At 61.4% G+C, this 57,671-nt stretch carries 47 protein-coding genes and 1 tRNA gene (1 of these 48 running past the window's edge); 16 read left to right on the top strand and 32 right to left on the bottom strand.

Annotated elements, in window-relative coordinates; all coding sequences use genetic code 11:
- The 8 genes from ABHT90_RS06705 to bilR form a co-directional block, all read right to left on the bottom strand.
- A protein-coding gene (locus ABHT90_RS06705; RefSeq protein WP_346982012.1) for a Spy0128 family protein crosses the window boundary here: on the bottom strand, positions 1–4,308 show its 5' portion. The gene continues 1,992 nt to the left of window position 1, outside the view; the window shows 4,308 of its 6,300 coding nt (coding positions 1–4,308); it begins with the start codon at positions 4,306–4,308; the stop codon falls past the left edge of the window.
- Between the two features lie 509 nt (positions 4,309–4,817).
- Positions 4,818–5,159: a 4Fe-4S dicluster domain-containing protein gene (locus tag ABHT90_RS06700; protein WP_117759792.1), complete on the bottom strand. Its 342-nt coding sequence runs from the start codon at positions 5,157–5,159 to the stop codon at positions 4,818–4,820.
- A gap of 7 nt (positions 5,160–5,166) precedes the next feature.
- Positions 5,167–6,255, bottom strand: a complete 1,089-nt coding sequence (locus ABHT90_RS06695) for a hydrogenase large subunit (RefSeq protein ID WP_346982011.1) — start codon at positions 6,253–6,255, stop codon at positions 5,167–5,169.
- Between the two features lie 5 nt (positions 6,256–6,260).
- Complete coding sequence (locus ABHT90_RS06690; protein WP_346982010.1) at positions 6,261–6,980, bottom strand: NADH-quinone oxidoreductase subunit C; 720 nt, start codon at positions 6,978–6,980, stop codon at positions 6,261–6,263.
- On the bottom strand, positions 6,980–7,588 hold the full coding sequence (locus ABHT90_RS06685) for an NADH-quinone oxidoreductase subunit B family protein (RefSeq protein ID WP_346982009.1): 609 nt from the start codon (positions 7,586–7,588) through the stop codon (positions 6,980–6,982). Before ABHT90_RS06685 ends, ABHT90_RS06690 begins: the two co-directional genes overlap by 1 nt.
- 12 nt (positions 7,589–7,600) lie before the next feature.
- Positions 7,601–10,483, bottom strand: coding sequence for a proton-conducting transporter transmembrane domain-containing protein (locus ABHT90_RS06680; RefSeq protein WP_346982008.1), 2,883 nt, complete (start codon positions 10,481–10,483; stop codon positions 7,601–7,603).
- A gap of 180 nt (positions 10,484–10,663) precedes the next feature.
- Entirely contained in the window at positions 10,664–11,059 is a 396-nt protein-coding gene (locus ABHT90_RS06675) for a helix-turn-helix domain-containing protein (protein ID WP_346982007.1), read from the bottom strand.
- Between the two features lie 449 nt (positions 11,060–11,508).
- Entirely contained in the window at positions 11,509–13,539 is a 2,031-nt protein-coding gene (gene bilR / locus ABHT90_RS06670; RefSeq protein WP_346982006.1) for a bilirubin reductase, long form, read from the bottom strand.
- Positions 13,540–14,346: 807 nt separating this feature from the next.
- Between bilR and ABHT90_RS06665 the strand changes: the two genes are divergently transcribed.
- Entirely contained in the window at positions 14,347–14,547 is a 201-nt protein-coding gene (locus ABHT90_RS06665) for a hypothetical protein (RefSeq protein ID WP_346982005.1), read from the top strand.
- Between the two features lie 41 nt (positions 14,548–14,588).
- On the opposite strand, the gene ABHT90_RS06660 is transcribed toward ABHT90_RS06665, so the two are convergent.
- Positions 14,589–14,834, bottom strand: a complete 246-nt coding sequence (locus ABHT90_RS06660) for a hypothetical protein (RefSeq protein ID WP_346982004.1) — start codon at positions 14,832–14,834, stop codon at positions 14,589–14,591.
- 112 nt (positions 14,835–14,946) lie between these two features.
- On the opposite strand from ABHT90_RS06660, the gene ABHT90_RS06655 reads away from it, so the two are divergent.
- Complete coding sequence (locus ABHT90_RS06655) at positions 14,947–15,075, top strand: hypothetical protein (RefSeq protein ID WP_346982003.1); 129 nt, start codon at positions 14,947–14,949, stop codon at positions 15,073–15,075.
- A 20-nt stretch (positions 15,076–15,095) separates the two neighbouring features.
- Here ABHT90_RS06655 and ABHT90_RS06650 read toward each other — a convergent pair whose 3' ends face one another.
- Positions 15,096–15,407 carry an HNH endonuclease gene (locus ABHT90_RS06650; protein WP_346979203.1) on the bottom strand — a complete coding sequence of 104 codons (312 nt, stop codon included), beginning with the start codon at positions 15,405–15,407 and terminating at the stop codon, positions 15,096–15,098.
- Positions 15,408–15,427: 20 nt separating this feature from the next.
- Complete coding sequence (locus ABHT90_RS06645; protein WP_346979204.1) at positions 15,428–15,616, bottom strand: hypothetical protein; 189 nt, start codon at positions 15,614–15,616, stop codon at positions 15,428–15,430.
- 202 nt (positions 15,617–15,818) lie between these two features.
- On the opposite strand from ABHT90_RS06645, the gene ABHT90_RS06640 reads away from it, so the two are divergent.
- Complete coding sequence (locus tag ABHT90_RS06640; RefSeq protein WP_346979205.1) at positions 15,819–16,136, top strand: hypothetical protein; 318 nt, start codon at positions 15,819–15,821, stop codon at positions 16,134–16,136.
- On the top strand, positions 16,133–16,534 hold the full coding sequence (locus ABHT90_RS06635) for a hypothetical protein (RefSeq protein WP_346979206.1): 402 nt from the start codon (positions 16,133–16,135) through the stop codon (positions 16,532–16,534). The genes ABHT90_RS06640 and ABHT90_RS06635 overlap by 4 nt, the downstream gene beginning before the upstream one ends.
- A 43-nt stretch (positions 16,535–16,577) precedes the next feature.
- Here ABHT90_RS06635 and ABHT90_RS06630 read toward each other — a convergent pair whose 3' ends face one another.
- Complete coding sequence (locus tag ABHT90_RS06630) at positions 16,578–16,808, bottom strand: hypothetical protein (protein ID WP_117847931.1); 231 nt, start codon at positions 16,806–16,808, stop codon at positions 16,578–16,580.
- A 338-nt stretch (positions 16,809–17,146) separates the two neighbouring features.
- Between ABHT90_RS06630 and ABHT90_RS06625 the strand changes: the two genes are divergently transcribed.
- Together ABHT90_RS06625 and ABHT90_RS06620 are read left to right on the top strand one after the other, a co-directional pair.
- The gene (locus ABHT90_RS06625; protein ID WP_346979208.1) at positions 17,147–17,446 is read left to right on the top strand and encodes a DUF2958 domain-containing protein; all 300 of its coding nucleotides are present in this window, start codon (positions 17,147–17,149) and stop codon (positions 17,444–17,446) included.
- Positions 17,447–17,450: 4 nt separating this feature from the next.
- Positions 17,451–18,053 carry a hypothetical protein gene (locus tag ABHT90_RS06620; protein ID WP_346979210.1) on the top strand — a complete coding sequence of 201 codons (603 nt, stop codon included), beginning with the start codon at positions 17,451–17,453 and terminating at the stop codon, positions 18,051–18,053.
- Between the two features lie 471 nt (positions 18,054–18,524).
- Here ABHT90_RS06620 and ABHT90_RS06615 read toward each other — a convergent pair whose 3' ends face one another.
- From ABHT90_RS06615 to ABHT90_RS06580, 8 genes are all read right to left on the bottom strand, one after another.
- Positions 18,525–18,776: a hypothetical protein gene (locus tag ABHT90_RS06615; RefSeq protein WP_346979212.1), complete on the bottom strand. Its 252-nt coding sequence runs from the start codon at positions 18,774–18,776 to the stop codon at positions 18,525–18,527.
- A 38-nt stretch (positions 18,777–18,814) separates the two neighbouring features.
- Complete coding sequence (locus ABHT90_RS06610; RefSeq protein ID WP_346979213.1) at positions 18,815–19,783, bottom strand: relaxase/mobilization nuclease domain-containing protein; 969 nt, start codon at positions 19,781–19,783, stop codon at positions 18,815–18,817.
- A 10-nt stretch (positions 19,784–19,793) separates the two neighbouring features.
- Positions 19,794–21,749, bottom strand: coding sequence for a type IV secretory system conjugative DNA transfer family protein (locus tag ABHT90_RS06605; RefSeq protein ID WP_346979214.1), 1,956 nt, complete (start codon positions 21,747–21,749; stop codon positions 19,794–19,796).
- A gap of 13 nt (positions 21,750–21,762) precedes the next feature.
- Positions 21,763–22,110, bottom strand: a complete 348-nt coding sequence (locus ABHT90_RS06600; RefSeq protein ID WP_346979216.1) for a plasmid mobilization protein — start codon at positions 22,108–22,110, stop codon at positions 21,763–21,765.
- The gene (locus ABHT90_RS06595; protein ID WP_346979217.1) at positions 22,103–22,651 is read right to left on the bottom strand and encodes a hypothetical protein; all 549 of its coding nucleotides are present in this window, start codon (positions 22,649–22,651) and stop codon (positions 22,103–22,105) included. Before ABHT90_RS06595 ends, ABHT90_RS06600 begins: the two co-directional genes overlap by 8 nt.
- 266 nt (positions 22,652–22,917) lie before the next feature.
- Positions 22,918–24,156, bottom strand: a complete 1,239-nt coding sequence (locus ABHT90_RS06590) for a VapE domain-containing protein (RefSeq protein ID WP_346979218.1) — start codon at positions 24,154–24,156, stop codon at positions 22,918–22,920.
- Between the two features lies 1 nt (position 24,157).
- The gene (locus tag ABHT90_RS06585; protein ID WP_346979219.1) at positions 24,158–24,364 is read right to left on the bottom strand and encodes a hypothetical protein; all 207 of its coding nucleotides are present in this window, start codon (positions 24,362–24,364) and stop codon (positions 24,158–24,160) included.
- 58 nt (positions 24,365–24,422) lie between these two features.
- Positions 24,423–24,617, bottom strand: coding sequence for a helix-turn-helix domain-containing protein (locus ABHT90_RS06580; RefSeq protein ID WP_346979221.1), 195 nt, complete (start codon positions 24,615–24,617; stop codon positions 24,423–24,425).
- Between the two features lie 151 nt (positions 24,618–24,768).
- Here ABHT90_RS06580 and ABHT90_RS06575 point away from each other — a divergent pair, with 151 nt between their 5' ends.
- From ABHT90_RS06575 to ABHT90_RS06565, 3 genes are all read left to right on the top strand, one after another.
- Positions 24,769–26,001 (top strand): hypothetical protein, encoded by a 1,233-nt coding sequence (locus ABHT90_RS06575; RefSeq protein ID WP_346979223.1) that lies wholly within the window; start codon positions 24,769–24,771, stop codon positions 25,999–26,001.
- Positions 26,002–26,211, top strand: coding sequence for a hypothetical protein (locus ABHT90_RS06570; RefSeq protein ID WP_346979224.1), 210 nt, complete (start codon positions 26,002–26,004; stop codon positions 26,209–26,211). It begins immediately after the preceding gene.
- A 315-nt stretch (positions 26,212–26,526) separates the two neighbouring features.
- On the top strand, positions 26,527–27,879 hold the full coding sequence (locus ABHT90_RS06565; RefSeq protein WP_346979225.1) for a tyrosine-type recombinase/integrase: 1,353 nt from the start codon (positions 26,527–26,529) through the stop codon (positions 27,877–27,879).
- A 51-nt stretch (positions 27,880–27,930) separates the two neighbouring features.
- On the opposite strand, the gene ABHT90_RS06560 is transcribed toward ABHT90_RS06565, so the two are convergent.
- The 4 genes from ABHT90_RS06560 to ABHT90_RS06545 form a co-directional block, all read right to left on the bottom strand.
- Positions 27,931–28,869 carry a restriction endonuclease gene (locus tag ABHT90_RS06560; RefSeq protein WP_346982002.1) on the bottom strand — a complete coding sequence of 313 codons (939 nt, stop codon included), beginning with the start codon at positions 28,867–28,869 and terminating at the stop codon, positions 27,931–27,933.
- Positions 28,847–29,770: a hypothetical protein gene (locus ABHT90_RS06555; protein ID WP_346979228.1), complete on the bottom strand. Its 924-nt coding sequence runs from the start codon at positions 29,768–29,770 to the stop codon at positions 28,847–28,849. The genes ABHT90_RS06560 and ABHT90_RS06555 overlap by 23 nt, the downstream gene beginning before the upstream one ends.
- On the bottom strand, positions 29,763–32,540 hold the full coding sequence (locus ABHT90_RS06550; RefSeq protein ID WP_346979229.1) for a class I SAM-dependent DNA methyltransferase: 2,778 nt from the start codon (positions 32,538–32,540) through the stop codon (positions 29,763–29,765). The genes ABHT90_RS06555 and ABHT90_RS06550 overlap by 8 nt, the downstream gene beginning before the upstream one ends.
- Positions 32,541–32,744: 204 nt before the next feature.
- Positions 32,745–32,821, bottom strand: a tRNA-Met gene (locus ABHT90_RS06545).
- A 196-nt stretch (positions 32,822–33,017) separates the two neighbouring features.
- Here ABHT90_RS06545 and ABHT90_RS06540 point away from each other — a divergent pair.
- Positions 33,018–33,791 (top strand): type III pantothenate kinase, encoded by a 774-nt coding sequence (locus tag ABHT90_RS06540; protein ID WP_346982001.1) that lies wholly within the window; start codon positions 33,018–33,020, stop codon positions 33,789–33,791.
- A 195-nt stretch (positions 33,792–33,986) separates the two neighbouring features.
- Here the strand turns inward: ABHT90_RS06540 and ABHT90_RS06535 are convergent, their stop codons facing one another.
- The 3 genes from ABHT90_RS06535 to ABHT90_RS06525 all read right to left on the bottom strand — a co-directional run bounded on the left by ABHT90_RS06535 (position 33,987) and on the right by ABHT90_RS06525 (position 37,269).
- Entirely contained in the window at positions 33,987–34,688 is a 702-nt protein-coding gene (locus ABHT90_RS06535; protein WP_346982000.1) for a hypothetical protein, read from the bottom strand.
- The gene (gene folP, locus ABHT90_RS06530) at positions 34,689–36,422 is read right to left on the bottom strand and encodes a dihydropteroate synthase (RefSeq protein ID WP_346981999.1); all 1,734 of its coding nucleotides are present in this window, start codon (positions 36,420–36,422) and stop codon (positions 34,689–34,691) included.
- A gap of 94 nt (positions 36,423–36,516) precedes the next feature.
- The gene (locus ABHT90_RS06525) at positions 36,517–37,269 is read right to left on the bottom strand and encodes an NAD-dependent protein deacylase (protein WP_346981998.1); all 753 of its coding nucleotides are present in this window, start codon (positions 37,267–37,269) and stop codon (positions 36,517–36,519) included.
- Positions 37,270–37,382: 113 nt separating this feature from the next.
- Here ABHT90_RS06525 and ABHT90_RS06520 point away from each other — a divergent pair, with 113 nt between their 5' ends.
- A complete protein-coding gene (locus ABHT90_RS06520; RefSeq protein WP_346981997.1) occupies positions 37,383–38,201 on the top strand; it encodes an exodeoxyribonuclease III in 819 nt (272 codons plus the stop codon).
- 524 nt (positions 38,202–38,725) lie between these two features.
- On the opposite strand, the gene ABHT90_RS06515 is transcribed toward ABHT90_RS06520, so the two are convergent.
- The 3 genes from ABHT90_RS06515 to ABHT90_RS06505 are packed head-to-tail and all read right to left on the bottom strand — an operon-like array spanning position 38,726 to position 41,782.
- Complete coding sequence (locus tag ABHT90_RS06515; RefSeq protein WP_346981996.1) at positions 38,726–39,439, bottom strand: DUF6580 family putative transport protein; 714 nt, start codon at positions 39,437–39,439, stop codon at positions 38,726–38,728.
- Positions 39,440–39,443: 4 nt separating this feature from the next.
- A complete protein-coding gene (locus tag ABHT90_RS06510) occupies positions 39,444–40,895 on the bottom strand; it encodes an ABC transporter ATP-binding protein (RefSeq protein ID WP_346981995.1) in 1,452 nt (483 codons plus the stop codon).
- Positions 40,895–41,782 carry an energy-coupling factor transporter transmembrane component T gene (locus ABHT90_RS06505; protein WP_346981994.1) on the bottom strand — a complete coding sequence of 296 codons (888 nt, stop codon included), beginning with the start codon at positions 41,780–41,782 and terminating at the stop codon, positions 40,895–40,897. The genes ABHT90_RS06510 and ABHT90_RS06505 overlap by 1 nt, the downstream gene beginning before the upstream one ends.
- 199 nt (positions 41,783–41,981) lie before the next feature.
- Here ABHT90_RS06505 and glmU point away from each other — a divergent pair, with 199 nt between their 5' ends.
- The 5 genes from glmU to gltA all read left to right on the top strand — a co-directional run bounded on the left by glmU (position 41,982) and on the right by gltA (position 48,058).
- The gene (gene glmU, locus ABHT90_RS06500) at positions 41,982–43,394 is read left to right on the top strand and encodes a bifunctional UDP-N-acetylglucosamine diphosphorylase/glucosamine-1-phosphate N-acetyltransferase GlmU (protein ID WP_346981993.1); all 1,413 of its coding nucleotides are present in this window, start codon (positions 41,982–41,984) and stop codon (positions 43,392–43,394) included.
- Between the two features lie 192 nt (positions 43,395–43,586).
- On the top strand, positions 43,587–44,573 hold the full coding sequence (locus tag ABHT90_RS06495) for a ribose-phosphate diphosphokinase (protein ID WP_089573682.1): 987 nt from the start codon (positions 43,587–43,589) through the stop codon (positions 44,571–44,573).
- Between the two features lie 242 nt (positions 44,574–44,815).
- Complete coding sequence (gene pth, locus ABHT90_RS06490) at positions 44,816–45,445, top strand: aminoacyl-tRNA hydrolase (RefSeq protein WP_329738821.1); 630 nt, start codon at positions 44,816–44,818, stop codon at positions 45,443–45,445.
- A gap of 373 nt (positions 45,446–45,818) precedes the next feature.
- Entirely contained in the window at positions 45,819–46,658 is an 840-nt protein-coding gene (locus ABHT90_RS06485) for a sulfide/dihydroorotate dehydrogenase-like FAD/NAD-binding protein (RefSeq protein WP_006235793.1), read from the top strand.
- Positions 46,649–48,058, top strand: coding sequence for an NADPH-dependent glutamate synthase (gltA, locus tag ABHT90_RS06480; protein WP_346981992.1), 1,410 nt, complete (start codon positions 46,649–46,651; stop codon positions 48,056–48,058). Before ABHT90_RS06485 ends, gltA begins: the two co-directional genes overlap by 10 nt.
- Before the next feature lie 394 nt (positions 48,059–48,452).
- Here gltA and ABHT90_RS06475 read toward each other — a convergent pair whose 3' ends face one another.
- Both ABHT90_RS06475 and ABHT90_RS06470 read right to left on the bottom strand, forming a co-directional pair.
- Positions 48,453–55,049: a leucine-rich repeat protein gene (locus ABHT90_RS06475; protein ID WP_346981991.1), complete on the bottom strand. Its 6,597-nt coding sequence runs from the start codon at positions 55,047–55,049 to the stop codon at positions 48,453–48,455.
- Positions 55,050–55,477: 428 nt separating this feature from the next.
- Entirely contained in the window at positions 55,478–57,469 is a 1,992-nt protein-coding gene (locus ABHT90_RS06470) for an LPXTG cell wall anchor domain-containing protein (RefSeq protein ID WP_346981990.1), read from the bottom strand.
- Between the last annotated feature and the right edge of the window lie 202 nt (positions 57,470–57,671).

The following is a 57,671-nucleotide window of genomic DNA, read 5'->3' as shown; positions in this document are numbered from 1 at the left end:
GTCGTCGGCGATGGCGATCGTCACCGTGCGCACGGCGTCGTCGTAGGTGTAACCGGGCTGGCCGTCGTTCTTCTCGGCCACGGTGTACGTAAAGGTCTTGCCGGCGTCAGCCTGCGTAAATATAACCTCATGACCAGCCAGAATGTCGATCAGTCCGACCGTTGCCTCTGCCGCTGCGGGGGACTTGAAGCTATTAGCCCCGGGCAGCAGACCGAGCGCGCGAGCCGAAGCGTCGTCAGCAGGTGTCACGGTAAAGGTGAACTGACCCTCGGTCATGGGGCGGCCATCCAGATACTTGCTGAGCCACAGACCGCCGGCAGCGGTGTAGTTAAGCTCAGTGCGGTACGTGTTGGTAAAGCGTCCGTTTTCCTTCTTGGTGACGTTGGCGGTCAGGCTGCCATCGCCGTTCTCGGTCACGGTCACTTCGGCGGTTGCGACATGCGCGTCATACGTCAAGCCGACCGTGCTGCCCGCGTTCTCGCGAATCTCGTACTTATAGGTTCCGGCGGCAGCGTAGTGAATCTTGCCGAACTTGATGGCGGCAATGCCGTCCTTCGCGTCCTTCTTGCTCACGGTTACGGTTGCGGGATCGGGCAGTGGGGCGTCTTCGGGGGCGGTGATGGTAAAGCTGAACTCGTCCCCATCCGTCCAGTCGCGGCCGCTGATGACCTTGCCCAGGTCAAAGTCGAGCTCCGCATCGAGCGGGGCCACGCTGTAGGTGTTCTTGAAAGTCGCAGCCGTGGCGTCCTTCAGGACATGCTCGGCCTTGAGGGTGCCGTCGCCGTTGTCCGTGATGGTGGTCTCGATGGTGTACTTGGCGTCACTGTAGGTGATGCCCTTGCTGGTGGTTCCGCCCTTGATCTCGCGCAGCGTGTAGGCGTGCTTGCCGGGCTTGGTGTAGGTGATCTTGTCCATGGCGATCGTTCCGTCGTCGGCGTTGGTGCCCTTGGCGACGACCTTGTCGCCCTCGACCAGCTCAAAGGAGAACTCGCCGTCCTTGAGATCGCGGCCGGTCAGGACCTTGGTCGCGGTGATCTGTTCGGTGACGCTCGTCTCGACAGGCGTCACGTTATAGGTATTGGTGAACGTGAAGGCCGCATCACCGTCCGGCTTGCGGGATACGCGCAGATTCCCCTTGCCGTCATCGGTCACGGTGAAGGAAACCTCGCGCGACGGCTTAGCGTCGTTGGTCACGCCAGCGACCTCACCGGACTCGGTCACGGTGTAGGTAAAGGTGTGCTCGCGCTTCTCGGGCTTCTCGCCCACAGCCTTGTTAAGGTCGTCGAGCGTAAAGGTAATCTTGCCAAAGTCGACCTTGCCGTCGACGTTGTTGTGCACGCTCGTGCTCGCAGGCATAGGCGCGCCCTCTTCACCGGTCACGGTAAAGGTGAACTTGCCGGTGATATCAGCCGGGGTAAGAGCGTCGTCAACCCGCAGATTCTTGATACCCGCAAGCGATGCCTCGGTAGCATTCGTGGTGTAGGCGTTCTTGAACTCGATGCTCTTGACGTCCTTGGCGTCCTTCAGCTCGTGTGTGGCAACCAGCTGGCCCTTGCCGTTATCGGCGATGGTCGTCACGATGGTGTAGACCGCGTCATCGTAGTCAATACCGCCGGCGTTGCCCTTAACCTCATGCAGCTTGTAGGTGTGCTGGCCGATCTCGGTGTACTTGATGGCACTGAACGTCACCTTGCCGTCGGCAGCGTTCTTAACGGTCTCGATAAGCTCAGAGTCCTCATCCTTAATCTCGCGCAGCTCAAAGCTGAACTCACCGACCGTAAGGTCGCGCCCGGTCAGAGACTTGGTCACGTCAATCTTGTCGGTAACGCTGGACTCAACAGGCTCCGCAGTGTAGACGTTCTTGAACTCGGTCTCGTCGGCTTCGCTCCATGTCACCTTCACAGCGGCGCTGAGCTCGCCCCTCTTGTTGGGCGTTACCGTCACGGTGACCTCCGCGACGTTCTTGCTGTAGGCAATGCCGTCAACCGTAGTCCCGGCGTTCTTTTCGCTGACCCTGTAGACGTACGTGCCGGGCTCGGTGTATTTGATCGTGCCGAAGTCGATGACAGCTTTACCCTTGTCGTCCAGATCGTCCTTGGTCACAGACGCGGTCACGGGCGCTGTCGCGGACTCGGGTATCGGGGCACCGTTCTCGGACGTCAGCCCAAACTCAAACGTGTCCTCCTTCGTCCAGTCGCGGCCCTCGAGTACCTTGGTCAGGCCAAAGCCGGCCTTGGCATCCTTGGTATCCACCGTTACCGGCGTCATGTCGTACTTATAGCTGATCTTGCCGTTGTTGCCCAGGTAGGAGTTGACATGCGTCGCGGTCGCCTTGGCGGATATGTTGTTCCACTTGGGATTAAGAACGTCGGTCGCGGTACCAGTGTTGTTGCCGCCCACACTCTCCTTGGTGGTGTGGAGCTCGTCGATAAAGGCTAGGCGCGCGGTTCCCACGCTAAACGAAAGGTTGCCGTCCTCGTCAGCAACAATAGCGCCGTCAAACTTCGCAGCGTCGCCGCCGATAAACTCGATGACGGCAGAGGCGGGCTTGGCCTCGCCGTTTTCGCCCTGCTCCTCAAACTCATCCTTGTAGTAATAGGTGCCGGTATCTGCCAGCGATTTCTTTGCAGGCTGCGTGCAATCCTTGTCCGTGTAAATGGGCGTCTGCTTCTGGAAGTAGTAGTAGCGGTTGGTGTCGGCCGGCTCAAAGGTCGCAACCGTATTGCCCAGATCGCCGGCAGCCCACTTGTTCGCGTAGAAATTCACGGTCTTGGCGCCGTTGGCAACGGTCGTATTGTTCTCGATGTAATCCTTGAGCCCCGTTACCTTCTCGGGCGTAAACAGGTTGTCGAGCGCAGTGCTCTTCACGCTCGAGGTGTACTTCACGCGGATAGGCTGAGCGCTGTCGACCGAAAGCTTGCCGTCTACGGTCTTAAAGTGGCTCAGCGGAATCAACGACGCAGGAATGCTGACCGTTACGACATCGCCCTTCTGGGGATTGTCATCACCAGCACGCTGCACGGTAATGAGCAGGTCTTTTGCCTTGCCGGTGAACTCGTAGGTGTCGGTATTGGTTTCTTTATTGACCGTTTTGTCCGTCTTGGTAAACGGCGTGCCGTTGATGACGACCTCGGTGAAGCTGTCGACCTGCATAAAGTCGCCCAGCTCGTCGGTAAACGTGATGTAGCCGGACTTGGTCTCGTCGTAGCCCTTATGGATTTCGGTCGGATAAGGCGCCTCCGATGTGATGGCCTGTGAGATGTCGTCAAAGACCTTCTTGAGCTCTTCTGCATTGGTCGCCGACTTGTAGTAGTCGGAGTTTTCAGCGCGTGCACCATGAGCATCCCATGCCGTGGCATTGGGGTAGTTGCTCGAAACGGCCTGCATGAACTTGTTCTCTTTTTGGCTTTTTCCCGAATCCTGGATACCAGCGCTGGGGTCCGCGCCATCAAAGATGCCGATAGTATAAACGGTGGCCTTGCTGTCCTTCATGTTCTTGGCAGCCGTCACGGCATCGTTAGCGACCTTAGAATCAAACTCGTCGTAGCTCGTTGGCTTGCCGTCGGTAAAGAACACAACGATCTTCTTGGCATCTGCGCGACCAGAAGTGATGCCCTCTGCCAGCTGCAGACCATTATCGGCGCGCGTGGCGCCGGCGGGTTTGATTGCCTTAATTGTTTCCCTAAGATCAGTCACGCCGGCGCCAGAGCAATTGGTCAAGCCCGCCATTACCTGGGAGTAGTTGTAAGTATTAGTTCTGCCATATTCCCATTTATCGTACGTGTCGTTGCCGATCTTATCGGTCTTATCACCCGAAAACTTAACAATGGCAACCCTGTGCTGCCTATCGACACCCTCGATACCCTCGTTTTGCTTGGCGATGGTATCAATAAAGCTATAGGCAGCGTTCTTCAGAGCTGTAATGCGCTTAGTGTCGTCAGTATCGCCCATAGCGTGATCCATAGAGCCAGAGGCATCCAGCACCATCACGATGTCAAGCGGCGTGGTGACCGTCACGGTTGAATTAGACGTCGAGGACATCGCCGAAAGCGTGGTCAAAAAGTCCGACTCTTCGTTTTCCTCGGTTGCCTTGACCGTCTTGTCGGTCCAGATTCGACCGACGTTTTGGGTTGTTACTTTATTACCGCCGTGGCCGGCTGCCCAGATTTCCCAGCGTCCGCTAGTATCGGGGTCGACGACCGTCCCGTTTACTGTCGGTCCGTCCATTCCTGTGCTGGACCTGGCGTTGGCCTCGGGCAGCATGGCGAATGCTGCGGCTGGCAACACCAGCACTACGGCCAGTATCACCGCCAAGAGACCCCTCGTGTACTTACTCGTCGCGTCTCCCTTCTCGCGGTCTCAGACCTTGCAACAGCCTAAAGTTACGAAATGAGACACAATTTGGGCAGGTGACACACGTTCCAGATTCGGTTTTGGGCGTGAGACAAATGTCTCACCAAAGTTGAGACACGGCGTTTTCGCAGGAAAACGGGTGCGACTCGGAGCCATCAGGCAAAAATGACCCACTTTCCTCCGTCCTTGGGGGATCAGGGGCTGTTACGGATATGGTGCCATTTCAAAACTGTGCTGGATTATGGGGCTAATGTCGGGACCCTTATCCATACCTCCATTTTTTGAAAAACGGCAGGCTATCTACCTGTGGTTTTGTTTTTGCGATTTTCCGTATGGTCGGAGGTTCGCTATCCAGCCCCGTAATCCGGCATAGTTTTGTTCGCGACGGCACAACCGCGCGTTTAAGCGCGGGGCCGGTGGGGCATTCTTGCCCCACCGGCCCCTATTCCAGCTCTGTTCCAGCGCTATTCCGGCTTGGTTTCTACCGTGGGAGTCTTGTCCGCTGCGACTGGAGTGCGGGCGGTGTCCATAGTCAGGCAGTGTTTGGGGCAGCTCTCGATGCACTCGCCGCACACCACGCAGGCGTACGGATCGATCGACCAGGTACCGCCCTTGCGATCGACCGCGAGCGCGCCCGCCGGGCAGCGGCGCGCACACATGCCGCAGCAGATGCACACGTCCATATCATTGACGATATGTCCGCGCAAGCGCTCGGGCGCCGTCAGCTCCTCCTGCGGGTAGCACACCGTTACCGGCTGCTTGACCATAGAACCCAAGGCCGTCTTGGCAAATGTCAGTAAACTCATGCCGCGCCTACCTTTCCGTGCAGCTGATGCAAGGGTCGATGGTCAGGATAATCATGGGCACGTTGGCAAGGAGCACGCCCTGCAGCGCATGCGTCAGACCTGCCAGGTTCTGCGACGTCGGCGTGCGCACGCGAAAACGGTCCAGATTCTTGGTACCGTTGCCGCGCACATAGTAATACGCCTCGCCGCGCGGCTGCTCAATCACAACCTCGCCGCGCGCGCCGTCGGCCGGCGTGAGCTTGGTGCGCCCGCCGATTCCGTCGTGCGGAATCTTGCCCACAAGCTCCTTGATGATGTCCATGGCCTGCGTGACCTCGGCGCAACGAACCTGGCAGCGGGCGTAGCAGTCGCCGTCGGTGGCAACGATGGGCTCAAACGCGGCCAGGTCCGCATAGGCACCGTCGCCAAACATGCGCACGTCGTAGTCCACGCCCGAGGCGCGACCGAACGGGCCGACCATCGACAGATCAAGCGCGTCCTTCTTGCTGATCACACCCACGCCATGCAGGCGCTCGCCGCAGCTGTTGTCGTCCAAAAACGTATGCACCAGGGTCTCGTAGTCGGGACGCATGGCATCGAGCGCCTGCACAATACCCGCCAGCTCAGAGTCCTCAATATCGTGCTTAAGGCCGCCGATCTCGTTAATCGAAAGGATCACGCGGCCGCCGCACGTGCTCTCAAAGATCTTGAGAATCTGCTCGCGCAGGGTCCACGAACGATAGAACAGCGCCTCAAAGCCAAAGGCATCGGCGAGCAGGCCCAGCCACAGCAGGTGCGAGTGAATGCGCGAAAGCTCGTGCAAAATGGTGCGGATATACTGCACGCGGCCAGGCACCTCGATGTTCAGCATGCGCTCGCAGGCGCTGGCATAGCCGCAGCTGTGGCCCACGGCGCAGATGCCGCAGATGCGCTCGGCGATGTAGCCAAACTGATGCATATCGCGCTTTTCGGTGAGCTTCTCGAGTCCGCGGTGCACAAAACCGATCTGCGGAATTGCCTCGATGACGCGGTCGTCCTCGATCACCAGGTCCAGATGAAGCGGCTCGGGCAGCACCGGGTGCTGCGGGCCAAACGGAATAACGGAGCGATGTGCCATGGACCTTACGCCTCCTTTTTATGCTTGTCGCGGGCGGCCTTTGCGGCAAGCGCCGCACGGACCTTAGCCGCTTTCTCGGGATCCATGGCGGCGAGCTTTGCCTCCATCTCGGCAGCCTTGAGCGCGGCCTTCGCAGCAGCTTCATCGTGCTGAGCATCGGAGCCGGCAGCCGCAGCGGGCTGAGCAACGGCAGCGCCCGCAGCATCGCCAGCACCCGCAACGCCCTTCCCTGCAGTGGCCGTGGCAGCGGCGGCCTTCTCGGCCGCAGCCTTGCGCGCCTTGGCCTCGGCGGCGGCACGGACCTTCATGGCCTTCTCGCGCGCGGCCTTCACCTCGGGCGTGATGACGCTCATGGGTTCGGCAGTCGAGACCTGGTAGAAAAAACCCTTAAAGTCGATCTGCATGTCGGTGATGGCAAGACCAAATAGGTCGTGCGCCTCGTTCTCAAACGGGAACACCGCCGGATAGTACGAGCTGATGGACGGAATCTCCTGGTACTGGTCGATGCCCTCAACCACCAGGTTCTCGATCGCATAGCTGCCGTCCTGCGCGATATGCTCCTGAGCAGCACGAACGTTGATAAACGTATAGACCAGGCGATACATGCCGTCGTCGACATTGCGCTCGGCGTGCATTTGCACAAAGCGCGCGCCGACGCCCTTGAGCGCCTGGACATGCGACAGGAGCTCGTCGATCCCGACGGTGGTATAGATAGCCTTTTGCATTACTCGGCCTCCTTTGCAGCGGCGGGCGTCCCAGCAGGCACGTCGCCAGCGGCGGGCTTCCCAGCAGGTGCGTCACCGGCACCATCAGCCCCGGCCCCCGCAGCCACAAACCCGTCCTCGCCCAGCTCAACGCCACCGTCCCAGGTTGCGGCACCGCCCACGCTGAGCGGATCGCCGCCGGCGCGCATCACGGCCTCCTTCTGGTCCAGGATGCCGCACGCCTCCACAATGGCATCAATCACGGTCTCGGGGCGAATGGCGCACCCGGGCGCGTACACGTCCACGGGAATTGCGCGGTCCACGCCGCCGATCACGTTATAGGCACCGCGGAACACGCCGCCCGAGCACGCGCAGATACCGCAGGCCACCACGCACTTGGGCTCGAGCATCTGGTTGTAGATCTGGCGCACGACGGGCAGGTTCTGAGCGTTGACCGACCCCGTCACCAAAAAGATATCCGCATGCTTGGGGTTGCCGGTGTTGACCACGCCAAACCGCTCCGCATCGAACAGCGGCGTGAGCGAGGCCAGCACCTCGATATCGCATCCGTTGCAGCTCGAGCCGTCGTAATGAATCACCCACGGCGAGCGCGACATTTTATGATCCATGGATGCCGCCTCCTAAATAAACACGTCGACGAGGATGGGCATAAGGTTGAGCAGGCCAAACACCAGCGCCACGCCCCATCCGAGCCTAAAGCAGCTGCGCCAGGTGCTGCGTGCGAAGGTGTTATCGATCAGCACCTCGACAAAGTACGTCGCGGCCATCACGACCAGGGCTACGACCCAGCTCACCGGGTTGTCCCAAACAAAGAACATGCCCACCCACATCAAAAACAGCACGGTCTCGCACCAGTGCATAAGGGTCATCTTGGCCAGCGTGCCGCCGCTCATCTCGGTGGCGACGCCCTGGACAATCTCCTGATGCGCGTGATGCGAATACGAAAGATCGAACGGCGACTTGCGCAGCTTGATGGTAAGCACCGCGAGCAGCGCAAGGAAAATGGGCGCGCTGTACACGATGATGGGGGCCGACTGCCCCGTCACGGCGATGGAATCGAAGCTATCGGTGGCAAGGTACAAGCCCACGCTCATCAGCAGAACGGCGGGCTCGTAACTCATAACCTGCAGCAGCTCGCGGTCGGCGCCGACCTGGGCAAATGGGCTTTGCGTCGAGGCGGACGCCAACACCACAAAGATCGCGGCGAGCGTCACCATAAAGGCGCACAGCAGCGTGTTGGAGCCCGACACAAAGATGCCGCCGCCCACGACGGTAAAGATGAGCGCGCACGCCATATAGGTATCGTCCATGGTGTTTACGCTGGCAGGGGCCTTGCGCAGGAGCTTGGCCACATCGTAGAAGGGTTGCAGCAGGCGCGGGCCCACGCGGCCCTGCATGCGGGCGGACAGCTTGCGATCGATGCCGTCGATCAGACCGCCCAGAAGCGGCGCAATCAGGACAAACGCCACGGTGCCTATAAAGATGCCCACGACGCCCGAGCCTTCGAAATACTTGCCGCGCAACACCGAGGGCGCGCTCATGGCAAGTCGCTCGGGTCCAATCCACGCGCAACACAGCAGCGCAAACAAGATAATGCTGCAGCACACGACGCTGCCCGCGGGGCCAATACGCTTCTCGCCAAGGGCGTCCTCCGAGTACCAATTGCGCTTTTCGGCCTTCACCTCGCGTCCCATCGAGCCGCGGAAATGGCGATATTTGTCGGTTCCCACGCCCGAAAGATATACGTTTACATGCGGTTTGTTGCTCACTCGGAATGAAGTCAGCAGCACCACGGCGATAAACGCCACGATAACCACCATCAGGTACATGGCGTCCTTGCCAATAACGTACGGCACGCGGCCAAACACCATGGCCAAGTAAGGCGACACCAGGCCGCTCGAGATAACCGGGAACGCCACGCAGCACAGAATCAGCAGCGCGGCGATGGTGTTGAGGGCCATCCATTCGGTCTTATGGACATTGACCTCAACGTTTTGAGCCGTGGGGTCGACGCCCGAAAGCTTGGCGAGCCACTTGCCCCAGAAGTAAAACGTCGCGGCCGAGCCAAAGGCGAGCACCATGATCATGAGCACGTTGCCGGTCTGGGCAAACGCCACCAGGGCGCCCCACTTGGACACGAGCATGCCAAACGGCGCGACGAACATACCCATGATGCCCAGCATCATCAGGCGCGTCAGGTGCGGCATGCGGCTGAACATACCGTCCATGTCCTCGATATTGCGGCTGCCGATATGATGCTCGGCCGTGCCCACGCACAGGAACAGCAGCGACTTTGCCACCGTGTGGAACAGGATCAGGAAGATGGCGGCCCACACGGCCTCGGGCGCGCCGACACCCAGGCAGGCACTGATGAGGCCCAAGTTGGAAATGGTGGAGTACGCGAGCACGCGTTTGGCGTTGCTCTGCGAGATGGCCATGAGGGCAGCGAGCAAAAACGTGATGGCACCCACACTCGTGACCATAAAGCCAGTCACGGGATAGATGGCATAGAGCGGGCTCAGCTTGACCATTAGGAACACGCCGGCCTTGACCATGGTTGACGAGTGCAGCAGGGCGCTCGTGGGCGTGGGGGCAACCATGGCGCCGAGCAGCCAAGTGTGGAACGGCATCTGCGCGGCCTTGGTGAGTGCGGCGAGCGACAGCAGGATGACCGGCATCACCAGCAGCGCGGACTGCGCGGTTCCGGCGCCGGAAAGCTCGATCATGCCCGAGATGGTCAGCGGCATGCCATTAACGTGCAGGTACATGAGTCCGGCCAAAAACGCGATGCCGCCCAGCATGTTGAGGATGATCTGGGTGAAGGCGTTCTTGATGGCCTCGGGTGTGCGCGTGTAGCCAATCATGAGGAACGAGCACACGGTGGTGATTTCCCAGCCGCAGAACAACCACTCAAGGTTGTCGCTCGTCACGATGACGAACATGGCCGAGAGGAACAGGAACATAAGCGCCAGGAACTGCGGGCGTCGGTCGGGCGCGGTCTGCCCGCGCAGCGCGGCCTCGTGCTCATCGTGGGCCTGGAAGTCCTTCATGTAGCCCAGGGCGTACACGCAGATTAGGCTGCCGACGATGCCGACGGCGAGGACCATGATCACGCTCATGTAGTCCAGGTAGAGCGGCGTCGCCGTGACGGCTTCGGCCGCAGGCAGCGTCATGGTCGCAAAGGCGAGTGAGCCCACCAGCTGGACTATGCCGAGCACTGTGGTGAGCGCGTTCCTATATTTGTACGCGTTGTACAGGATTACGGCGCACAGGATGACGTCGATGACGGAGCTGATGATCGAGAGCACATGCGAGGTGCCGGAGGCAACCTCAAAGCTCTGCGGACCCATGCCAAAAAACATGACGGCGACTACAACTGTCACCGCCATAATCATGCCGGAACCTATGAGCCCCACCGCATCGCGGGCGCGGTCGCCGCGCGCGAACAGCATGCCCAACGCCGGTACCAGCGGAAACAGGGTAAGGAAATACAGTAGCGTCATACCATCACTCCCCCATGCAAAAACGCTGCAATTGTTTAACGTTATAGCTCAATTACGGGGTTGCGGTGGCAGGTTTTCGGTCAACTGGGGAGTTTTGGGCGTACGGGGTAAGGGCATGTCCACATTGGAGCAGAGGCGCGGTAAGAAAAATGCGCCCCTGTGGGCGCACCATCCCGTTCGCTATTCCGCCTTTTTAACGCGCGGCTTGCGACCGCGCGGCTTATCGACCAGTGCGGACTCACCGCTCTCGCGGTACTGACGGCACCAAGCCTTGACCGAAGACTCGCTGGGAATCTTATGCTTGATCATGGCCTCGCGAAACGTCAAGCCGTTTTCCAGACGGTCCTTAACCACAGCGAGCTTTACGTCGTACGAATAGGTGTGATGATGCGAACCGGCATTGAGAACGGCGTCGGCACCGCCCACGGCATACGCGCGGGCCCACTGACGAGCCGTGGCCTGGGGAATGTCAAGCTCCGCGGCGAGGGCGCGATGACCGACCCCCTCTTGGAGGATCTCGACGGCGCGCTGCCTAACCTCAGGCGCATGCGTGCGAGTCCTAGTTGCTTCCGACATACCTGCCACTTCTTAGTCTTAACCGTTAATCTGCTTTCTTACGTGCAAGTTAGATAGTAGCATTTTACCGTTTGCTCAAAGCAGTTAATTAAAATAGACGCGGCGTTATCTGGGCATTTGGCACCAAATTACGACATTTCTTTATCGATTATTTACGCTGGTAGCCGACTCGCAGCTAATCGTCATTCGCTTGTCAACAAAATTGGTATCTCTTTATGTCCTTTGGTATAGAGGATATAGTTATTAACCCCTCCCCCAATATTTTTGAGTGATCTGCAAGGCAGTAGACGTCCTCACTCCTCATGATTACCGCGCATTGCCATCCACCGGAGCAAAACAAAAAGGGCGGGACCTGCTGCGCTTGCAGGCCCCGCACCGATTGACACCCGACGGGACACAGCCGGGCGAAACGGATCCGTGCTACCGTCCCGCCTGGCCGCGATGCTCAACTACAGCTCGTTGGCCGCGTGATATGCCGTGCGAATGGCGTTCGCAATGTCGGCGGTGCGCTCGCCCGAGCAGTCGCCCACGCAGGTCACGGGCACCGTCACGCCATCCAGGTCAAACGCGTTGGCCTTGGAGCCCACGGCCATCACCACGTAATCGCAGGCGATCTTTACCGGCTCCTCGGCGCCGTCCTCGGTGGTGCAAATGGCCTCAACGCCCTCGTCGGTAATAGCGGTCAGGCGGGTCTTCACGTGCTGCTCCACGTTGTGCTCTGCAAAGTCGCTCATAATCAGCGGCAGAATGGTCTCGGACTCGCCCGCGGCAATCTTGTCGAGCATCTCCACGATCGCCACCTCGCAGCCGTGCTGCAGCAGGTACTCGGCAGTCTCGGTGCCCACCAGGCCACCGCCAATGACGGCGACGCGACCGCTGAGCTCCACCTTGCCGGCCAGTACGTCCCAGCTCGAGACGACCTTCTCCGAATCGGCACCCGGAACGGGGATGACCACGTCGTGCGCGCCCACGGCCACAATCGCGGCGTCGGCGGCGTTGAGGTCCTCAGCGGTAGCGGCATGGTTGAGCTCAACCTTCACGCCCAGGCCAGGCAGAATCTTCTCGTAGTACTCGACCGAGCGCATGATCTCGTCCTTGCGCGGGGGCGCAGCCGCCAGCACAATCTGGCCGCCCAGATGATCGCTCGCCTCGTAGACGGTCACGTCGTAGCCGCGCTTGGCCGCCACGCGCGCGGCCTCCAGGCCGGCAATACCGCCGCCCACCACGGCGATCTTCTTGTCGCCCTCGCCCGGCTTGATGGCGATGGTCGCCTCGTCGCCATTCTCGGCATTAAGCACGCACGAGATGTACTTGCGGTTTTGAATCGCATCGACGCAGCCCTTGTTGCAGTTGAGGCACTCGCGAATAGGCTCGCCCGTGGCGGCCTTCAGCGCAATATCGGGGTCGCACATGAGCGAGCGGCCATAGGCGATGATGTCGGCGGCGCCGTCTTCCAGAATCTTCTCGCCGGCCTCGACCGAGACAACACGGCCGACGGTGGCCACCGGCACGGAGACCAGGGCCTTAACGCGCTCGGCCACGGGCAGCGTCCAGTTGTAGGGCATGGCGCCCATGGGCGGAATGGTGTCGCCCATGTTGCCGGTGTGGTTGGCCTGCGCGACCTGGATCATGTCGATGCCCGCGCCCTCGAGCAGCTTGGCGAACTCACAGGCCTCGTCGGGCTGCAGGCCGCCCTTGCCGCGCGGCGTGCCGTCGGGGTTCTCCATGATCACGGGGAGCTTGTACTCCACCATCAGCTGCGGCGCGGCCTCCTTAATGGCGGCGACGACCTCCAGCGCGTAGCGAACGCGGTTCTCGAACGAACCACCGTACTCGTCGGTGCGCTGGTTGAGGATGGCCGAGCACAGCGAACCCACCAGGCGGTCGCCGTGGACCTCGATGGCGTCGATCCCGGCCTGCTGCGCGCGAGCGGCCGAGGCAGCAATGGCCTCCTTGATCTGGGTGAGCTGCTCTACGCTCGCCTCGTTCACAAAGTGCTGCATATCGTGGTGCAGCTTGGCGTAGGCCTGGTTGCGAATCTCGTTGGACTCGGCCATCTTGGCGGCAAAGGTCTCCTCGTCACCGGCGGCCTTGGCCTCCTGCGCGGCCTTGGCGGCAGCCATGGATCCCATGACCATGCGGCCGACACCGGGCACGTCGTACTCGGGGTGGAACAACTGCAGCGCGACCTTGGCGCCGTGCTTGTGGACGGCGTCGGCCAGGGCCTTAAACGTGGGGATCTGGGCGTCGGTCGCCAGCTTGGGCGTGGGGCTTGCGGTCATGACGGGAGCGACGTCGCCGATGACGATGTAGCTCACGCCGCCACGGGCCAGGCGCTCGTAAAAAGCCAGGCTGCGCTCGCCAATGGAGCCGTCGCGCTCCTCGTAGCCGGTGGTCAGCGGCGGGAACATAATGCGGTTCTTGAGCTCAAGGGGGCCAACCGTAATGGGCTGGAGCAGCTTGGATGCAGGTGTGGTCATGGACATTCCTCTCTTGTAGGCGCGGCGGCGATGATGCCGCGTAGTTATCTAGAGGATATGGCATGGGAATACAGCAGCGCAACGGAAATCGGCGGACAGCAGGTAGCGGCAGGTGGATGGGGATGGGCGGGGCGGCCCGTCGGTTTATCTCAATCTGTAACAGTTACGCGACAAAACCGGGTCTTACTGTTACAGATCGAGACATTCCTCTCAACCCATCCCCAACAATCTAGATCTGTAACAGCTAGGCCCACTTTTGGCCCCTACCTGTTACAGATCGAGACAAACCAATCTAATCTGCCGAAAGATCTCGATCTGTAACAGTTACTCAGCAAAATGAACCCCAGATGTTACAGATCGAGACAAACGGGGCCCGCCTGCTAGAAAATCTCAATCTGTAACAACAACTCGGCAAAATCCGTCCCTCGTGTTACAGATTTAGACAAACGGGGCCCAACCCACCGGTATATCTAGATCTGTAACACCTAGCCGTCCAAATCGGGTCTAAATGTTACAGATTGAGATTTTGTTTGAGAGGCCGAGAATTGGACCGAATACACAGCCCCGGAATAACAAAAAAGCTCGCCGGCTAGGCCGACGAGCTGCAAGTTCTTGGTCGCGGGGGCAGGATTTGAACCTACGACCTCCGGGTTATGAGCCCGTTGGAGGCTGGCACTCATAATATACATGTGTGTTTACCTGCGGTTTTATTTGTAGATGTTTGGCGCTATTGCTCGTATTTTTCTACTCTATTTCTTCGTAAGGCGCTTTTCTTCTTCGAATCTTCGCTCAATGTGCGCAGCGGAAATGCAGCGAAACACCTCGAAATCCGATCGAAATATCGGCCTGGACTTCCAGCAAGATTGGACGTTTCTGCAAGTTGCTCAGGCGTATCCCGCCTTGCGTTTGGCATCCGAAGATATCGTGGATGCGGTCGTTCGAGACCACTTCGCCGATATTAAGGTCCTGCTCAAACATATTGTGCTCCGCCCTGCCGGGATTGAATAGCTCGCCTGAGCGCTGCGCCGCGAGCCGGCGAGGTCAATGGCCTACAGCCAGGACGATCTGGCGGCATCCCACCACTCGGCGCGGACGCGGGTGGCCGCGAGCAGGGCCCCGCACACCGCAAAGAGCTCGTAGTCCGCCAATGTCGTCGCCATCTGCATGAGCTCAGCCAGGAGATTGAGACGGTCAGCGGTGCCAAGGTCGCCGAACGCCCCGATTGCGTTCGCGATCCGGCGCGCCTCCTGGCTGATGTTCGGGCTATTAACATCCTTATCGGGGTTCATGGACATCCTTCCTCCTCGATCCCAGCCAAGAGCATAGGAATACCTGCACAGCAGACGTAAACCATAGTTTACGTTCCGGGGAAAACGCGCTGGGAAACCAAACTCGGCATCCGCCGAGATGTGCCCACGGCCCCGCGACCGGGTTGCACCTCCGCTGCGCGGCCTCATGATCGACTACGGCGTCGGCGTGAGCACGAGACAGGTCTACGAGATCAAGGCCGTTGACACCGATTTCTTCGACGAATAGCGCGTGTCTGCAACGCGCCGCTACCGTGTGCCCTTCCGCCCGTTGCATTTCGAGCAGAGCACCTGCAGGTTGGATGGAACGGTCTTGCCGCCCTTCGCGACCGGCACGATATGGTCGACGTGCAGGCCCACGCCGTCCGGCATGTATTTCCCGCATATCTGGCAGGTGTAGTTGTCCCGGCGGGCGATCTGCTCGCGCAGCTGCTTCGTCATCAGCCTTCGCTGGTTCTTGGCGTGATAGTCCCTGAGCGTCGCCTCGTCGTTGATGGCGGCGAGGCGGATACGGCGCTCGACGATCCACTCCCAGTTCACGTCAAGCTCGGAATCATCCATCGACACCTTGTAGGACGTCTTCACGTAGTTGGCCTGCCAGACACATCGAAGCGGGCCACGTAGTAGGGATACCTAAAGGGGCTCGCCAGAATCCTGCGAACCAGGACCGCGATTGCACAGACCAGGGCTATGACCAGCACGCCGAGAACGAAATAGGGCGTCAGGTCGACTATATAGTGGTACCCGTCTATCTCATAGAGCTGAGTCATGGCATTCTTCCTTCCCCAAGGATGGCAAAATGATACCAAGACGCGGGTCTTCCGGATCGCGGGCGCTTTCCACGCGATACATCCATGCCCCTCCGTCCGGACACCGCACACCGAACCCCCACACCACGTTCGCTTTACAATCAAGAACATTCGTTCGACAATGAAGCCCGTGAGATACAAACGGATGTTCGGGGGTACGCGCATGATCATGAAAAAGCACTCGCTTGCGGGAACCTGCGGCATACCCACCGATGCACAGCGCATCTACATCCCCGTGGACGCCAACGGCGCGGACGACCCCGACCACGGCCCGTCCGATCCCGTCACCATCCACTGGCCGGACGGCCGCAGTTGGAAGGTTGAGAGCATCTACGCCCGCCAGGAGTTCGGCCGCGCCATCTTCGGTAACCTCTGTGTGCGTTACGACGTCTGCATCGCGAAGCAGCGCAAAACGGTCTGGTGGGAGCACGGCGACTGGTTCGTCGAGCGCGGTGGCGGCATGGCGGTGATGCCCGAGTGATAGGCCACACAAAGGACTTCGGCGGCGGCATCACCGTTCGCGCCAACGGCGACAAGCCCGGCAGACGCGTCCATAAGCAGTACGTAGACGTCTACGCCCGCACTAACGCCGACGGAACGACGGTGCCTGTCCGCGTCTGCTGGCCGGACGGCCGCGGCTTCACGATCGACGAAATCATTCGAATAGACCCCTTCGGCGCGGTCATCCACGACGCGCAGACGGCGGTCTACACGGTGCGCTTCGGCGGCTGGACCACTCAGCTCATGCTGGAGCACTACCACAGGGAGGACCCCATTCACGGGGCAGATGACCGCCTGCGATGGTGGGTCTGGGCGTTCGAGAACACCCGCTCGAAGAACGACGTTTCCGCACCGCCTGCCGACACGCGCGTCCGGTGAACGCGGGTTGGGTCGTCATGCGGAACGCAGAGGGTGACGTCGGCTAGAGCCAAGCTCCGGTCCACTCGCTCCGGTTCCTCGTCGCCGCGAGGAGCGCACCGCATGCCGCGAGCAGTTCGTAGTCCGCGATCCTGATCCCGACCGACATGGCCTCGGCGAGGACTTCAATCCTTCTGCCATAATCCTCGATCTCGGAGAATACCCCGATACCGTCCATGAGCCGCTGAGCGGCTTCGCTCGGCCCGTCCCCCGTCGTGACATGACGTTCTTCCATGCCGAAACAATCCTCTCTATGCGAGAAAGGCGATGATAGCAGGTGCTGTTCGGGCCAGCATAAACAGCGTTTTACATTTTACGGCATCCGCCGACGGCGGCCACGGCTCCGTGGCCGGGTGATGCCTCCGCTGCGCCCTGTAAAGGCCGCTCCATGAGGCCCCGCACAAACCTCCGCTCCGCTCCGGTTGGTGGAGGCCGTCATGGAGGACCTTGACAGGCCTTCGCTCCGGCATGGCTTTGCAGGGAGCAAAGCCGACGACGACGCGCGGCGTCGCCATTCGGCTTTGCCCGCAGGGGCGAGATGTTGAGGGCCATGTGCCCGGAACGGAGGAAGACATGCAGCAGCTGATGACCGAGAAAATCGCCAAGACGGTGCCGAGGCTCTACGAGCAGGACGGGGCGGAGGACCCCACGGTCTACGCCCACTACTTCTCGTGCGTGAACGGATGGGACTGGTGGCTGCTCGAGTTCGACGGAACGGACGAGGCGTTCGGCCTCGTCGAGGGCTACGACGACGAGCTCGGCTACTTCAGCATCAAGGAGATGGAGGAGCTGAACCGCCAGATGGGGTTTGCCGCCGTCGAGCGCGACGAGCACTTCTCCCCGAAGCCGCTCAGCGCCGTCAGGAGGGGGTAGCCGCATGGTGACGGTCGAGTTCGACTCCATGGGCGAGGCGGTCCGCCTCGCCCTCGTGGCCGGGGAGTACGTGGACGGCGGCCTGGCCGTCCTCCTCCTCGACGCCACGGACCCGCGCTCCGATGGCTACATGGCCGAGTGGGGCGTGCTCACGGCGAACGTGCCGGCGGCCGCCGAGTGGTGCCGCGGGCGGGGCAACATCGCCATAGACGCCGACGCGCCCGCGGCGCTCCTCGAGGCGCTCGAGGCCGCCGGCACGGTCCGGATGGCCGACCGCTCGGCGGCGTCCGGGATGGCCCGCTACCCGCTGGCCACGGTCGCCGAGCACGCCCTCGGCGGCATGGGCGGCCTGAGCGAGACCCTCGAGGAGGCCCTCGGCTCGACGGTCGTCGTCGAGTACGAGTCGGGCGGCGACGGCGGCGCGTTCGAGGTGGGGACCGCGCCGGCGGGCTCGGCCGAGCTCGAGCGCATCATTGCCGCCGCGAGGTCCGAGGCCGACGCGCTGGCAGCCGCCGGCGGATGGGCGGCCGTCCGGGTCGGTTTCGGGGACGCCGAGACCATCGACTGCGAGACGGGCCGGACGGTCTTCACGGCCGGGGCGGAGTAGCCCCGGCCGCCGCCCGCACGGGCATGCCGGCGACGGCGTGTCCCTCGCGGCGTCTCCCAGGGACGCTTCGCGTCGTCCCCGGACCCCTGTGCGCCAAAGGGACGAGTCCCCTTGGAACCCCGGGCTGCCGCCGGCGGGCCGTGAACGGCGGGCCAATCACTCGGCTTCAACTCGCGATCGCCCCGCCGTGTCACACGCCCCGCCGGCTCTCGCTCCGGCTCCGTTCGATGGCTCCCATGGGTCGCCATCACTGCACCTCCGCTCACCTGTCCCGTTGCACTCCTGCTATTCGCCCCACGTTTCTCGGGACATGCAAGATGTGTATCTGTGCGTACGCGGCGACTTGCAGCCTCCGCGTACGCACAGATATCTTGCCCTGCGGGGCCGTCCCCCGGGCTTGCGGGACGCCTGTTGCGTTCCGGTCCCGGGAGACGAGAAGAGGGGCCAAGGCCCCTCTTCAAGATGTGCCGATTAAGCTTGTCGCTCGTTCGCCCAACCGGTATCGATGCCCGTGTCGCGCACCACGAGGACGGCCGTGTGACCGGAAGCGCGGCGCACGCGGAATCCCCCGCCATCTCCATCGACGCGGCAGAGAGCGTCGAAGAAATCCCTCCCCGCGCCATCTTGGTACCAGGGAGAATCCGGAACATTGTCGGTAAGCCTCAGCTCGGCTATGCCATCGCGCATTTTGAGCTTGGCATCGAGCTTGATGTTGATTTCCATAGCCATTACTCCTCTCGCCGGGCGCATCTCGCACCCTTCTACATTTCGTTGTCCCGGCCGTCGTCCATCGACCTCTCCGCCATCCGGTAGACGGCGGCACCGATGCCCAGGGCGTGCTGTATGCCGCCCCTCGTGAAGCCGCGACCGAGCTTGCGGCCGCTGATCGCGGCCTTCCTGACGGCGCGCCCGCGCGCATCCCTGCGGTCGTATGTCGGGCGGTACTCGAAGACGAGGTCGCGCTCCCCGAGGTTCCGGTCGCGGCTGAGGCGCATGTGGACGCCCCTCCGCTCCAAGGCCTCGTTGAGCGCGCGCATCCTGTTCGGCGCGCCGGACGCCGCGACCTCGCGAACGCTCTCGCGCACGACCCGGCGCACATGGTCCTGGTCGGTCTCGAAGCCCGGGGCTGCCTTCGAGCCGATCTCGCGGGCCCGCCGCTCGCCCCTCGACTCCTGCCGGGCGTGAACGCGGCTGTTGCGCGCCCCGCGCTCAAGCTGGGAGAGCCCCCAACGCTCGTCCATCTCGCGCATCCTCGCCGCGTGGAGGGTCTTCTGACGGGACGACCTGCCGTCGTTGAGGCGCTTTCCGGTCGAGAGGTCGGTCCGGTTGATGGCGATATGGACGGCGTACCGGTCGGTCCCGTCCTTCGAGTGCTCCAGATGGAGCGCCCACGCCGCCTCCTGGTTCGGGTAGTAGCGGGCAACCCACTCCCGGGCGAACTCCATGCAGCCATCCCTGGACATCTTTCCCCCGTTGACGTCGCACTCGTCAGGGTTGAACGCGATGATCTGGTGGTAGCAGTAGGTGCATTTCGAGCCCTTGCGGCCGGGCTCGTTGTGGCCGTAGGCCTCGCGCGTACGGTCCATCTCCCTGGCCCAGTTCTCCGGTTCGTTGAGGTTCTGCGAGTCGAAGTCGAGCGCATCGTGCTTCTCGCTCGTTCGGTCGAGATAGCCCGACAAACTCTTCATGTGCTGCGCGCTCGTGATCGCCACCTGCTTGATAGCCGTCATGTCCGTCCCCCTACTCGTCCCATGCGGCCCACTCGTCCGAAAGGGTCGCGTTGTCCTCGTCCGCCTTGAACACGTCGTCGGGCGCGACCTCGTCATCGTCCGCTCCGTTGCCGGCTTCGAACTCGGGGCACCACGGCTCCGGAACCTCGTACGCATCGCCCTCCGCTGCGGCCTTGGCACGGGTGTAGTAAGTGACCCGCTTCGCACGCTCGGCCTGCTCGTCGCCAAGCCCGAAGAACGGGCCCGCCGGGGTGCGGCTGGCGTAGTCGAGCGGGAACTCGAACACGCCCTCGCGCCCGGGCTTCGAGTTCTCACCACCTTTGACGGCGATGAGGCCGTCGCGGATGGGGATGCGCTGCTGCCACTCCCACTCGTTGATCAGGGGGACGGCCGCCTCGTTGTAGCTCGTTCCAACGGACGTGCGGCCCTGGCCCTTCTGGCTGGACGTCCCCATCGAGCGCACCGTGCGCTTTCCGACGAGCGAGGTGAAGAACTTGAAATCCTCGGGCTCCGAAAGCGACAGGGCGACCTTGGTGCCGACGGAGCCGACCAGCTTGTCGCGTCCGGCCCCGCCGTCGCCGGGTTCGTTGTACGAATTCAGCTGCTTGAGATTCTGAACGAAGAGGTATTCATGGATTCTCATGCTTCGTCCGAGTGTGGCGATGGCCGGCAGGCACGCCACCTTGACGTTAAGGTTGCCGATCTCATCGAGCACGAGAGCCGTCTCGTGCGGCATCCGGCCGCCGCTCTCCTTGCATACTTGCTGCGCCACCTGCCACCACTGGTTGAGGAAACAGGTATAGACGACGCCGTACGGGTCCCCCTCGTCGAGCATCTCGATGTACACGGCCGTCTTCCTCTCGATGAGGTCGCGGATCGACACGCTGCTCTCGGACGTCACGGCGCGGAGCGCCCCGTCCGAGAAGATGCTCAGGGCCTCCTTGAGGGTGGACACGACGTTCTTGCCCGCCGTCGTCGCCCCGCCGTCCCCGAGGAGGTCGGACGCCGGCGAGAACGCCGGGTGCGTCGGGCCGAGTCCGCGGATGTAGTCCTTGAGGGAAGCAGACGGATCCTTCGGGTCGTCGCCGGCGGTCCCGCGCTCGACGAGCGCGGCGACGCTCGTAAGGTTCTTCTGTTTACGCGGGACGTCGGCCGTGCAGACGACGAGGATGCAGGCGGCGAGCATGTTGCGCGCGGCCTTGGGGAAATAGGTGTTCTTCTCCCCGCCGAGGGGAATGAGATCGACGGCAACCTGCCGGGCAGTCCTCACTGCGGCATCGGTGTCGCCCGCCTCGACGGCATCGGCGACGAGCCCGATGGGGTTGTACCGGCTGGCACCCGGATATCCCGTCAAATCAAGGACGACGATCTCGTAGCCGAGCTCCCGCGCCTTTTCGGCCGTGAGCTCAAGCACCTCCGGTTTGCCGGTCGAGACGACGTTCCATCCGGCCGCAAGCGTCAGGTGCATTGTCTCCAGCACCTGCAGCTGGGTCTTGCCGGAACCTGTCTTTCCGCAGGTCAGAGCATGAGGCACGGACGAATCGAACCAATAACCCTTTGCTGTCGCGCCGAGGACGAGGCCGGCCTTCGCCGGCGTTCCGCGACCATCCCAGAAATCGTTAGCCCGGTTGAGCCCCGCCGCGCCCCGGACAACGTGGGCGTCGCCGTATATGCCGTCGTCGACGCTTCGGGTCCGCCCGGCGTCCTTAGCGGCCACATAGCCGAGGAGGAAGAGAAAGAGGAGGCAGAACGCGGCGAACATGAACGGGATATGGCCGAGCCATGCTCCCGAGAGCCAGAAGGCCGACCACATGTCTAAGCCGATGGAGTCGAGCCAGGAGAGCCAATCGACCGGGAGTGAATCGAAAACGCAGGAGATTACGGGTGCCGTCAGTGGATAGCATGCGACGGTGAGGGCGGCGGCGAAAGAAGCCGAAAGAACCGCGTTGAACTTGAGATCGTTCATGAAAATCCCCTTCCTATACATTCCTCGCGTCGGCAAGAAAGCCCGATACGGCATCGGCTGCGTCTCCGACCTTTACGAGCGCGGCATCGAGGAACGGGGCGATACGGCCAGGATCATGCGTGATGTGGACCTCACGCGACAGCTGATTCAGGTTGGACCCCGCTAGCCTGAGATCGCGGTACAGCAGTTTCAATGTCTCAGCGTCGGTCTCAATCACGGGCCGGTCACCGTCGACGAGCGAGCGCCTCCGCATGTACTCGCTCGCGTTCAGACCTGCCGCACGGGCGCGACGGACGATGGCGGCGCGCTCCTCGCTGCTGACCCTGACGTATACGCGCCCATCCCTCGCCTTGCTACTCATGGAACTTCCAGGCGCGTTCGAGGTCGGCACCGTATTTAGAGAGAAGGTACATGTTGCGCGGGCTCTTCACGGGCATGTGGGGCTGGAGATAGGCGGGGACGACAGCAAGAGGATCGCAGGGCACGCCGAGCTCGACGAGATACGCGGTCCGCGCGAAAGCCTCCTCCGGCCCGCTCGCGTCAATTCCGGCGGTATAGAGGATGCCCACCTGGTCGTAGTCGCCGCCTACAATGAGCTGGAGACCGCATCCGGGGACGTTGCTTCCGTTGAGTTCGGCAAAGGCCTTGGAAACCATGTAGAGAACCCCACCGCGCTCGATAAGCCTGATGCCCAGACCGTGAACGTGGACGGTTGCCGGCGAGAAGCGAATATCCGGGTCAGCCGCGCGAATATAGTCGAGGGCAGTCATGGTCGAAGTGCCAAACAGACGCTCGATGCGCGCATCAACCTCGCGTTTGAGAAGCGGGTTGGGGTAGCCGTCATGACGACGGGCGTAACCAGGGACGGGAATGCGGGCGATCTTCTCTTCGAGAGTGTTCATGAATCGTTCCTTTCTTGGAGAGGCAGACCGGTACCGGTCGGTGCCGGTCTGCAAATAACAGGTATTTCGGTTCGCTGCTGGTCGGAAGGGCGGCTCGGCATGACGGTGCCGATGGTGCCGATTGGTCGATGAAATCTATCCGGCGGTCGCCTCAACCGCACGCAAAAATCCTGGGCTTGGCGCGGCACCATCGGCACCGCGCGGAAAATCCCAGCTAACCGTAGCGTCAGCGGTGCCGGCGGCCATTGACATCGGCACCGCTGGCACTAGCGCCGGGGGTCGTAAACCCAGCACCGCTGCTTGCCGTAGGGGCCGCACTTGCGCTTTCCATCGAAGCGCCATCCAGGACACTGGTCGGTGAGGATGGCGCTGATGTCCTTGGCGAGCTTCTGCGTGAACTCCTGGCGGAGGGCGTAGTCGGCGATCTCGTGAGTGCAAACCGGATGGTCGCGATGGGCGATGAGATAGCTGTTGATGGCGTCCGTGCGCGGGTCCTCCTCGAGGAAGCCCTCGCGGCGCTTCGCTGCTTCCCCCTCCATCTCGGCCGAAAGCACCGCGCTGAAGCGCGGGTCGCCGGACTTCATCCAGTAGACGACCTCGGCCATAGCCTGGCGCGCGTCGTGGGCAAACTCAGCTGAGTGCACCGATTTCGTAGGCTCGACCGTGCCGCAGAGTACGGGGAGAAAACGGCGCGCGCCGGACGACTTCTCGGCGATGAAGCCGATGGTATTGGTCGTAGCGACGAAGACACAGCGGCGCTGGAAGTCCGTCGACCGCTTGCCGTAGGCTACGCGAAAGGTGTCCGTCTGGCGCACTAGGCCGGCCTTCACCGCCTCAAGCGAGCGGCCGCTGATTCCAGTCAGCTCGGCGAGCTCAACAACCCACTTGCCGCGCAGGGCCTCGCCCGTTGCCTTGATGTTACCGAGGTCGTAGATACTGTCGCAGAAGTAGCGGTCGTCGAGGGCGATGCGGCGCGCGAAAGTCGACTTTCCGATACCGCCACGGCCGGCAAGTACCATGGTGTAGTCGAACTTGCAACCAGGATGGAAGGCGCGCTTCACGGCACCGCAGAGAAACAGGCGCTCGATTGCAACCGTGAGCGGGGAGTCGTCCGCGCCGAGGTAGGTGTGCAGCAGGGTGCCGGCGCGCTTCTCGCCATCCCACTTGAGGCCGTCGAGCATCTGCGTCAGCGGATTGAACGAGTTACCATAGGCGACGATGGTCATGGCATGGTCGAGAGTCTTGTCGGAGCGCAGGCCAATTGTGTCCTGGAGGTGAGCATAGAGCTCGGCGTCGTCCAGCGGCGTCCAGGAGCGGACGCCCTTGACGCCGTTCCAGGGCGTGGGGCCGAGCGCGAAGGTCGCGTCGGCGAGCTCGTTGTAGGCAAGCGGAATGCCATCGGACATAATGGCCGCGACCACCTGATGAACGGTCGGGGCCTTCTTCTCCTGCGGCTGCGGCACGGGCGCGCCGGGAACGGACCGGGCATTATCTGGGGCGGCCATGCTAGGCCTCCCAGGAATAATGGACTTCAATGCCGTGGTCCTGAAGTGTGGTGTCGACGGCGATCATATCCTCGCGGATGCCGTCGAGGCGGCTCTCGATGTCGAGGATGCGGAGCGCGAGGTCCATATCCGTGAGCGGATGGTCGAGATCGTGCTCGCGCAGGAGCGTGCGCAAGCGCGCGGCGTTGAGGCCGCTATAATCCTTCATGGTTCTCCTTATCGTAGATTAGGGGGCAGTCGGTCGCTAGCGAACTTTGGTCGGGGAGCTAGCGGCCTTTCTTTTCGCCGCCCTCGTCGTCAATGGCGAGGCCGAGAGCGGCGTAGAGCTTGGAGCGCGGAATGAGCCATGCGTTGCCAATCTGCTTGAACGGCAACGTGCCGGCGCGCGCGATCTTATACACCTTGGAATAGCTACAGCGCAGGATGGGCGCGCACTCCTCGAGGGTCAGAAGCTTGTCCATATATACCTCCTCTCTTTTCGTTAATTCCATTGTACACTCTTAACAAAGAGAAACAAGGTAAAATAAAAATCAAATTGAAATGAGATATAGATAAAGGCTAAAGTTGAAACCAACATCGCTATAAAGCTTTATTTAGAAAGTTGATTAAGTAATGGCTAGAAAAGTATTCATCGCGAGGAACCGAAGCACCGGATTCCACTCCCTGGTCGAGGTGGTTCGTGGGGTTGAGGCGGCGGAGAAGTCGGCTCCAATGGACTTCGAACTTGCGGAGCGCCTCATGCGCTGGGGCACTCTCGACGAGCTCGTCACGGCCATTTCGGAGTCTGGTCCCCTCATCGACCGCAGCATCTATAAAGAGGAGAATAGGCGGTTGTCTATCGACGAGGCCATCGAGGTCGTGGAGGAGTCCGTCGGCGGCGAGCGTGGTTTCACCCGTTGTGACGAAGACTTCCTCTATCTCCAGCTGTGCCTTGAGGGGATGTCTACGACGGGCAGTGCTTCGTCACTCTATCCCTCTCAGGCCTCCATTGCTCGCGACCTCAATCGCCATGGGCTTATTGAGTCCAACGGTCTTGACGAGTTGAAGAAATGGCGGGAAGAAGATCCCGGCTGCGTCGTTGTGATTGAACCCTTGAGGGACGTCGTCCTATGCCGAAATCTCGGTTCGGTTCTGCTCAGGTTGATCGCAAACATCATGTCGGGGCATGAGAACGTCCTTGAGAAAAGCGGGTTCAAGCGCTTCGAAAAGAAACGTCGCTGGTGGATTACTGGGGAGCTCAAGGACTCCTATTACGTTCTGCCGTTCCAGCACAATTCCTCCTTCGATATGACTCTCAACTACTCGACCAAGTGGTTCAAGAACGTCTTTTCCTATATGGTCATTAATCCGCTTGAGACGCGCATCCTCGATCTTAGGCCGAGAAAGAGTAAGGTTCTTTTCGGATCGGTTCCCAACGCGGTTTTGATAACCGCGCAGATAAAGACCGGCGAGGGCGCACCGTTTTTCGACATCGGCTGGAAGCCGGAGGTCGAGAAGACCCAGCTGTATCTCGGTATCGATGACGGGGGTACCCAGAGAGACGAGGCCATTGCCTTCGTGGAGTCCGTTGCCAAAATGCTGGCCGGGCTGACGACGAAGGACGGCGATCGACTTGGGTGGTCTGTAGGCGGGCCTTCGATCTTCGATGATGTGCCGGTGCCCAGATACCATTTCCACTCGACGGCGGCGGCGATGTTCGGGGCTATCTTCTACCGATACGGCTGTGTCCCCACGACGTGCAAAAATTGCGGAAACGGCATTTTGGTCAAAACCAGGGGGAAGAGGCGCGAGTTCTGTTCCCCGTCGTGCAGGACGCAGTATTCGAATCGAAAGGCGGGGCTCTAGATGAATCCGTTTATCATCGCGGGCGCGGTGTGGCTGGCGGTCGCCACCGCAACCTTGCTGTATCAAGTGGTCCGCAGGAAGCTCGGGGATCGGGGCTCGATGGTCGAGGCGTCTTGGCGCGACTTGGCTATGTCGTCGATCGGTTTCGGGCTTCTGTTCGCGGCGCTCGCGTTTGCCGTCGCCGGCGTGGCAACTATTTTTATTCAATAGGGGGTCTGTTGGCATGGCGACGGTGCCTCGTAACAAGGGAAGCTACGCATCTAGAGCGGGCGGCAACTCCTGGCAGGTAAAGTATCCGCTCGGCTGGAATGAGCGCAAGAAGCGTTACGACGAATATCGCGAAGAGGTCGCTTCGGAGGCCGAGGCCATCGCGCTGATCAAGGCCATCAACGACTATGTCTATCATGGAGGCCTTCCCCAAGACGTGCCCGAGTGGAGACGCAGGGCAAAAGGGCATTCCGAGGGCGACGCCCTCACGCTTGAAGGATTCGCCGTGTCCTATATCGATAACCGGAAAGGAAAGAGATGGCCAAGGTCCCGCGCAACAAGGGCTCCTACAGTGTCTACAAAGACGGACGGGCCCAGATCAAGTTCCCCCTCGGGTTCAACGAGAAAACCGGAAAGTACGGCGTCTACAACGAAAACTTCCCATCAGAGGCAGAGGCTATCGCGGCAATCAAGGAGATCAACGACTTCATCTACCACGGCGGCACCGCCGCCGAGGTGCCCGCCCATAGGATGAAAAAAGATGCCAAGGCGAAGGAGGAGGCGGAGCCCTTCCGGACATTCGCGGCGAATTTCGTCGCCGACCGAGAGAAACAGAAGGCGGTCACAGAACGGACCATCAAGGACTACCGCACCCACCTGAAGAGAATCGATCCGTATATCGGAAGCATGCCAATAAGCGCCATCGGGCCCAAGGACATTAACGCCATGTACTCCGGCCTCCGGAGCAACGACCGCCGCAACGGTGGGGCGGCGCCCGTCAGTGGCACGTACCTCCAGCACATACACAGCACCCTGTCCCTGGTCTTCGACCGAGCGGTCGTATACGGCTACATTGGCTCGAACCCCTGCAAGGATGTCGACAAACCCAAAAGGGACACCGAGGAGAAATATGCCCTATCGGTTGATGAGTGCCGCGCATTCATCGGGTCCGTGCTTGACAAAGGGCTTGAGGCGAAGAGCGTCGGCCTCCTTATCTGCCTGTGCACCGCCGCACGTTTATCGGAAATGCTCGCATTGACCTGGGCGGATTATTCCAGCGGCACCCTCCGCATCAGCAAGGCGATGAAAAAGGATAGCCAGGAGACCAAGGAGACAAAAACGGGGGACGTGAGGAACGACCCCTGCCCCCCGATATTGGTCGACGTCCTAGCAGAGTGGAAGGAATTGCAGGCGGCCCAGCTCGAACGCGTCGGCCTGAGCCAGACTGGATCGACCCCCATCGTTCAGGCGAGGCGGGGCAAGCACACCCTTAAGACATCGTTCGAGAAGTGGTTCAGGCTACAGAAGCACAATTACAATCTGCCGCCGGAGATCACAATACACGGACTGCGCCATACCGCGACCAGCATCTTGCAAAGGGACTGCCATGTCGACATGGCGACGACGATGCAGATTACCGGCCATAAGACAGTCGAAATGCTGAAACGCTATTCTCATACGGACGACAGTGCAAAGCGCGCTGCGGCCGAGGCCTTTGGCGACTTGCTGGCACCCGACAAGAACGAAGCGCGTTGCCGTTACTGCCGCTACTGGACCGTGTCCCCGGACGACGCGGGGATCGGGGCATGCTGGCACGGCTACGACGGCAACGGGATCAAGGTCCTACCCGGCGCGACGAAATGCCCAACGAACGGCTTCAGGGCAGGCTGATCTAGCAACCGCTGATGTGGCCCGGGTCCGCAGACAAACTTACCAAGACAGTCATTCCTCGAAGAAATCCGTGTCAACGGCCTTGATCTCGTAGACCTGTCTCGTGCTCACGCCGACGCCGTAGTCGATCATGAGGCCGGCGAGCGCGGGGCCGTCGACGAGCACGACCGTCTGCCCCAGGAGGCCCTCAGCATATTTGCGGGCATCCTTGGAGAAGCGAGCCGTGGTGATGAAAAGGCCCTTCGATACGCCCTTTCCGGAAAGCGCCCCGACGAATGCCTGAACCTCCGGCCGTCCGACCGTCCTTTGCGGATCCCACCGCTTAGCCTGGTAGCAGATGGTTCCAAATCCGAGTCGGTCCTCACGGACGACGCCGTCTATCCCCTCGTCACCACTCTTTTTGGTGACGTCGGCACGGGAGTCCAGGCTCTCGCCGTAACCCATCGCCACGAGCAGCTTTCCGACCAGGTGCTCGAAGAAATACGGATCTTTTCCCATGATGATCGAAATGAGGTCGTCGGCGAGCGCGTCGCGAATCTCGCCGTAGGCAGACTCCATCGCCTCCTGAGGGGACTCCTGGTCCTCCAGCGTCGAAACGCCCTCGGGCTCTGAAGCGTTTTTGGCCTTGCTTGCGGCCTGATAGCCGTCTTTCCACTTCTTGAATGCCATGCAGTTCTCATAGAGACCCTTGGCTGTAATGGGTCCGGGATAATCAGAGAGGTACGTCCTGCCGGCATCGGTGATACGGTAGGTTCCCTTCTTCTCGCCGTATTCCAGGAGCTTAGCCTTCTCCAAATCGGTGATACCCCAGTACACGCGGTTGTAGAGTCTCGACTGGCCGCTCTTGAGACGCTCGGCCCGTTCGTCATCGGTCATGTCGAATTCGATCGCCACGGCATCCTGGAGGTCGTTGCCTGCCAGATATCCATCGACATGCGCCAGCGCTTCAAGGATGGGCCGCATGGTCTCATGCCATTTGGGCATCGTCATCGCTCATCATCCCCTTCATTTCGGCAAAATCAGTAAAAGAATCAACCGCCGCTGCGGTCAAGGGACCTGTCGCCTGCGGCAATGACCTGAGCTCCCCTGCAAGTCTCCTCGACCCGCCCTTGAGGCTGACGAACGTGAGGCCTCCCGAGACGAGACCGCCGACGACCGGAACGACCTTGCTCACCGCGTCGCCGAAACTGCTTTTGGTGATTTTGACGCCGATTCCGGCAAGAACCTTTTTGATGATCGGGTAGTAGCTTGTCTGCGTAAGAGCCTTGTTGGCGACCTTCTTGGCGATATTCGACTGGACCGTTTTGGAAAACGCCGTCAACGCGGAGTTGGCCCCGCTCACTCCGACCATCACGGCCAGGAGAAGGGCAAAAGCCGCCAAGGTCTCATCGTCCATCTCGTCGCAATCGTCGATGAAGGACTGCCAGCCGTAGAGATACGCCAGTTTCTGCATGATTCGAAAGGCGTGGACATAGTACTGCGTCACGTCCGCCGGGATCGTTCCGAGCATCGCTAACCCGCCGGGTAATCCCGCGGAGAACGAAAGAACGGTCGATTTCTTCGTCTCGAAATCAATAACGTCCATAGCAATAGAGTCGACAAGGTTGGAATCCACCCCAGCGGCAGCCGGACTTGCTGAAATCGCGAGCTCCACTCGCTCTTCCGAGACGCCTCGCTTCCGGAACTCAGAACGGAGGAAACGGTCGCGCTCGATCGCCACGCCCTTCAGCCTCATCACCTTTTTCAGGAAAGCAATGGCATATCTCTGGGCTTCCTCCTCCTGCCGATCAGCTTCGGCCTTTAGGTCCCTGATACCCTCCTCCACGGAATCGGGATCGGATAGCTCCGCTCCCTCTTTCGGCTTTACGGCACTCCCCTTCACGCTACTCACCGACCTTTTCGGCATACAGGTTGAACAGATGAGCGACGATCTTGTTTTCGTCGCCATTAAAGTCGACGCCATACGCCGATTCAACTGCTGCATCAAGCTCCGCATGCGCTTTCATGAGATCCGGAAAGAGAAACTCGTTGTCTGGGTCGTACATGTCGGCGAGAGTTGACCCCTGATGTGAGCTGCGGGCATCAAGGACGGCCTGGGCGCACATTTCAATTTCGGCCCTATGCGAATCTGTCAAATTCGGCCAAATGAAGTTGTTGTATACGATCGTATTGGAATAGTTGAAGTCACTTTTCAAACGCCCACAGACCGCACGCATCCAGCAGTTGTGGATAGCACTTGTCAGTATTCCAAATTCATATAGTCCGCCACCGTCTACGTAGTAAATCTTATTTCCGGGAATCATTCCGTTGGTTACAAAACCCGTTGGGACATACTTCCTCCTGCCCGAGGACACAGCGGGGAAGGCAATGTAACTCTTTTCCTGAGGCGGCCTTACCTCATCGAACAGCCACGGAGTCTCTGCTTTTCGACGAGTTGCCTCTTTTGTAGACGTGAGTCTAAACTCGCGAACACGCTGCACTCGCTCCCTCGTGATCGGCATCTTTGTGAGGACTGCGGGGTCGATGCCATCCATCCATAAGCAATATCTCGAAGTACCCTTTATGTACTCTGCACCCATTGAAAACGGGCGGATCAATCCCTCCGCTTCCGGCTCACGTGCGACAAGGGCATCTCTTTCCTCTGCACTAAGGAGCAGGTTCCCATCATCGGTTGGCTGGCAACCTCTAACCATTGGAAGAACGTCGCAGAGGGGCCGCGAACGACGAGATACGAACATATCTTTAATTGGGGCCAAATATCCATTTATGTTGCCAACAACCTTTGGGGTCCCTTCCCGATCGAACAACACCTTTTCTTTTATGTGCTCCCTTGAAAAGCCGACGATGATTACGTGGACGTGCGCTTCATCTGAGGCCTGAGAGTCCCACTCAAAAGTCGGATATGCGAAGTCAATATGAACCCCGTTTTCGAACAGGGGCTTCCAAAGGGGCTCAACCTGCTGGCCCTGACAGATAGAGTTTGTTGAGACGAAGGCGCAACGGATGTGATGTCCCGCCATATACTCCGAGGCCGTTTTATGCCAGCAAGCTACATAATCCAGCGATCCGGCCGATTTCCCAAATATGTTGGCACGGTCCTCTTTCTGGGAATCCTCGAGACGCGCATTACCGATAAATGGGGGGTTTCCGAGAATGTAGTCAACTTCATCAGACGGGACGACATCGTTCCAGTCGATGCGGAGAGCGTTCGCGTTGACGATGCCCTCGTAGTCCCTGAGCGGCAACTCCTGGTAGACGCGCTGAGTCACTTTTGCGGTGTCAGCGTCCGCCTGCTTCTCAGCGATCCAGAGCGCTGTGCGGGCAACGCAGCAAGCGAAGTCCTCCAGCTCAATACCATGGAAGTTCCTTAGGCTCACCAGAACATCTCGGTCTCCGGATTCCTCGAAACTGATTGACGCCTGCACGCCCTGGAGCTCGAAGAGAATACGGTTCTCGAGCTGCCTTAAGCAGAGATAGCTCTCTGTGAGGAAGTTACCCGATCCGGCAGCGGGATCGAGGATGGAGATGCCACCGATCTTCTCGTGAAGATCCTTGAGCGCACGGGTTCTCGCGCCGCCCGCGACGGGCTTCGCGCACGCCTCGTCGAACTCGGCCTTGAGGCCGTCGAGGAAGAGCGGGTCTATGACCTTGTGGATGTTCTCGGGGCTCGTGAAGTGCTGGCCGTTTGCGCGGCGGTGGTCATGGGACAGCGCCCCCTCGAAGATGGAGCCGAAGACCGTGGGGCTCACGCCCGACCAATCAAACTCCTGGCACCCCTCGACGATGAGCGTATGGCGGAAGTTCTCGGACAGGGGCGGAATCTCCGTCTTCTCGCGGAAGAGGCCACCGTTCATGTAGGGCAGTTTCTTCAGCCAGGACTCGGCATATTTGTCGCGGTCCTCGTCCTTGGTGTCGAGCCAAACAAACAAGTCCTTGAGACCTCGCCTGAGATCGCCCGCTTGGAAGTGCGAGACGTAGTCGCGGAAGGCGTTGGGGGCCACGAGTCCCGAGTCCTCGCAGAACATGAGGAACATGAGACGCGTCATGAGCACGGAGAGCGCATGGTGGTTCTCGGGCGCGTCGGGGTCATCGAACGCCTCGGCGACCTGGTCGTGAAGTTTCGACATGATCTTGCCGGCCTCGACGGAAACGGCGCGGGAGATCGTGGCCGGGGCCTCCGCCCCGCCCTTGAGGAACTGGATGGCGGCGAGGTTCTTCGGAAGTTCGGCAAGCGACAACCTGAAGAGAGGCTCCCGGCAGAGTGAATCTCTCTCGCGGTCGAAGACCCAGAAATCCGAGAAGTTGCAGGCGATGATATAGCGCGGTTGCTGCGAGAGCGGCATACCCTGGGCGTAGGCGTTGCCCTGCTTCGCGGGCGTCACCTTGCGGCCCTGGCGCGTCTCCTCCTTGGCAAGATCGATTCCCAGCGACTTTTGCTCGATAAGGGTTTTGGCCGACGGTATGAAGACGTCGATATACCCATCGTGCGCGCTTGCGTCGGTGGAAACGGGCTTCTCGAACTCAAGTCTCGAGACCGCATCCTCCACGCCCAGAACGTTCTGATAGAAGTCGATCCAGAACCGCTGGGTGTCCTGGTTCTCGATCCCCTTGTTCGCCCACCTGCTTGCAAAAGCTTCTGCATCGGCTTTCTTCCCCGGCATACGGACCCTCACTTGATAGCCTTTTCCACTAAGAAAGATTCTACGTGCTAGTCCGGTCTTTTTTACCAGCGTTTGGCTTTATTGCACTCCGGTAGGCTTCTTTGTGCGTGGTTCCGTCTTATTTTCTTCGCTATTTCTTCGCCGCACTATTTAGCCAAAAGAAAACAGCCCAGAGGAACAATGCCTCTGAGCTGCTAAAAGTCTTGGTCGCGGGGGCAGGATTTGAACCTACGACCTCCGGGTTATGAGCCCGGCGAGCTACCAGACTGCTCCACCCCGCAATGTCTGGGCGCCTCATGTGCGCAAGAAAGAATATTACGTGGGAGTTCGGTAAACGGCAAGGAAAATCTCGTAGAGCATAATTCCTTCATATTTAAACCCCTCAGTCCATATCACCGCAAACGAATCGCAGCCGAGCGCCGTCGGCGGCGCGTATACAATGGTGCGCGTCCTTTTACGCCGACACCTGGAGTAGACATGCTGCTCGCTATCGATATGGGAAACACGCAGACGGCCATGGGCCTGTTTGACGGAGACGAGCTGGTGCAGTCGTGGCGTATGCCCACCGACCGCTCCTATACCGCCGACGAGATCCATGTGCGCCTGATGGGTTTCTTTAAGATGTACGGCCTTTCGCTCGATGCGGTCGACGCGATCGCCTTTGCGGGCGTGGTGCCGCAGCTCTCGCGCGAGTGGCACGCCGTGGCCGACCGCATTGCCGCGGACGCCATCGTCATTGGGCCGCAGACGGCGGCCGTGACCAAGCTGCGGGCGGCGCGCCCCCAGGCCGTTGGTGCCGACCGCATCGCCAACGCCGTCGCTGCCGAGACCTTCTACGGCGCCCCGGCGATCGTGGTGGACTTTGGCACCGCGACCAATATCGACGTCATCGACGAGGACGGCTATTACATTGGCGGAGCGATTGCGCCAGGCATCCGCATTTCGATGGACGCGCTCGCCGCCCGAGCCGCCAAGCTCGCCAGCGTTCCGCTCGAGGCACCCGAGCACGCCATCGGCCGCGATACCGAGGAGTGCATCAAGGTCGGCGCCGTAACGGGCGCCGCGGCCATGGCCGAGGGCCTGGTCGCGCGCATGAAGCGCGAGCTGGGGCGCGAAGACGCCACCGTTATCGCCACGGGCGGCCTCGCCAGCATCGTCGCCGATTCGACCGACGCCTTCGACATAGTCGACGGCCAACTCACCATCAAAGGCATCTGCGAAATCTACCGCCGCATGCAGGAGCTGGGGTAGGACGGGGACCTAAGTCGAGCACGAGCGCGAGCGGCGAACTAGGCAACGCATCGGCCCTATTCCTCAAAAACGAAAATTTTTCAGTTTTGAGGAATAGGACCGAGATGCCGCCCTGCAGTCACGCGAAAGCCCTCCCCGGTGCAGGCCGAAGAGGGCTTCGTTGTCATCGTTATCTTTGGGCGCTGGCGCCCTGCGCTACAGACCGCGAATGCGCACGGCCTCGGGCGGAAACTCTTGCTCGCCGGTGTCGGTCTTAATGGTTGCGCGACCCCAGATGTCCAGACCCGCAAACACGCCGACCGCGAGCGGCAGGCCGTTGGGCGACACCGCCGCGACCTGACGACCCAGCAGCGGCACCATATCGAAGTACTCACCCAGCACCGGGGCCAGCGGGCCGGCAGCGCCCTGCGGCGTGTTGGCAACAACCGCCCAGGTGTCAATGCGAGCGAGCACCGCCGCGGCCAGCACCTCGACCAGCACCTCGTCGGCCATATCCACGCCGAGCTCGCCTAGCGCCGCACGCTCAACATCAACCGTCACCGCGGCAAACATGCCCGCAGCACCGGCACCACCGTTGACGGCGACGCACGCGAGCGACGTCTCAAACGCAGGCGCGCCGCACACGATGTCGCTCGGCCACTGGATGCCCACTTTGCCGGCAAGCCCCAGGCCCGGCGTTGCGGCCGCGCCCGCGAGCGCGTCCATCATGCCCATTGCGGCCACAAACGGCAGGCCGTGGAAGGCGTGCATGTTCACATCGGGGCGCACGACCAGCGAAAACGTCAACGACGCCTCGCCCGCGCTCCAAGCACACCAGCCCGCGGACACACCTTCGCGACCCGCGTCGCGTGCCGCGTCAAGCTCGGTACCGGCGGCAACAGCATTCATCTCGATCATCTACATACGCCCCAATTCGCCCACGATATGGCCCACGCGATCCTCGGGCTCCTTGACCTCGACGCCGTTGTAGCGGAAGAACCGCGCCGGGTCGTGCATCAGGTCCTCGAGCGGCACCAGCACAAAGTCTCGCTCGCCGATCAGCGGATGCGGCAGGCGCAGCTTCTTGCCGCCATGGGTCTCGCCGTCCATCCACAACAGGTCCAAGTCGATGGTGCGCGGGCCGTTGACCTTGGCCTTCTTGGAGCGGTCACGCCCCAGCTCGGCCTCGATCTTCATGAGCTCGTCGAGCAGCACCAGCGGCGCCAGCTCGGTCTTGATCTCGATGACGGCGTTGGCAAACGCGTCCTGGCGCGTCTCGTAGGCCGGCTCGCTCTCGTAGATGCGCGAGCAGTTGGACACGCAGGTGAGCGGGATCTCGGCAATCATGTCGCGCGCAGCGCGGATGTTGTCGCAGCGATGCCCCAGGTTGGAACCCACGGCCACAAACGCGCGGCGCGGCTGCGGCTTGGCAACGGCCCAGTAACCGTTCAGGAACTGCGCAAAGCCCGCAACGTCGTGCACGCGCACGACGTTGGCACCGGCCTGGATGGCGCCCAGGCACACACCAAACGTGGCGGCATCGCGCGCGGCGGCCTCAGTCACGCCCGAGACGGCGCCCACAAAGCGCTTGCGTGACACGGCGCACATGAGCGGATAGCCCAGCGACGCCATCTTGGCGGTCTCGCGCTGGATGACGATGTCTTCGTTGGCCGTCTTGCCAAAGCCCGGGCCGGGATCGATGCAGATACGGTCGCGCGACACGCCGGCATGGATGAGCGTGCGGGCCTGGTCGGACAGAAAGCCCATGACGCGGCGCATGATGGGCGCAGAATCGGGCAGGGTAAAGCGGCGGAGCTGCGAGGTGGGCACGTAGGCTTCCTCGCGGCGGGCGCTGCGGCGCATCATGGCGGCCAGGTGGTCGCTGGGCTCTGGTGCGGCTTCGGTAGCTGCGGGCACGGTCTCGGGCTCTGCAGTCTCGGCGGCAGGAGCGGTCTGCTCGGCAGCCGGCGTCTCTGGCTCGGACTCGGGCGCGGGCTCCGGTTCGCCAAACGGCAGCGAGGGCTGTACCACACCGCCCGGAAGCTTGGCCTCAACCTTGGGCTCGCCCAGCAACTTGCCGCGACGGCGACGGGCCGGCTTCTCGGCCTCGCGCGCAGCCTCGGCAGCCGCTTCGCGCGCCTTCTCGGCAACAAACGCCGCAGCCGAGGTATCGAGCTGCACCGTCGCGTGTGTGCGTGCGGGCGCGGCGACCTCGCCGGCGTGCATTACGATGACGCCGCAGGTGCTCGTCTTAACGAACTCAACCATCTTGGGATCGGTGAAGCCCGTCACGTCGTTGACAATCGAAGCACCGCAGCGCACAGCCGCCTTGGCAACCGCCACATGACGCGTATCGATCGAGACGATGGCGCCCTCTTTGGCCAGCGCGCGCACGACGGGCAGCACGCGACGCGCTTCCTCGTCGGGGTTGACCGGGGTAAAGCCGGGGCGCGTGGACTCGCCGCCCACGTCGATGATGTCGGCGCCGGCATCGAGCATCGCCAGGCCGTACTCGATAGCGGCATCTTGGTCAAAGTGCTCACCGCCGTCGCTAAACGAATCGGGCGTCACGTTGAGGACGCCCATGATGCGCGGACGGTCAAAGCTGAGCTCGTACTTTCCGCACCGCCATGTCTTGCTGTCGTTCGCCATGAACATCCTCCTAAAATGCCCACGCCGCCGCGCTCGGGCGCTGGCGGCGGGGTCGCTTTGCAATCAGTCTTTCTATTGTATCCGCGCGCGCGGGCTAGAACGCAAACGCGGCCGCGATGTCGCAAGAAATCAGCAGGTCGGCATTTGCATCCTGATCGGTGGGCGCCAAATTGCAAATGGCCAGCGTATCGCCAGTAAAGTAACGCGTGAGGCCCGCCGCCGGATACACCACGAGCGAGGTCCCGCCCACGATGAGGGCGTCGGCTGCGGCGATGGCAGCAACGGCGCCGGTCAGTACGTGCTCGTCGAGCGGCTCCTCGTAGAGCACCACATCGGGCTTGATGCGACCGCCGCACGCGGGACACACGGGCACGCCCGCGGCATCCTCGTGCTCGCGCGCGCAAATCCATTCGGCGCCGTAGACCGCGCCGCACGTCTGGCAGATATTGCGGTGGACCGAGCCATGCAGCTCAAACACGCGCCGCGAACCAGCCGCCTGATGCAGGCCGTCGATATTTTGCGTCACCACGGCGTCGAGCTTGCCGGCGCGCTCCAGCTCGGCCAGCTTAGCGTGGCAGCGGTTGGGCTTGGCGTTAAGGGAGATCATCTTGGTCCGGTAGAAGTCAAAAAACTCCGCCGGATGCGCCTCATAGAAGCTGTGCGAGAGCATAGTCTCGGGCGGATAGGAAAACCGCTGGTGATACAGACCGTCCACGCTGCGGAAATCGGGAATGCCGCTTGCCGTGGAAACGCCCGCGCCGCCAAAGAAGACCACGTGGCTATGGGTTTCGAACAGCTCCGCCAGCGCAGCGGAGGCCTGTTTGGGGTCCGATATTGCCTGCGTCATATATGTCCTCCGTCCGTGTCTCCGGGACGGCGGCGTTTGCACCATCACTCGCGGACTCCGCCCCGCCCCTGTTGCGCTAATCTTAAGCCTGCCAACCCCGTCGAAAGGACACCATGCCTCAGACTTACACTTTCGCCTCGTGGAACGTCAACGGCCTGCGCGCCGTGCTCAAAAAAGACCCGAGCTTTATCCAGATCGCACAGGAGCTCGATGTCGATATCCTGGCGCTGCAAGAAACCAAGCTGCAGGAGGGCCAGGTCGATATTGACCTGCCTGGCTATCACCAAACCTGGAGCTACGCCGAGCGCAAGGGCTACTCGGGCACCGCGGTCTTTAGCCGCCAGGAACCGCTGCGCGTGCTGCGCGCCGATGCGCTGCTGCCCTACGCCGGCGAGGGCGAGGCGGCCGAGCTCGTCGCCCAGGCCGCAACCGAGGGCCGCGTCTGCGCGCTCGAGTTCGACAAGTTTTGGTTTGTCGACGTCTACACGCCCAACGCGCAAAACGAGCTCGCCCGCATCGACGTGCGCATGGCCTGGGACGATACCTACCGCGGCTTTTTGAGCGCGCTTGAGCGCGAGACCGGCAAGCCCGTCGTAACCTGCGGCGACTTTAACGTAGCGCACGAGGAGATCGACCTTAAGAACCCCAAGTCCAACCGCGGCAACGCCGGCTTTTCGGATGAGGAGCGTGGCAAGTTCACCGAGCTGCTCGACGCCGGTTTTACCGACACCTGGCGCGCGGCCAATCCGGACGTCGAGGGCGTCTACAGCTGGTGGAGCTACCGCTTTAATGCCCGCAAGAACAACGCAGGCTGGCGCATCGACTACTTCCTGGTAAGCGACGCAATCGCCGGCAACGTACGCGACACCGGCATCCGCGGCGACATCTTCGGCAGCGACCACTGCCCCGTCACCCTCGCCCTGGAGCTCTAACCCCCAGATGATCCCCCGGGGACGGAGGAAAAGGGATCATTTTCACCTCGCGAGGGCATCCACGTGGCCCACTCGCCACGAAACTGGCTCATCTACTACGTTTAAGCCACCACCCTCAACCACAGCGAACAACGCAAAAAGAAAACCGCAGGTAGAGAGCCTGCGGTTTTTCATAAAACGCGGGTATGGTTGGAGGTATCGGGTTAAACGTAGTAGATGGGCTGGTTTCGTGGCGGGCATCCCCAGCGACCGCTTAGGGACGGGGAAACGGATCCTTTCGGCCCTCTGAGATCGGTGACGACAGCAATATATGCCGGCCATTTCAAAACTATGCCGGTTTACGGGGCTGAACCGCAAACCCCCCAGCCATACGCAATTCCGAAATAATAAAGCCGCAGGTAGATGGCTCGTCTATTTTCGAAAAATGCCGGTATGGTCGGTCTGCGTCAATCCGGCCCCGTAAACCGGCATAGTTTTGATATGAAACCAAGACAGTATTGATTCTCGCCCCGGCGCAGCCGCCACTACAGCCCGTACTTCACGACGACGCGGTTGATGCGGCGACACCAGGGCTTGTACAGAGCGGCCAAAAACACGCAGGTCGCGAGGCTATGCATGATGTCGAACGGCACCGCCGTAGCAAGACGCGCTGCGGCGCCTGCCCAGGTGAGCGGCTGCACAAAACCGATGATGTCATACGCGTTGATCACGACGCCATACAGCAGGCCCGACGCAAAGCCATACGCCAACAGCGCCGGCAATCGCACGGTTCCATCGGCGCGGTCGAACGCGCCCACATGCGCCAGCACGCCGCCAACATAGCCAACCAGACCCCAGGCATACATCTGCCACGGCGTCCACATGCCCTGACCAAAAAAGAAATTACTGGTCAGTGCCGCCAGTGCACCGACCATAAAGCCGTTGCGGCGACCGAGTGTCGCCCCCGCGATAATGGCAATAGCGCTCACCGGCTTAAAGTCGGGAATGGGCCCGAACAGGATACGCCCCGCCGCCGCCAGCGCCGCCAACACCAGCGTGGGCATAATCTGACGCAGGCCCGGACGCGACGCCTCGTAACCCGCAAAGAACAGCGCGAGCACCAGCGCCACCACAACCAGCATGGCAAGCGCCGCCTGCTCGATGCCCGCCACCAGCGCAGCAGCCATCACCATCGGCACCGCCAACAGCAGCGGGATCTCCAATTTTGCGAGCAAGCGCGAGGCGCGATGATCCGTCATCCCATCACGCCCTATAGAACACGTTGTCGGCAAAGAAGTCGGCTGGGGGCTCCATGCAGGCAATCTCGCCGTCGAACATCATGGCGACGTCGTCGGATACTTGCTCAGCGAAGTCTAGGTCGTGCGTGGCCATGATGACGGTGCCGCCGCCCTGTGCATGGTCGCGCAGGGCGCGGGCGATAATGCGACGGCTCGCCAGATCCAAGCCCTTGGTGGGCTCATCGAGCAGCAGCAGCTCGGGGCCAATCAGCAGCAGTTTTGCCAACGCAAGTAGCTGGCGCTGGCCGCCCGAAAGGTCGTACGGATGACGCGCCTCCAAGCCCGCCAAGCCCAGACGCGCCGTCTGCTCCTGCGCCGTGGCCTCATCGTATCCGCAGGTCGAAGCCCATTCCATCAGCTCGTCGCGCACCGTCTCGGCGACCAGCAATGCCTTGGGGTTTTGCGGCAACAACGCCGCCGAAGCCGCCCCGCGCATCATGCGACCGCGCTGCAGTTTGGCCGTCTTGGCCAGCACCGAGAGCATCGTCGACTTGCCGCAGCCGTTACCGCCCACAATCGCATGTACCGCGCCAGCCGAAAACGCCACATCGAGCCCGTGCAGCACCCAACCGGACGCGCGGTCGTAGCGAAACCAGCCCTCGCGGATAGCCGCCGCACCCGGCGCCGCCCCCTGCGTAGGCTCATAAGAGCCCAACGCCAAAAGCCCCTCGCGACCACCAAAACTTGCGGGGTCAGCCACTTCGCGCACGCGGCCGTCCTCGATCCGATACGCGCACGTCGCGTACTCGAGCATCGGGCGCGGCTGGTGCGTTGCCACGACCACCGTGCAGCCCAGTTCGCGGTTCACGCGAAACAGTGCGTGCAGAAAATTCTTCTCGGCAACGGGATCGAGCTGAGACGTAGGCTCGTCGAGCAGCAGCACACGCGGGCGCAGCGCCAGAACGGCCGCCAGCGACAGCAGCTGCTTGCGACCACCCGAAAGCGTATCGGTATCGCGGTGGAGCCAATCCTCCAACCCAAAGAAATAGCTAGTCTCGGCAACACGGCGGCGCATCTCGTCGCGCGACACACCCAGATTTTCCAGGACAAACGCCATCTCGTGCCATACCGTTTCGCACACGATCTGGTTCTCGGGATCCTGAAACACGTAGCCCACGCGCTCCGCCGATGCCCGCACATCCATGTCGGCAACGTTCTCGCCCAGCACGCGCAGCTCGCCAGCGAGCTCGCCCGCCGGGGCGATCTCGGGTTTGAGCAACGAGAGCAGTGTCGACTTGCCCGACCCGGTACCGCCAACAAGCAGCGCAAACGCACCTTGGGGAACAGACCAGTCGAGCCCCTCGAGCGCCGCAGCGTCAGTCCCGGGATAGGCAAAGCTCAAGCCCCGCACCTCAATTGCCGGCACATCCGGGCCGCACGCCGCGCCCGACACCGGGCCCCTATCCAACCGAGCCATCAGCCAAACCTCTTCTCGTCAATCGCGCACAGCACGCAAGGCAGTGCCATCCAGGCAGCGTATACAACATAGCCCGGCCATGGCGCCGGCACCGAGAGCTGCGGGTAAAACGAATACTGCGTCGTCGCGGTCCACGCCACCGCCACGGCTACCACGCCAAACAACGCCAGCCCCGCCAGCGCAACAACATCGCCGCGCCCCAGCCGATACCGCGCATACGTCGTACGACGAGACACGGCACCCCATCCGCGCGAGCGCATGGCGTCCGCACGCTCAAGCGAATCTTCCATGCCCCAGCCCATCAGCACGCTCGACGCCCGCAAGCGCGAACGCACGGGATCGGCAGGCGCGCGCCCCGGAACATCAATCGCATCCTGCACCGCCAGCACGGTGCGACCGCGGCGCAAAAACTGCGGGATCAGCCGCATGCACATCGAGATCATGAGCGCGATCACCGGTGCGGCATTGCCCAGCAGCGCGAGCACCTTGTCGTATTCGAGCATCGACGCCGCCGCCTCAAACCACAGCACGCTCGCCACAAACAGCCCGCCCATGCACAGGCCGTATACCATGCTCTCCAGATACACCGCGCGCATGCCAATACGGAACAGCTCCGTCGAGCCCGAGGCGCTAAACAGCGGATTGAGCACCGCGACGATCAAAATCACCGGCAGCTGCCAGCGGAGCGCGCCCAGCGTGCGGGCAGCCCCACGCGTCGCAAATCCATACGCCAGCCCGCCCGCAAGTGACAGCGCAATCAGTACCGGCTGCATCGAGAACATAGTGAGCCCCAGCGTCAGCACTATATAGAGTGCCGGCACAGCCGGATGCGACATCGAGAATGCCGCGACGGGCTCGCCGCCAAACTCCTCTCGTATGTTGTCCACGGGCACCCCCGTCCCCTCGCTCAAACAACAGCTCCGCAGCACCGCCAACGCCGCACGCAAGCAGTGCAAACGCCACGCCGGCGGCGCAAGCCTCAACCGCCGCAAACCAATCGTTATGCGCTCGTCATATGCCTGCGGTATCATATTGCGCCGTGTATCGTTTCCAAACACACGTCTCTATAACGTAACAGGAGATCACATGGACGCAACCGCAATTATCCTCGCCGCCGGCGAGGGCACCCGCATGAAGTCGAACCACTGCAAGGTTTCGCACAAGATCCTGGGTAAGCCCATGGTCCAGTGGATCGTCGACGCCACCATCAAGGCCGGCTGCAGCCGCGTCGTGGTCGTCATCGGCAGCCACGCCGACGAGATGCGCGCCCTCATCGACGGCGCCTACGCCAGCAGCGTCACCAAGGTCGAGTGCGTCGAGCAGACCGAGCGCCTGGGCACCGGTCACGCCGTGAAGGTCGCGCTCGAGGCCTGTGGCATCACGCAAGGCCCCGTCGTGGTGCTCAACGGCGACCTGCCGCTCATCACCGCCGACACCGTCGCCAAGTTCGCGCAAACCGTCGCCACCGGCGAGCTCGCCTGCACCGTCATGACCATGACCCCGCCCGATCCTTTCGGCTACGGCCGCATCAAGCTGGGCGCCGACGGTCAGATCGAGCGCATCATCGAACAGAAGGACTGCACGCCCGAGCAGGCCGCCGAGCTACTCGAGTGCAACGCCGGCTGCTACGCCTTCGACGGCGCGCAGCTCGCCGCCCACATTAACGAGATCGGCAACGACAACGCGCAATCCGAGTACTACCTGCCCGACATGCTCGAGATCCTCAAAGGCCACGGCCAGGCAGTCTCCATCTTCCACTGCGACGACTACCGCGACGGCCTGGGCGTCAACAGCCGCATCCAGCTCGCGCAGCTCACCGCCATCGCGCGCGACCGCATCAACGAGCACTGGATGGCCGAGGGCGTTACCTTCATCGACCCCACGCAGGCCTGGATCGGCCCCGATGCCACCATCGGCCGCGACACCGTCGTGTGGCCGCAGACGCACCTGATCGGCCACGTCACCGTGGGCGAGGAGTGCCAGCTTGGCCCCAACAGCCGCCTCACCGACACCACCATTGGCAGCGGCTGCGTCATCGATGAGACTATCGCCATCGAGGCCGTCATCGAGAACGGCGTCGACTGCGGCCCGCGCGCCTACCTGCGCCCGGGCACTCACATGCTCGACGGCTCCAAGGCCGGCACGCACGTGGAGATCAAGAAGTCCACGATCGGCGAGGGCTCCAAGGTGCCGCACCTGTCCTACATCGGCGACACCACCATGGGCTCCGGCGTCAACGTGGGCGCGGGCTCCATCACCTGCAACTACGACGGCGTGCACAAGCACAAGACCGTCATCGGCAAGGATGCCTTCATTGGCTCCGACACCATGATGGTCGCGCCCGCCCAGATCGGCGACGGCGCGCTCGTGGCCGCTGGCTCCGTCATCACCGAGCCGGTCCCGGCCGACGCACTTGGTCTGGGCCGCGCCCGTCAGGTAAATATTGAGGGCTGGGCCGCCGATTACCGCCGCCGCCTGCACGAGGACGACGAGGTATAACGTTTTACCAAGCACAAAAGGAGCTGCTCCATGGGGGCGGCTCCTTTTTCTATCGTGACCTGCGCAACCGGATGAGTGGTCGGTTCGTGTCCGTTGGCGGTAAAGACGTTATCAGGACCCGATAAACCCCGCCGCGCGGTTACAATGCAACAAGGCATCTATATGGCATTCGATGTATAAAGGAGAAGGGTAATGCCGATTAATGATCCCGAGAAGTCGGAGAATATGCGCAAGTCCATCCGCGTGTATTCCGGTTCCTCCAACCGTCCCCTCGCTCAGAAGATTGCTGAGTACCTTGGGGTCGAGCTTTCGGGCCTTACGCTAAAGCAGTTCGCCAATGGTGAGATTTACGCCCGCTACGACGAGACCGTCCGCGGCGCCGACGTCTTCCTGATTCAGTCCGTGGCCGGCGGCAACGTCAACGACATGCTCATGGAGCTGCTCATCGCCACCGACGCTGCCAAGCGCGCATCCGCCCGCTCCATCACCGCCGTCATCACCCACTACGGCTATGCCCGCCAGGACCGCAAGGCCGGCCCGCGCGAGCCCATCACCGCCCGCCTCGTCGCCAACCTGCTCGAGCGTGCCGGCGTCAACCGCATCATCACCCTCGACCTGCACCAGGGCCAGATCCAGGGCTTCTTTGATATCCCGGTTAACCACCTGTCCGCACTGCCGCTGTTTGGCCAGTACTACAACGACATGCACTTCGACACCGACAACCTGGTTGTCGTCTCCCCCGACGTGGGTCGTGCCAAGGCCGCCAAGAAGCTGTCCGACATGCTCGGCTGCGACCTGGCCATCGCCCACAAGGGTCGTCCGCGCCACAACGCCGCCGAGGTCATGGGCATCATCGGTGACATCAAGGGCAAGACCTGCATCATCAACGACGACATGATCGACACCGCTGGCACCCTGTGCGCCAACGTCAAGGAGCTCAAGGCTATGGGCGCTGGCGACATCTACGTCTGCGCCACCCACGGCATCTTCTCCGGCCCGGCCATCGAGCGTCTGAACGACGCCCCCATCGTCGAGTGCGTCGTCACCGACGCCATCCCCGTCGAGGTGGGCGGCAAGATCAAGACCATCTCGGTCGCCGAGGAGTTCGCTCAGGCCATCTCCGCCGTTTACCACGAGGAGCCCGTCTCCACGCTCGTCGGCGGCGACTTCGCGCTGTAGTCGCTCGACCCTCGCATCCCTCCGGAAGCCCCGAACACGCCTGCGGGGTTATCACACGAACGTCCTCGCCGCTTTGCGGCTGCGGGATGTTCGCTTTGATAACCCCTCCCGGCGTGTCCGGGGCTTCCTGTTGTCTCGGGGCAGCTGTTTTCTGAAATGACTTTGCTGCAACCTTTCCTCGCCTTCGGCGGGCGTGGTAGCCTTTGTCGTTGATTAAACTTTTGTGTAACGAAAGGAAGCATATGGCAGCTGCACAGCCGCTCAAGATTCGCATGGTTGCCGGACTTGGCAACCCTGGCGATGAGTATGCCGAGACCCGTCACAACGCTGGTTTCAAAGCAATCGACGAGCTGGCCCGTCAGGCCGGCGTCACGTACTGGAAAAACCAAGCAGGCGCCGAGGTCGCGCTCATCAACATCAACGATCCCGAGGAAGAGGGCGGCAAGCGCCAGATTGTACTGGTCAAGCCGCAGTCGTACATGAACACCTCGGGCGGGCCCATCTCCAAGCTCTGCCGCGAGTACAAGATCAAGGCCGAGGAACTGCTCGTGATTCACGACGAGCTCGACATTCCCGCCGGCGACGTACGTGTTAAGGTGGGCGGTGGCCACGCCGGCCACAACGGCCTGCGCTCCATCATCGACAAGATGGGCAGCCGCGACTTTAGTCGCATCCGCACCGGCATCGGCAACCCTCCCGGCAAGATGGCCGTCGCCGACTACGTGCTTAAGCAGCTGCGCGCCCGCGAGGCCGAGGATTTCCAGGACACCTGCGCCCGCGCGGCCGACGCCGCCGGCCTGGCGATTGTGCACGGCGTAGTCTATGCTCGCGACCATGTCAACGGCGCCGCCTCCGCCAACGGCAAGCACTAAAACCTATCATTTAGGGATAGGTTTATTTTGGCAGGTTTTACCTGCGGAAACGCCGCGGCGGCCGCATCGCAATAAACCGCGCACCGCCATACACACATAGCACCCCAAAGGGGGCCGACCTCATTGCAACCCGAGGCTGGCCCCTTTGCCGTTTTACCCGATAAAGCTGACCAAAATAAACCTCTCCCCCTTTGGTGGGCCGAAGTGGATAAACCCCGCTCCCAACCGCCGAAGACACACGTAAGTGACATGTCCATGAGGGTATAATTTGCACCGTATGTCTGCACAACGCCTGTGCGCGTACGGTTTTATTCGGGCTACCGTCCATTTCCGTGGAGGCACGGTTCGGCAGCCCTAACAAGAGAGGGGTTCTATGTATAAGATCCTGGAGAAGACGCAGTTCTCGGAGAAGGTGTTCAAGTTCCGCATCGAGGCGCCCGCAATCGCCAAACATGCGCACGCTGGACAGTTCCTCATGGTCCGCGCCAACGAGACGGGCGAGCGCGTCCCGTTTACCCTGGCCGGCTGGAACGGTGACGAGGGCTGGGTCGAGTTCATCTTCATGGTGATCGGCAAGACCACCGAGATGCTGTCCACCTACGAGGCCGGCGAGTCGCTGCGCGACGTCGTGGGCCCGCTGGGCGTTCCCACCGAGATGGCCGAGGGCCCCTGCGCCGTCATTGGCGGCGGCGTCGGCCTGGCAATTGCCTTCCCGGTCGCCAAGCACCTGGTCGAGACCGGTCATGAAGTTCACGCCATCATGGGCGCCCGCACCAAGGACCTCCTGCTCATGGAGGACCAGTTCCGCGAGCTCCTCGACGAGGACCACATCCACATCACCACTGACGACGGCTCCTACGGCGAGCAGGGCGTTGTCACCGCTCCGCTGGAGCGCCTGCTGCAGGACAAGGCCGTGAGCCAGGTCTTCTGCGTCGGCCCCGTTCCGATGATGAAGTTCTCGACCCTCACCGCCCAGAAGTACGACACCCCCATCACCGCGTCCCTCAACCCCATCATGGTTGACGGCACCGGCATGTGCGGCTGCTGCCGCGTCGAGGTGGGCGGCGTGACCAAGTTCGCTTGCGTCGACGGCCCCGACTTCGATGCCACCCTGGTCGACTGGGATGACCTTCGTGCCCGCCAGGCCGCTTACCGTTCCGAAGAGGGCGAGTCCCTCAAGGCCTATGAGGAAAAGAGCTGCGCATGCCACTAGTTAACGGTCGTTTCGTTGCCGATATGAAGTCGCCCCGCACCCCCGATAACGAGGAGCCGGCTGCCGAGCGCGCCTGCGACTTCCGCCCCGTCGACAAGGGCTTCACCGAGGAGATGGCGCTGGCCGAGGCCGAGCGCTGCCTCAACTGCAAGAAGCCGTTCTGTGTTGAGGGCTGCCCCGTCAACATCAACATCCCCCGCTTTATCGAGCAGATCCGCGCGAAGGACTTCAGCGGCGCCCTCGATACCATCCGCGAGGACTCCATGCTTCCCGCTATCTGCGGCCGTGTCTGCCCGCAGGAGAACCAGTGCGAGGGCAAGTGCATCCGTGGTAAGAAGTCCGAGCCTGTGGCCATCGGCCAGCTCGAGCGCTTCCTGGGTGACCGCCCCGAGCTCGCCTCCACGCCCAAGATGGCCCCCAAGAACGGCAAGAAGGTCGCCGTCGTCGGATCCGGCCCGTCCGGCATCACCTGCGCCGGCGAGCTCGCCCGCAACGGCTTTGACGTCACCGTCTTTGAGGCCTTCTTTACCGGCGGCGGCGTGCTGGTCTACGGCATCCCCGAGTTCCGTCTGCCCAAGGCGGTCGTCAAGCGCGAGATTGACGGCCTGGAGGACATGGGCGTCAAGTTTGAGTACAACTCCGTCGTGGGAAACATGGCCACGGCCGAGGAGCTGTTCGAGCAGGGCTTCGACGCCATCTACGTGGCGACCGGCGCTGGCCTGCCCAAGTTCCTCAACGTCCCCGGCGAGAATCTGCCCAACGTCTTCTTCGCGAACGAATACCTCACCCGCGTGAACCTGATGAAGGCCAACAAGTTCCCCGAGTACGACACCCCCACCAAGCACGGCAAGAACGTCGTCGTCTTTGGTGGCGGCAACGTGGCTATGGACGCCGTCCGTACCGCCAAGCGCCTGGGCGCCGAGCATGCCATCATCGCCTACCGTCGTACCGAGGACGAGATGCCCTGCCGTCGCGCCGAGCTGCACCATGCTAAGGCCGAAGGCGTCGAGGTTCTGCCGCTCGTCTCCCCGCTCGAGTTTGTCGCTGGCGAGGACGGCTCCGTGTGCGCCGTCAAGGTCCAGAAGATGGAACTCGGCGAGCCCGACGAGTCCGGCCGTCGTCGCCCGGTGCCCATCGAGGGCGCCATCGAGGAGATCCCCTGCGACGTCGCTATTTCGGCTATCGGCACCAACGCCAACCCCTTCGCAAAGAAGATCGGCGGCAAGATGGAGCTCAACAAGTGGGGCTACATCGTCGCCGACGAGGAGACCGGCCAGACCACCGATCCCCGCATCTGGGCTGGCGGCGACATCGTCACCGGTGCCGCTACGGTCATTCTGGCGATGGGCGCCGGCAAGAAGGCCGCCGCTTCCATCACCAAGAGCCTGTTGGGCGAGTAATCACCTACAGCACTAGCCACCAAACGGCAAAGTCCCCGTCGAGCACACGCCCGGCGGGGACTTTTTCTATGCCGACCACCCAACCACCACGATGGGGACAGACACCTTTGTGGTGGTTTGGGGCCTGGTCGGTCGTTTTGTCTCAATCTGTAACACCTGGAGCCCGTTGAGCCTTGTAGTTGTTACAGATCGAGATCTTGCGCCAGCCGCCTCCGCTTTGTCTCAATCTGTAACAGTTAGAGACCAAATTCCCCGCTACGTGTTACAGATCGAGACATTAGATTGGCGGCCGAGCAGTTCATCTCAATCTGTAACACCTGGAACCCAAATATCCCGCTTGGTGTTACAGATTGAGATTTTGCTAAAGCCGAGGATGGGAGCTGCCACCAAAAACCTAACGCTTGCGACGCTTGGTCGCGGCGATGCCGGCCGCGGCAACGGTTGCGCCGGCGATGCCCAGAGCAGCGACTGTCATCGCGGCGGAGTCACCCGTGCCGGCAAGCTCCGTGCCACCGGACTTCTTGCCGTTCTCGCCCTTACCCTTGGACTTGTCCATCGTCACCGTGGTCGTCGTCGAAGTCGAACTGCCCGCAGGGACCCCGGCGCCACCAGAGCCATCCGTACCGCCACCCTGCTCGCCGCCGTCAGGCGTCGGCTCGGGCGTCGGGTCCGGATCGGGCGTCGGCTCAGGCACCGGCTCATCGGTCACCGTAATCGTAATGTTCAGACGCTCGGAATACTCACTGTATGACATGCCAGGGCGCTGTGCCGCAATGCGCACATACATGTTGCTATCGAGCGCAATAGGCTCGGTGTACTTTACGCGGCCTTCGTCACGGCAGGGGCAGGTGTCGTTGGTGGTGTACCAAATCGTCGCGCCATCCTCGGCCGAAAGCTCCAGCTTCGAGCCCTTGGGCACCGTAATGTAGTTCTCCTTGGGCGACCATGCACCAAACGTCGTCGCACCAATCGTCGCCACCGGTCGCGCCGGTCGCACTGCCTCGGCAGACACGCGAACGTCGACCTGCTTGGACAGCGCCGTGCCGTCCACCGCCGCCGTCAACGTCGTCAAACCGGGCAGAGCACCATGCAGCACAAACGTCGCCGCGCCGTCCTCGCCCGTCACGGCCCGGGTGGCATCGACAGAGCAGATAGCCGAGGACTCCAGCCCAACACTAACCTTGGCGCCCGCAAACGGCTTGCCCGCCTTATCGGTCACGTGCGCCACCAGCTCAAAGTCACTGCCATCAAGCATGGTCACGGCCTGTTCCACGTTGAGCTTGAGTTTGTCAGCACGAACGCCCACGACAAGCTCGCCGCTTGCCCAGCGCGCCATGGCCGTGCCGGCGTAGTTGCGAGCACCGTCGAGCTCAAACGCCACCGTCGAGCCCGCCTCACACGCATCGGCATAGCGAATACGCAGCACGCGCGACAGCGGCTTGCCATTGGGATCGTCCTGCTTGTCGAGCCACGTATACGTCACGTCACCCAAGCCCTGCGCGCGCAATGCGACTAGGGCATCGTCGCTCGCATCCATATACTGCGCAAACTCAACCTCGATGCAATCGGTATAGGCATGGGCCGAAACCACCTCGGGTGCCGCCGTCGACACCAAGCCAATGTTCACCTCAGTCTGAATCGGCGGCACGCGCAGCCAAGCCGAACGCGCCTCCTCATACCCGTCCTTGGTCACGCGCACCTGATACCAGCCGGTCGGCGTATTCCAGTTGTATGCACCGTCCGCACCCGTTGCAAGCGGATTGTCCTGCTCATACTCCTCGGCATCCCAACGCACTGCGTTGGTACCGGCCGCATCGTCGGCGCTCCATAGCTCAACCGTCGCGCCTTCAACCGTATTGGACAGCAGGCCCTCGTACACCACGCCCGCAGGGTCGGGTGCTGCCTTGGCAGCCACATTGCGATAACGCGCCTCGAAGATCGACTGCATCTTCTCGTCCGAGATCAAGCCGTCCTTGTTGGCCTTGTAGACCTCGGCATCGGTCAGCTCGCCCCAGTTGACCGTAATACGATTCTGGCATGCGCGCTCCACCTGCTCGCAGGCAACATCGTAGGCGCATTCGGCGTTGGTCAGCTTAATCGCGCGCTCCGAACCTACGCTGGTCGAAGCCGCGTCATAGGCAGCGCCCACCACGGTACCCGCCGAACCGGCCGTCAGCACGCCGGCGATTGTCATAACGGAGCCCACCGCCACATCGGTGCTATCGTGACAGAGCTGGCGATACAGCAGATCCTCAAACGCACGCGCCTTCTCCATGGCGTCACGCAGCGCGTAAATGCACTTCCAGTCGTCCTCGGTCTTCTCGGGCTTGGCAAGCAAGCGCGTATGCTGAAGCTCATAGCCCTCTCGCTCGCCCTTCACCTTCTGCATACGGACGTTCACGTTCTCCCAGTTCTTGCTGGCATCGTTCACACCGTAAATGCCGGTAAAGATGCCGATGCCCTGGGTCGCCGCGGGAAACGCCTGGCCGGCCGCCTTCCACGCATCGGTCTTAAAGACCTGGCCGAACATCTCGCACTCGATCTTATAGCTCTTGAGCGAACGGATCGTGCGGATGAGCTTCATATGGGCGCTCACGTCGCCGTTGCGCTTCCAGGCCATAAGCCAACCGCGAATCGTAGAGTTATTGAGGCTATGGACCACATTCCAGTTGTCGTACAGGTTGTCCAGAATGTCGCACTGCATGGCAATCGAGTTAAACAGAAGCGCCTGGTTCTTGTTGTTATTGGAGTTCTCGATAAATTCCGACTCTATATAGGCCGTCTGCTCGCCATCGGGCGCGGCGACCTTAAAGCCCTTAACGGTATCGTCGTCAGCCGCCTTGTAGCTCAGTGAGCTGCCGAGCGCCTGGCCCAAATCGTTAAACCCGCTCGTCGACTGGCCGTTGTACTCGCTGGCCTTAATGCCCGCACACTTGTTGAGCGCCGCAGCAGTTGCGTCATTCCAGCTTCCGTATTGGTTGAGCCGGCCGATACCCATCGACTGGCCCACCAGATCCTCGGCCTGCTGGGCAATAAACTCCGCTCGCGATGCATGGTCGACGAGCTCCTTGATGGCGGCCGCATCCGCAGCGTTCGCGCCCTGGGCCGCCGCGAGTTCCTGATACCAATCCTCGCTGGTGCCGTAAGCATCCTCAAAGATCATCTTGTCCACATTGACGCCATAGCTGTCGCCCTGCTGGGTTAGCAGCGCCGCCGACCCGCCGACCGCGGCCTTGAGCTCAGCCGCAAACTGCGCGGCCTCGTCGTTGCCAGCATCATCACCCTCGCCGTCGCTGGCGGCAGGGGCGCGACGAGCCTTACGGGCAGCTCCACCTTGGGCTTCGTCCTCTTTACCGTCCTTGTCCTCCTCGGCAAACGCATCGGCGACCATCTGGTCAATCGCGTCGTTAAAGGCCTCGTCGACATCATTAAACGAGTTATCCATCATATACTCGTGCCACTGCTGCACGGCATTCGAGAACTCCTGCTGGCGCTCCTCGGCCGCGGCGGAATGCTTTTTGGCCGAAGCGTTGGCGTCAAAACTCAGCATGGTCATAAGCTGAGCATTGGAGATGCGGTAGGTCTGTGGCATAAAGATCTGCTCAAAGTTGCCGCAGTTCACATAGGTTGAATCATTCGCCTTGTTAAACTCGTCGAGCAGCTTGAGATATCCCTCGTCCACATACTCCGCCACATAGCGCACACGGGTGCCCTCGCGCGACTTTTGAGTCAGAGGAATCGTCACCGTCTTGCCATCCACGCAGTCCACGTACAGGTCGAGCGTGTCGGCGGCCTCTTCGTTTCCCACCTCGAGCGTGATGTCAAAGGTCCAGTAGGCGTTCTTCTTTTGTGGCAGATGATGGAAGGTCCACAGGCTCTTGCCGGTGTCCTTGCCGTCCTTGACCAAGTTTTGCGTACCGCCACGATACGTCACATCAAAGTTCCAGACCGAAGCGCCCGGAACATAGCGCACATAATTGCGAGCCGTTACCTCGGCAGCAGCGGCGGCAACATCGGTCGAGCCCACGCGCGCTTCGAGCGTCACACGCTCGGCGGCAAGCGTATCCTGCGGCAGGTCGTATTCAATCTTGGCACGGCCGAGTTTATTGGTCTTGCCGGTGTACTTTGCAGCCGAGGCGCCCGTGCCCACGGTGAGCTGCGCGCTTTTGCCGGGCGCTGCGTATACGTAGGCCACATTGCCCAGTAGGCTGTGAACGTCGGTGCTGTCGACCTCGATGCGCGATCCGCTAACCTCAAGCGTCGTGCTCCCCAGCGGCAATGTCACCTCGCCCAGCGTAATGAGCGGCGAGATGGCATAGGTGCCCGCGGCCTTAGGCTTAAAGCGCACAAACACATCGGTGCCCGCATTCTTCGTCATATTGAGAACGAGGTTGTCGCCCTCCCAAGTTGCGTTAGCCCACATGGCCTCGGAGCTGGCGCCGGCTTCGCGAGAGCCTGCGGACACTTCCTCGACGGCATCCTTGGCCAGCGGAATCTCAATCTTGGCAGCCTGGCTGTCCTTGAGCTCGTAATGAATGCGCAGCTCGGTCTCCACGCCAACGACCGCGGACGAATCAGCGATAACCGAGCCCGCCGTCAGCCCGCGCTCGGCACGATACGTCTCCACGTCAAACGTGGGGACGTCGAGCGTCACGTCGAGCTGTTTGCCGTCCTCAATCTTCACCTGCTTTTGCGCGATATGCTTACCCACGGTCAGCCCTAGGCGGCTAAACGTGGAATAGCTCGTCGCTTGGATGTCGTAGCTCGTCTTGTTAAAGGCGACGATGGTGTACGAACCGGCCTTAAGGCGCGGCGTCTCGGCCTTCATGATAGGCGTGGTGCCATCGTCTTCGTAACCCATCAGATAGGTGACACCGTCGGCAACTAGCTTGCCGTCGGACGTACGGAACACCAGCACGCGGTTGGCGCCCTGGTAGTCGCCCTTGGTCGTAACCGTCGCCGCACCCCAAGGCTTCAAGTCGATATCGACCTTGCCGGCCGAGGGCTTCACCGTCGCCGTCGCCCCACCCAGCCTGAGGCTGTCTTTGGGCTCGAGCGTTATCTCCAGATCCTGGTCCGCGTCGGCAATGGTCTGCGAAACCACGAGTGCTGTGCCCTGGATACGGAAGTCGTTTTCCTTGTCACCCTTGGCAGGCTTAAGCGTCTTGCCGCCGCTCTTCACCGTCAGATCGATGTTATCGAGACTATCGAGCTCAATGCGTTCGGTCTTATCCTGGCCCACAATCGGTTCAAGATAGCCCACGTTGAGCTCAATCGCGCGCGAGGCCGGAATCTTGGTAAAGTCCTCCGCCTTAATGTCTCCGATATTCCATGTGCCCGTCATCTGATCGCCCGGGCGCGCCAGCACCATGTCATAGTAACCGCTGAGCGAAATGCGCAGGGTGGCTGCCGTCTTGGAGAGAGCGTCCGCTGTAAAGCTGCCGTCATCGCCAACCGCCAGCGGCGTGGACTGCCCCGCCTGCACGAGCACGGCCGCCGCGCCCTGGGGAAGTTTGCCCGTCACCTGGGCCGCCTCGCCCATCCACTCAAACGTGTAGGCAGGCTTCGAGGAATCGACGGAGTCCTTGCGATCGGCCACGGCATCGGCAAGCTTTTTGACCATCGAGGGGTTGCCAGCCGAATCGGTCGCATAGGCATAGATGGTCTGGCCTTCACCAAAGGGAATCGCATACGTTACGCCATCGATTGTCACGCGCTCATTATAGTCGCCCGGATAGCCCGCCTCACCAAACTGAAGATCGGGGTTCATCACGCGCAGGGCAACGGCATTATGGTTCGTCTCGTTTCCGTATCTCGTGTTCTCAAAAGCTCCCCACTCTATCATTTCCACGCTTTTGGGTAGCACAATCTCTTTGCCGGCAATCGCAGGATCAAGAGAGGCGAACGCGAGCGCCCCGATATATTTAACGCCGTCGCCGATCGTCACCGACGACACATGCGAGCACCCGTCAAAGGCATTGCGCTCAATCCGCTCCACCGTGCCCGGCACATTGATCTGCGTAAAGGTGAGCACTGTTGTGTCCGAGACATAGAACTGTGGCACGCCGCAATAGGCGAATGCAAGATAGTCGATAGTTTTGACCGAAGTCGGCAGCGTTGCCACCACCTTGTCGTCAAGTTGTTCACATTCCTTAAAGGCCTGCTCGGGAATCGTGGTAAAGGCCGCGTTGTTGGGCCAGGTTACCGTTTGGAGCGTCTTGCTTTTGTAGAATGCATAGCTCTTGAGCTCCTCGACCGAATCGGGCAGTGCGATCTCTTTGATGCTGCTGCCGCCCAAGCCTCCAACCGAGCGGACATGCGAATTAGGGGCGAAGGTGATCGATGTGAGCGCAGCGCTTCCCATACCCGTAAGGCTTACGACATTTTTGTCGTCGATGGTCGAGGGCACCTCCAACGTGGTAATGCCCGCGTCGCCATACTCGATAGAAATTTCGTTGGTGAGGCTATCAATCGAGAAGTAGTACTGCGCGGGGGTCTGCTCGCCGGCCACGTAGCCATCGTCGTATTCGTCCTTTACGCCCGTGGCGCCCTTCGAGGTCATCCAGAGCCCAAGATCCTCATTCCAGGTTGCTTCGGCTTCGGCGGTCTCCTCCTGCTTCTGCTGTTCGGCGAGCTCCTTCCCCTCGACAAGATCGGTGGCAAGCGTGGCCACGGGCGTGCTCTCGGTCTGCCCAGCGCCCGTCAGGCCTGCCGCCGATGCAATCTCGGAGTCCGGGGGCGTAGGGGTGTCACCGGTATCGAGCACTGTGGGGTCGGCAGCGCCGGCATCGGGCGCGGCGTCGGCGGCATCGGGCGCGGGGTCGGCGGCGTCGGCATCGGCTGCTTGGTCGTTATCCGTCTGCACAAAAGTGCCGTCGGTGGTGAGGGTCTCGGCAAACGCGCCCGCGGGCAACGAACCCGTCACCATGGTGAGGGTCACCGCGGCAACGGTCAGGCGGCGGCAAAGCGCTCGAACAGTAGTCCACCTCATGGTCGTTCCTTTCCTGCAAACCAAAAGTCATCCAGCGTAATCGTTGTCCAAAAACAAAGCGAACGGTAGGTTCATATATACGAACCTACCGTTCTACCTGCGCAAACCGCCACAAAGGGGACAGGCACCTTTGTGGCGGTTTGGGGTCTGGTCGGCGAACCGATTCCGATGTTTGTCTCGATCTGTAACAGTTAGGCCCTGTTGAGCCTTGTAGTTGTTACAGATCGAGATATTGCTCCAGCCGCCCCCGCTTTGTCTCAATCTGTAACAGTTAGAGACCAAATTCCCCGCTACGTGTTACAGATCGAGACGTTAGGTTGGCGGCCATTCGGTTCATCTCAATCTGTAACATCTAGAGCCGTTTTGACTGGCTTGGTGTTACAGATTGAGATTTTGCTAAAGCCGAGGATGGGCGCCGCCGCCAAAACCTAACGCTTGCGGCGCTTGGTTGCGGCGATGCCGGCAGCGGCAACGGTTGCGCCAGCGATACCTAGGGCGGTGACCGTCATTACGGTGGTATCTCCCGTGGTAGCCAGGACAGCATCGCCCTTCTTGGTCGGCGCGGCTTTCTCAACCGTCTTGGTCGTGGCGGTTGTCGTGGCCGGCTTAGCCGCGGGTTTGGTCTCAGGTTTCGTCTCAGGCTTGGTTTCGGGCTTGACCTCGGGCTGCGGCGTCGGATTGGGATCCGGCGTAGGCTGCGGATCGGGAGTCGGCGTGGCTTCAGGCGTAAAGGTCAAATCGGTGTTGAGCCACAGAGTGAAGATACAGCCGCTCTCGGGATCAACTACACTCGCTTCGCCCATCTGGTAGCCGCACTCCTGGCCGTTGATCACCAGCTTGGTGTTGGGCGTAAAGTAGAATCCGCGCGCGGGCTTGAGGTAGATACCGTAGCGATAGGTCACGCCAGGCTTAAAGGCGTCGATGTGGTTCGTGATGTTCTGATCCCAGAACTCCTGAGAGTTCACTTCGCTGCCGTCGCTACCCGTCCAGTACTCACACTGAGGAAGGAAGTTGGAGCCCGTCGGAACATTCGCCGTAAAGACCGGCTTATCGCCTGCCTTGAAGGTGGTCGTGGCGCCGTTGATCTCGATAACGTCGATGGCCCGCCATTCGTCGATCGGCTGCTCGCACAGCATATTGTCAGCGTTTGGCGCGAAGACGCCGTTGACGGTCTTGATGTGGTGCGTCCAATGGCCGTTGACGTACATCATGCAGTCATTGCCCACGGTATTGTCGCCCTTGAGCCTCAGCTCGACGGAATACATGTAGAACTTGCCCTCTTCGAAGTGTTCGATCCTCCTCGCTCCCGTCGGATACTTGGCGGGGTCGGAATACCAGAAGGCAACGGGCGTGAGCTCCGCGGGGTCGCTGCCATCCATCTCCTCCCAGCACTCGTAGGCGATCTCGTACTTGTCGGCGTCAGCAGCGGGAATCGTCGCGGTCGCGCGGGGCGCCTCGCCGGGCGCGTAGTTGGTCTTCACGTCGTTGACGTTCAGGTTATGGAGGGCTTCGTTTTCTGACGCAACGAGCGTAATTTCGCTATTGATGGCGTAGCGGAGGTAATAATCGTACCTGGTTTCGTTGAGGATAGTCGAGCTGCCTTCATAGTCAGTTCCGGTATACTCCAGTGCCGAGCCAATATAGAGAGCCTCATTGCGCGTGAGTCGATACGAGCCGCCTGCCGCGCCACCCGTAAAGGTCAGCGTCAGCCTCATGTGATTGCCAACGGGTTCGAAGCGAGCCGTCACGTCGGACATGGACGCATCCTGAACTTCGACCAGAGTGCCCGAAGCGGCATCGGCCCTGTAGTACTTAACCTCGACAACTTCGCTCGCAAGCGCTTCTGGAATGCCACCCTCAACATCGGGAAAATCATGGGTATACGACTGGCCCTTTTCGAGCGTGATGTTGTCCGAAAGCTCGCAGTTCGTATAATGATCGACCACGGTCGTATTGACCCTAACGCCGCCCCCGCCTGTCACATCGGTCACGCCACAGGGCATGATGGCGTTGCTCGCCGGCATGGCGGCGTTGTCGTCGCCAGAAGCGTTTTGCCCAGCGAGCGCAGCACCGCTAGGCTCATTGGCGGCATCGGCTGGGATTGTCTGCTGAGGCTCAACGGTGGCTTGCGCCGCCGGAGCAGCATCGGTTGCAGGCGCGGTCGAAGCAGCTGGCGCGGTCGTTGCAGCCGTATCCTCCGCAACCGTCGGCGTCACCGGAGCCGCGGCAACCTCATCCGTCCCAGCGGCGGGATCGGCGCATTCCGTCGCCAGCGCCACGCTCGGCAGCAGCAACTGACCGACCATAAGCGCACACGCGCCGGCGCAAGCTATTTTGGCACCCACACAACGCCAGGTACCGTGAGCAAGCGAGCAGGTGGACTCACGTTGAGCTTGCTTGTCAAAGTGGCTTACGTTCATAACGGCCTCCTTGGTCGTAGGGACATACCACCACAAAGGTGCCTGTCCCCTTTGCGGTGGTCCTGTACCACCAAGATGTGCCAAATGACTCCGTATGCCTAGGTTCGTAGATGTGAACCTAGGCCTCTACCTGCACTGATAATTGTTCTCGGGGGAAGCGGGCACTGCGGGGCGCGGCAACGGCGCGCGATTTCCGCGTCGC

This window comes from Collinsella aerofaciens, from assembly GCF_039758815.1.
GTDB classification, from domain to species: domain Bacteria; phylum Actinomycetota; class Coriobacteriia; order Coriobacteriales; family Coriobacteriaceae; genus Collinsella; species Collinsella aerofaciens_BP.
The sequence above is the reverse complement of the archived record's forward strand: the minus strand, read 5'-3'. Positions and strand labels throughout refer to the sequence as shown.

Coding starts and splice junctions, on each gene's coding strand:
- ABHT90_RS06700 (WP_117759792.1), bottom strand. CDS start 5,159: ATGAGTTTACTGACATTTGCCAAGACGGCCTTGGGTTCTATGGTCAAG.
- ABHT90_RS06695 (WP_346982011.1), bottom strand. CDS start 6,255: ATGGCACATCGCTCCGTTATTCCGTTTGGCCCGCAGCACCCGGTGCTG.
- ABHT90_RS06690 (WP_346982010.1), bottom strand. CDS start 6,980: ATGCAAAAGGCTATCTATACCACCGTCGGGATCGACGAGCTCCTGTCG.
- ABHT90_RS06685 (WP_346982009.1), bottom strand. CDS start 7,588: ATGGATCATAAAATGTCGCGCTCGCCGTGGGTGATTCATTACGACGGC.
- ABHT90_RS06680 (WP_346982008.1), bottom strand. CDS start 10,483: ATGACGCTACTGTATTTCCTTACCCTGTTTCCGCTGGTACCGGCGTTG.
- ABHT90_RS06675 (WP_346982007.1), bottom strand. CDS start 11,059: ATGTCGGAAGCAACTAGGACTCGCACGCATGCGCCTGAGGTTAGGCAG.
- bilR (WP_346982006.1), bottom strand. CDS start 13,539: ATGACCACACCTGCATCCAAGCTGCTCCAGCCCATTACGGTTGGCCCC.
- ABHT90_RS06665 (WP_346982005.1), top strand. CDS start 14,347: ATGCAGCGAAACACCTCGAAATCCGATCGAAATATCGGCCTGGACTTC.
- ABHT90_RS06660 (WP_346982004.1), bottom strand. CDS start 14,834: ATGTCCATGAACCCCGATAAGGATGTTAATAGCCCGAACATCAGCCAG.
- ABHT90_RS06655 (WP_346982003.1), top strand. CDS start 14,947: ATGTGCCCACGGCCCCGCGACCGGGTTGCACCTCCGCTGCGCGGCCTC.
- ABHT90_RS06650 (WP_346979203.1), bottom strand. CDS start 15,407: ATGGATGATTCCGAGCTTGACGTGAACTGGGAGTGGATCGTCGAGCGC.
- ABHT90_RS06645 (WP_346979204.1), bottom strand. CDS start 15,616: ATGACTCAGCTCTATGAGATAGACGGGTACCACTATATAGTCGACCTG.
- ABHT90_RS06640 (WP_346979205.1), top strand. CDS start 15,819: ATGATCATGAAAAAGCACTCGCTTGCGGGAACCTGCGGCATACCCACC.
- ABHT90_RS06630 (WP_117847931.1), bottom strand. CDS start 16,808: ATGGAAGAACGTCATGTCACGACGGGGGACGGGCCGAGCGAAGCCGCT.
- ABHT90_RS06625 (WP_346979208.1), top strand. CDS start 17,147: ATGCAGCAGCTGATGACCGAGAAAATCGCCAAGACGGTGCCGAGGCTC.
- ABHT90_RS06620 (WP_346979210.1), top strand. CDS start 17,451: ATGGTGACGGTCGAGTTCGACTCCATGGGCGAGGCGGTCCGCCTCGCC.
- ABHT90_RS06615 (WP_346979212.1), bottom strand. CDS start 18,776: ATGGAAATCAACATCAAGCTCGATGCCAAGCTCAAAATGCGCGATGGC.
- ABHT90_RS06610 (WP_346979213.1), bottom strand. CDS start 19,783: ATGACGGCTATCAAGCAGGTGGCGATCACGAGCGCGCAGCACATGAAG.
- ABHT90_RS06605 (WP_346979214.1), bottom strand. CDS start 21,749: ATGAACGATCTCAAGTTCAACGCGGTTCTTTCGGCTTCTTTCGCCGCC.
- ABHT90_RS06600 (WP_346979216.1), bottom strand. CDS start 22,110: ATGAGTAGCAAGGCGAGGGATGGGCGCGTATACGTCAGGGTCAGCAGC.
- ABHT90_RS06595 (WP_346979217.1), bottom strand. CDS start 22,651: ATGAACACTCTCGAAGAGAAGATCGCCCGCATTCCCGTCCCTGGTTAC.
- ABHT90_RS06590 (WP_346979218.1), bottom strand. CDS start 24,156: ATGGCCGCCCCAGATAATGCCCGGTCCGTTCCCGGCGCGCCCGTGCCG.
- ABHT90_RS06585 (WP_346979219.1), bottom strand. CDS start 24,364: ATGAAGGATTATAGCGGCCTCAACGCCGCGCGCTTGCGCACGCTCCTG.
- ABHT90_RS06580 (WP_346979221.1), bottom strand. CDS start 24,617: ATGGACAAGCTTCTGACCCTCGAGGAGTGCGCGCCCATCCTGCGCTGT.
- ABHT90_RS06575 (WP_346979223.1), top strand. CDS start 24,769: ATGGCTAGAAAAGTATTCATCGCGAGGAACCGAAGCACCGGATTCCAC.
- ABHT90_RS06570 (WP_346979224.1), top strand. CDS start 26,002: ATGAATCCGTTTATCATCGCGGGCGCGGTGTGGCTGGCGGTCGCCACC.
- ABHT90_RS06565 (WP_346979225.1), top strand. CDS start 26,527: ATGGCCAAGGTCCCGCGCAACAAGGGCTCCTACAGTGTCTACAAAGAC.
- ABHT90_RS06560 (WP_346982002.1), bottom strand. CDS start 28,869: ATGACGATGCCCAAATGGCATGAGACCATGCGGCCCATCCTTGAAGCG.
- ABHT90_RS06550 (WP_346979229.1), bottom strand. CDS start 32,540: ATGCCGGGGAAGAAAGCCGATGCAGAAGCTTTTGCAAGCAGGTGGGCG.
- ABHT90_RS06540 (WP_346982001.1), top strand. CDS start 33,018: ATGCTGCTCGCTATCGATATGGGAAACACGCAGACGGCCATGGGCCTG.
- ABHT90_RS06535 (WP_346982000.1), bottom strand. CDS start 34,688: ATGATCGAGATGAATGCTGTTGCCGCCGGTACCGAGCTTGACGCGGCA.
- folP (WP_346981999.1), bottom strand. CDS start 36,422: ATGGCGAACGACAGCAAGACATGGCGGTGCGGAAAGTACGAGCTCAGC.
- ABHT90_RS06525 (WP_346981998.1), bottom strand. CDS start 37,269: ATGACGCAGGCAATATCGGACCCCAAACAGGCCTCCGCTGCGCTGGCG.
- ABHT90_RS06520 (WP_346981997.1), top strand. CDS start 37,383: ATGCCTCAGACTTACACTTTCGCCTCGTGGAACGTCAACGGCCTGCGC.
- ABHT90_RS06515 (WP_346981996.1), bottom strand. CDS start 39,439: ATGACGGATCATCGCGCCTCGCGCTTGCTCGCAAAATTGGAGATCCCG.
- ABHT90_RS06510 (WP_346981995.1), bottom strand. CDS start 40,895: ATGGCTCGGTTGGATAGGGGCCCGGTGTCGGGCGCGGCGTGCGGCCCG.
- glmU (WP_346981993.1), top strand. CDS start 41,982: ATGGACGCAACCGCAATTATCCTCGCCGCCGGCGAGGGCACCCGCATG.
- ABHT90_RS06495 (WP_089573682.1), top strand. CDS start 43,587: ATGCCGATTAATGATCCCGAGAAGTCGGAGAATATGCGCAAGTCCATC.
- pth (WP_329738821.1), top strand. CDS start 44,816: ATGGCAGCTGCACAGCCGCTCAAGATTCGCATGGTTGCCGGACTTGGC.
- ABHT90_RS06485 (WP_006235793.1), top strand. CDS start 45,819: ATGTATAAGATCCTGGAGAAGACGCAGTTCTCGGAGAAGGTGTTCAAG.
- gltA (WP_346981992.1), top strand. CDS start 46,649: ATGCCACTAGTTAACGGTCGTTTCGTTGCCGATATGAAGTCGCCCCGC.
- ABHT90_RS06475 (WP_346981991.1), bottom strand. CDS start 55,049: ATGAGGTGGACTACTGTTCGAGCGCTTTGCCGCCGCCTGACCGTTGCC.
- ABHT90_RS06470 (WP_346981990.1), bottom strand. CDS start 57,469: ATGAACGTAAGCCACTTTGACAAGCAAGCTCAACGTGAGTCCACCTGC.